The organism is Mesorhizobium sp. M0018 (genome assembly GCF_040323955.1).
GTDB lineage: Bacteria > Pseudomonadota > Alphaproteobacteria > Rhizobiales > Rhizobiaceae > Mesorhizobium.
On the sequence record NZ_JAMYVL010000036.1, the window covers coordinates 1 to 40,658 of the forward strand.

Below are 40,658 nucleotides of genomic sequence, written 5' to 3' on the forward strand. Positions count from 1 at the left end.
TTGGCCTGCCATTTGGCGATCCACTGCGCCAGGTCGCGTTTGACCTCGGCAAGGTCGCGCCGGTCGTAGAACCATCTGAGCTCCATCAGGCAATCGTCGTCGACCTTGCGCGGCACGTAGTCGAGCGCGTTTCTGAGGAAGTGCACGTAGCAGCGCTGCCAGACCGCTTCGGGCAGCACTTCGCGGATTGCCGCCCTGAGCCCCGGATGGTCGTCGGAGACGACGAACTCGACGCCGGCGAGCCCGCGATTCTTGAGCCCCGTCACGAACTCGCGCCAGCTCGAATGGCTCTCCCGGTTGGCCAGCTCCACGCCCAGAACCTGGCGCCGGCCCTCCCAATCCACGCCGATCGCCACCAGCACCGCCTGGCTGGCGATCACGCCCGCCTCGCGAGCCCGCTCGTAGCGCGCGTCCAAAATGAGATACGGATAGCTTTCCTCGAGCCGCTGCGTGAAGAACGCCTTGAGCGCCTCATCCAGCCGCATCGTCGCCTCGCTCACCGTCGAGGCCGAGAAAGAGTGGCCGCACAATTCCTCCGTCACCGCCTTCACCTTGCGGGTCGAAACGCCCTGCACGTACATCTCGACCAGCGCCGACACCAATGCCTTCTCCGAACGCTGGTAGCGCTCAAACAACTCCGTCGAGAACCGGCCAGCCCGATCCTGCGGAACGCGAAGCTCCAGCACCCCGACCCGCGTCACCAGCTTGCGTTCGTAATAGCCGGACCGGTAACTCGTCCGCTCCGCCGTCCGCTCGCCTTTCTCGGCCCCGATCGCCTCCGTCATCTCGGCTTCAAGAACCTCCTGCACGACACTCTGCAATGCCTGGCGAAAGCCGTCCTCATCCGACAACAGCAACGCTTTCAACTCGCCTCTGCTCAGTCTAACGTCTCGATTGGTCATGGCACTTCCCCTTCCACGGGAATCGGTGATCGCAACGTCACCACCGTGCCATGGCCGCTCGCCCCTCAGAGCAAGCCCCGTTCTCTCTCCAAAACTTTTTGCAGAACCTTCAGCACACTATCGATGCTTTTCAAGCGTCCGGGGGAAAGGCCGACAAGTTTGGCGGCCTCCTCCGTCTTGAGCAGACGGAGAGGGAAGGTGTCTGATCGTGACATGTTTTCTCCTTTCTGTTCGCACCAGATGCAGGTGCGCCGAGGAGAGGCTTACAATTTAGCGAATGCGCCAAGCCCCGCTGGTTGCGCCCTCCCTGCACACGCCCCGGACAAGTTTACTCGCCGTCGCACTATGAAGTGGTGCTGCGTGGTCAATTGGCCATGCGGCTGTGACGGGGCACTACTGCGGTAATCGTCGAGTGCTCATCACGCTTTGGCTCGGTGTTTCGACGAAACAGAAACAAAAGAAAAGGTGCAAACCCGTGTGCACGGCATGTGCACATCGCTCGCTAATTATTTGTTTCCGCTCAGTCCATCATCGTCCCGACTCGCTTCCGAGTTCGTGGTGCTCGATCTCGATTTGCTGTCAGGCCGCTTGGCGACGATAGCAAAAGAATGCCTCCTCAATGGGGGCGTCTTGCGATGTAGCGGCCTTCCCATCTTCAAACTGTGCGGCCCGGAGACATGGGTAACAGTTGTACCTAAGACATGGGTGACACCCTCGTGCCGAACGGGTTGTCGTAGGTCTGCAAGGTCCTCTGTTCCAAGTCGATATATCTGAGATCATAATGCATGAAGGAGACGAGCCTAATGCCGTCGTCGACTTCGTGATTCCGAGCCTCTGGCCGGCGAGCACGGTGGAGATGTTGATCGTCTTCCTGTGTATGCAGATGCGGCCGCAGGGCGGCGGTCCTCCTCCCCGTGTCTCACCGCCGCCACGACATTGCCAGGCAGCTGAAGGGCAACGGCCCTGGCCAACTCAGTGGTCCGCGTCCGATCCCACGGCTGATCTCGCAACGCCGTCGGCCTTTCCGCGTACATAGCTTGGCATCTTGACTGCAATGATGGAGAGAATGCCGATGACTACGCCGGCGATTACATCTATTAAATGATGACCGCCTTCAGGCAGAGTGGCCACGATCATGGCGGCATTCACCGTGGCCAACACGATAAAAAGTGGCCGGATGGTCCGCGCGGCATAGACCACTGCCAATCCAAGTGCCGTGTGGAACGACGGGAACGTGACGAGCCCTGTGCCTTTGGCCATAATCAGATCAAACGGCTCGCCTGATCGCAGCGCCATAAGCACTTGATGGTGCCACATTCCGGCATCAGTGGTGAAGTTCGAAAATTGCCCCGGCGCCGGCTTGAAATAGGCATAAGCGCCTTCTGCTGGGGCCAAAGCCATCATTGCGCCCGTGAAAACCGAAGCAACCGCTAGAAGAGCGACAAACTCCAGTGCTCGTTCTCCTTGGTTTGTCACCGCGAGGATTAACAGAACGAACGGCATTTGGAACGCGAGGGCGTGATAAGCAAAAACCAGGACGGATGCTGTAATTGGCTTGTTGGTCGTCGCGAGGAACCACTGCCAGTCGAAACCGAGGGCGGAATCGATAGAAGCTAGAACCGGGTCCGCCAGAGGCCTTGAGGTGGCCGACGCCAGGTACATGAAGACGGTCGTGGTGATGGCGAGCGGAATGAAAGCTGCTGCGGAAACGACCACAATTCTCAGGCAGCCACAAAGATATTTGATTACGCTCGCAATTGGGCTTGTGTCAGATCGCACTCTGTGGAGCGCAATTGCCGATGCCATCCAAGATGCACTGAGGACAAGGGCCACCTTGCCTATGTCAATCCAGTTCCTCGATGAAAAATCGACTGTGGAAAATGGCAGCCACAAAATGTCGATCAACCCGAAAAGAGCTGTAGCCAAGGCAATAATTACTAAGTGATTTCGAGTAGACTGCGGATCAGCATGGGGCACAGTCACTGCCACCAGTACAATGAGGATAAAGATGGAATGAGCATTGGCGTGGTCTGCCCATACGCATCGTATTCGGGGAACACCGCTCGCAAGACCCTCTCCTCGTTTACGAGCCGCCGATATTGGAAAGCGAGGGCAATGGCGCAGATTCCGACGGTCGCCCATGTCGCATTGCCGAGAAGAATACCGACCAAGACGATCGCTTCGCAGACGTAGAGCGGGTGGCGCACGATCTGGTAAGGGCCTGCCGTGACGAGCCGTCTGGCCTGCGCAGTGATGCTGAAGGATCTGCCGAGCCACCACAGGCACAAGATGCAAAGCGCGAAACCAACTATGGTGGTCAGGTCCGCAACAAACTCGATCTGCGGAGCTGCCTGGATGCGAGGGACCGCGATCAAAGTTGCGGTGGCAAAGCATCCGATGAGCGCGGAGATTCGCGGTTCAATTCCCTGCGCTGTTCCCAGTGGCGGAAGACGCGCCACTGTCATTCCAACGATGAGCACGAGAAAGCCGACAGCGGCGACATCTGCGGTGAAATGGATAATCCACGCCACTGTCCATTCTGCGCCGGCAAGAGCTACCAAGAACGTTTCGGCCTTCAAAGTCGCGCAGAACGTGAAGTAGAGTGTCATCGTTGCACGCCCGACGAAATCACGTATCTCTGGTGGAGGGAGCTTCATTGATTCTGCCCTTCGGGATCACTGGATAGGCGAGTTGCTCGACGTAAGTTGATGGAATCGGATCATCGACGCCATAGCGCTCCGGGACAGCGTTACCGGGCAGGTACATGGTTCCGAGGAGCGCATCGATCAATGAAAGTTGACCTGCGAAGTTCTTGTCGTATGCCGCGCGCTCGTGAGCGTGATGCCAATGATGGAACTGGGGTGACGCGATCAACCACCGAAGCGGGCCGATGTTCAGCCTGACGTTGGCGTGCAGCAAAAGTCCGTGGACGTGAAAAATTATTGCAAACAGGGCGATCGCCGGACTGCTGAAACCCAGCAGATATACAGGCACGAGCGACGCGCTCTTTGTCAGAGCCTGGTCAACAGGATGAATCCTGTGCGCCGCCAACCAGTCCAGTTCTTCAATGCTATGATGAATCGAATGGAAGCGCCACAAAAAGGGAACGGCGTGAAAGGTGCGGTGGGCCAGGTAAAAGCCAACGTCCGCAATGACAATGATCTCTGATACCTGGAGCCAAACAGGTTGCGATGATACTGCGCTGCCGACATAGGCCGGCACCAGCCGCCCCACCGTACTCGTTGCTAGCGTGAGAGCCGCGATCAGGCCAAGGCTTATCGGGATGCCATTAAACAGCGCATAGATGAGATCGTTGAAAAAGGCTTTCCTGAGTATCTTTTGATGGGGGCGCAGAGCGAACAGGTATTCGATCGGAACGAAGATCAGAACCGCAATTAAGAGCGCTTTGATATTCAGAATGTCCATACGGCGTCCCGCCGGCAAGACGCAATCCAAGCACTTCGCCAACTTGAGCGCAAGCTAATGGTTCTCGGAGATTAGTTGAAAAGGTAATTTGCGCGCCAAACATGTCAGGCTGAGAGCCCGCCTAGTGGATGGAATCTAACACTTGGTGCCCGCGTTTGACGGCGGCAATGATCTTGTCGGGATCGGCGGTCCAACTGAAGGGCTTTGGTTGCTGGTTGTGCTCTTCGAGGAAGCGGTTGATTGCGGCCTGGAGGTCGACGACGGAGTGGAAGACGCCTCGTTTGAGGCGACGCTTCGACAGTTTTGCGAAGAAGCCCTCGACCGCGTTGAGCCACGAGCATGAGGTCGGTGTGAAGTGGAAGGTGAAGCGCTGATGGCGGCCGAGCCAGGCCCGCACCTTGGGGTGTTTGTGAGCGGCGTAGTTGTCGAGGACGACGTGGACGGCCTTGCTGGCCGGCATTTGCGCCTCGATGGCGTTGAGAAAGCGGATGAATTCCTGATGGCGATGCCGCTGCATGTTCTTGCCGATAACGGAGCCGTCGAGCACGTTGAGGGCGGCAAACAGTGTGGTCGTGCCATTCCGCTTGTAGTCGTGAGTCATGGTGCCGAGCCTACCCTTCTTCATGGGCAGGCCGGGTTGGGTGCGGTCGAGCGCCTGGATCTGGCTCTTCTCGTCGACCGACAGCACGATGGCGTGAGCAGGCGGATCGACATAGAGGCCGACGACGTCGCGCAGTTTATCGACGAACTGCGGATCGTTGGAAAGCTTGAACTGGCGCCAGCGGTTGGGCTGCAGCCCGTGCGCCTTCCAGATGCGACGCACAGCGCTTGCGCTGATGCCAGCCGCTTGCGCCATCATGTCGGCGGTCCAGTGCGTCGTCTCGCCCGGCAGATTGACAAGCGTCAGCGCCACCACGCGCTCGGCCACCTCGGGTCCGAGCGCGTGGTCGGCGTCCTCGGCGATTGTGGCGGCTGATGATCCTCGAACCAGAATGATGACTGGCGTCGCAAGATAGTTCCCACCGACGGCAAGGGAAAATGCGATGTCATGACGATACGTCCATTGTCCGAGCAAGCCTCCAGGAATGCCCACCGCGTCCGACGTGCCTGGTCAGGGTCCGTGTCGTACCGAAAGCTCCAGTCGGGGTATATGCATTGCATCGGCCAATGCATGAGATCGCCGGAAAACACTGCCCCTACGCCTCGAGATCTCAGGCCGATGGCTACGTGCCCCGGGGTGTGGCCCGGCGTCGGCTCCAGCCACACTTCGCCATCGAGTTCATAATCCATATCGACAAGCACAGCCCGACCAGCCTCGACGATTGGCAGCACATTGTCCTCATAGGTCCGTTCGTCGGCATCGCCGGAGGCGGCCTGTGCGGCCTCGAACTCGCGCCGCGCCATGATGTAGCGGGCGTTCGGGAATGTCGGTATCCAACGCCCGTCCACCAATCGTGTGTTCCAGCCGCAATGGTCGATATGAAGATGGGTGCACAGCACATAGTCGATCTGCTCGGGAGCAACACCTGCATTCGCCAGGCGCGCCAAAAAGGTGCCGTCGTTGCGGCGATGCCAATGCCGGAAGTATGCGCACGTCTTGTCGTTGCCGACGCAACTGTCGACCAGAATGGTGTTGTGGCCGGTACGAACCAGAAAACTCTGGATGGGAAGAATAAGCCGGCCGGTTGCCGGCGATATCAATCGGGGCGTGAGCCAATGAAGATGCGGTTCGAGTGCTTCGTCGGTGCAGTCGGGGAACCATTCCGACGGCGTCCGCAGAGGGTCGCACATCTCCAGAATTCTGGTTACCCAGATATTCCCGATTCTCCAATCGTCCATTGATGCGATCCTTCTTCGACCGAGGACGGATCGCTAGATATAACATTTGCGGCAAGATGGCGTCAGACCTTTCTTCCGATAGGAAGACGGAGGCGCTCGCGATGTGGCCGCGCTTACGATCGGGTACCAATCGTTAGATCTTAACCACTAGAACCGTGCGTTGCCATAGATCTGTAGCGCCAGCATGCAGATAGCAGCGATCGAGATCGGCACGCCGAAGGGGACGACGCCTTTGCGGTCCAGATGCTGAACGTAGACGCGGAAGGCCCCTTCGGGCAGCATCAAGGGATTCTTCACGACTAACGCGGTCGCAAGCGCGAAGACCAGCAACAGCACGGAAAACACCAGAAGCCCGCTGCCGCCGATCAGAAACGAAACCACCGCCATCAGTTTGACATCGCCAGCGCCGACCTTGCGCATGGCCCACAACAAGAAAAGCGCCACGAACAGCAGTAGGCCGGCAACCGCGCTCAGGCCCATGTCCCACCACGACCCGCTGAGGATCGACATAACCTGCAGCGAACCCAGCCCAAGACACAAAAGCAGCAGCACGTCACGGTTAGATATTTTTTGGGTCGTGAAGTCGAGCCATGCAATCCTTGCCAGCAAAGGAACCGCTAGCCCCTTCATCAGCAGCGCTCCGGCAAGCAACATGCTAGCGCCTTACCGTTCGAGATTCTTCACGCTGGACGACAGGAGTCGCAAATTGTTGGCGACGGTCGGATCATTGGGAGCCAGTTCGTATGCTTTGAGGAAATTACTGCGCGCGTCCTGCAGCTTGCCGCGCAGCAGATAGGAATAGCCGACATTGTTGTAATATTCGGGCGTTGGCCCAATGAGCCGGAAGGCCTGGCCATAGGCCCTGTCGGCGAGATCGAAGCGGTGGATGCGGTCGCTGCAGGCGGCGAGGCCCAGCCATGCGGCACCGTCGTTGGGGGCGAGTTGCGTCGCCTTGTAGAACAGGGCGCCCGCATTGCCATAATTTTCCGAGCGGAACTGGTTCTTGGCTTCGGCAACGGCTTGGTCGGAGGCATAATATTCGACGTCGCTGACCGTCTTCAGTCCGTCGAAGGCATCGCCGAAGGCAGTAAGCTCCACTTTCGCCGGCTCGTTAGTCCGGACGACCCCCGTTGGGTCCGTCGCATTCGACTGACAACCGGAAAGCACGACAACCAGCAAACTGGCAGCGGCAACGAGGCACATTGGCCTTTTCATTTTATCCCCCAGGGATCTTGCCGATCCGGTCCCCTGACCAAAGCACATCCCTGTCTAGAAGAAAATGCCCTTCATTCGAATGATCACCGGAAGCATCACGACCATCATCACAACAGGAAAGATGCATAGCCCCAGCGGTATCATCATCTTGACAGGCAAAGCATTGGCGCGTTCCTCGGCGAAGAGAATTCTTTGTCCCCGCATTTCGTCGCTGTAGACGCGCAAGGCGTCCGTCAAACTGGTACCGAGCTCTTCCGATTGACGGAACAGCACAGCCAGCGCGCGCGCCTCCTCCAGTCCAACGCGGTCGGATAATTCGCGCAGCGCCTCGCGCAACGGCTTGCCCGCGCGCAACTGAAGATTCATGATTGCGAGTTGGATGCCGAGCCATCTATGGGTGCCAGCCAGTTCGCTGCCGACACGCTCGACAGCCGCTTCGAGGCTCATGCCGGCATCGGCACAGGTGATCATCATGTCCATGAAATCCGGAAAGCCGCGACGATATATCTGTTTTTGTCCCTTTTCGAACCGATCGAGAGCGATGCTCGGAATCACGATGCATCCCAGCCCAAGCAGGGCAGAGCCTGCAAAGGCGACAAGACCGGGAAGTTCGGGTGGCAACATCCGCGACAGGAGCGCATACGTCACGGAAAAGCCAAGACAGACCGCGCCAAGGCGTGACAGAGTATAGATCAATGGCGCGCTTGACTGATAGAAGCCGGCGCGAAAGAGTTTTGCGTCCAGCGCACTTGGCTCGTCACGTTCCTTTTCGATCGATCTGAAATAAGCGTCGACCGGCCGCTGTGCTGAAATCTTGGCCAGTTCTTCCTGGCCCAAAAGCGAGCGGCGGTTGGGAATGCCCTCTGCCAGCAGGCTTTGCGCAACCAGTTTCCTCGTCTGCAGCGCCGGCAAGACGACGAGCGCGCCCACCAGAAACAGCGCTACGGCCGCCAGGAAGACGGCGATGGACACCAGAAGGCTCAGATCCTGGGTCACAACTTCTATAGCTCCGATCGCTCAAAAATCGAAATTGACCATACGGTACATGATGAAGTCGCCGAGCAGCGCCCAGAACCCGAAAACCAAGAACACAGGCATGATCAAGGGGCTGCCCCATACATCACCGTAGTAGCTGGGGGCTAGGCCCGTGAGGATGGCGAGCATCAAAAGAGGAAACAGGGAAATGATCCACGCGGACATTCGCCCCTCGGCAGAGAGCGCCCGAATCTTCAACCTGAGTTTCTGCCTTTCGCGCAGCACCACTGAGAGATTCGACAGAATTTCGGTAAGGTTGCCGCCGGTCTTGGCCTGAATCGACAGCGACACCGACAGCAAATGCAGACCTTCGAAACCGACGCGCTGCGAGAGTTTTCGCACCGCGTTTTCAAGGCTGAGGCCAAAGGTGATCTCGTCGGAAACAATGCCGAATTCGGTGCCCAGCGGATCAGGCATTTCTCGTGCAACAAGGCTTATAGCCACGGAAGTCGGATGACCGGCACGCAGCGAACGCACGATCATCTCAAGGGCATCCGGCAATTGCTTCGCGAATTTCTGGATTCGCCTGGCGCGCGCGCGGCGGAGAACCAGAAACGGCAGGAGGAATACGATGAGCAGAAAGATGATAAACGAAAACACGGCGGAGAAGTGCAGCAGGAACGCAAATACCAGTGCCAGGGCCAGTCCACCGAGAGCAAATGTCGCGACGAACGACAGCGGATTTCCGGTAACGCCGGATTGCGTGTACAGCCTGTTCAGGCCGACCGCATTGAAAAGAAAGTCGCCCGAGCTGGTAAGCCCACGTTCTTGCAGCAATCGCTGCAAGGTCTGTTCGGCCGGAGCGTCGTCGGCGAGCCGCTTCAGTCGACGGTTGATCGTGCTGACCGTTGAGCGCCGCTTGGAGTAAGTCACATACAGAGCCTCGGCCGCGAGGATGAGCGACGCAGCCGCCAGTACATAGATGAAGTAGAGCAATGTCTGGCCGGTCAACATTAGAGCGGGACCTGTGGGTTGAACGCGTCCTTGGCGAACTGATGGCCAAGGGTCGCCGCTTCCTGGGCAAAGCGCGGACGAATGCCGGTCGCCCGAAATTCACCAACGATCTGGCCCTCGGCATTCACATCGCGGCGGACGAAATGGTAAAGTTCCTGAACCTGTACGACATTGCCTTCCATACCGGTGAGTTCTGATATGGAAACAACCCGCCTTCCACCATCGGAAAGCCGTTGCGTCTGCACAATGATGTCGATGGCCGAGGCAATCTGAGCCCGTATTGAATCGTGGCTCATCGGCATGCCGGCCATACCGACCATCTGTTCCAATCGCGATATCGCATCTCGGGGCGTGTTGGCATGAATGGTGGTCATTGAACCTTCATGGCCGGTGTTCATAGCCTGCAGCATGTCGAAGGCTTCCTCGCCGCGCACCTCGCCGACGATGATGCGGTCCGGCCGCATGCGAAGCGCATTTTTTAGCAATTCGCGCTGGCGAACTTCGCCCTTGCCCTCAACATTGGGCGGACGCGTCTCGAGACGGCCCACATGCGGCTGCTGCAGTTGCAGTTCCGCTGCGTCCTCGATGGTGATCAGGCGCTCCCTGGCTGGGATGTAGCTCGACAGGGCATTGAGCAGGGTCGTCTTGCCGCTGCCTGTGCCGCCCGAAACCAGGATCGACTTGCGGGCCTGCACGGCAATGCGCAACAGGTCGACCATCGGTTGCCGGATCGAATTAAACGCCATCAGACGTTCGAGCGAATAGGGGTTCTTGGAGAACTTGCGAATCGAGACCAGCGGGCCATCCACCGAGATCGGCCGCACAGCTATATTGACTCGCGACCCATCTTCCAGCCGCGCATCGACCATTGGCGCCGATTCATCGACACGCCGGCCGATAGCCGAGACGATCTTGTTGATGACACGTAGCAGATGGGCTTCATCGCGAAAGCGGATCGCCGTCTCCTCTATGACTCCACGCCGCTCGATGAAGACTCGCTTGTGGGTGTTGATCAGAATATCGGAAATCGAATCATCCTTGAGCAAAGGCTCGATCGGACCCAGCCCGAGCATCTCGTCAGCGGTGTCGCTGGTCAATCGGTCAAGTTCGCGGGCGTTAAGCGGCACGTTGCGAGCACGAACGAATTCCCGCACGATGGGGCGGATCTCGTTCAGGATTTCCTCCTTGGACGCACTTTCAAGGGCCGTCAGGTTGAAGCGATCAATCAAGTGGCGGTGGAGCTCGACCTTGAGCGTAAGGAAATCATCCCCCGGCGATTCGAATTCCGCAGAACGGGACAGTACGGGGACTGCCGGCACGATCGGATCAAGCTTCGGCTCGACCCGCGGCTCGCTTGGCCCTTTCGTGAATCGGCCCAGCATTTTGCGCTACCCCTTTGGACACGCCTTGGGGGGAATACCCGCAAGACAGCAGGCACCGAGCACGTTCCCGAACTCAATACTTCGTGCATATTTAACATCCAGGTCGAAAAAACATCTCATCTATTCGAACGAGGCGTCCGACCGTAAATATACAAGGGCCTGCCAAAACATCGCCCTGCGTCTTTTTGGCCACGATGGCCCTTACGGGCTCTGGCAAGCCCTTGGATATAATGGCATATGCCTATCTGCTAATATCGCCTCGCTTCTGCCACAGACGCGGCGAAATTGTGAACGGATGGTTAAAGACGGGCGAAAAGCAGGCAGAATCAACGTCTTGCTGCAGAGAGACCTCGAAACGATATTACCATTTCAGGCATAGCACAGGTATAAATAAGTTAAAGAACCACTAACATATTTGACTCTGCTTTTTATCGGCCCCTAGGATTAGGTCGACGGAGGATGCTCAGGTATGCGATTTCATCCTTGGCTCGTCTCGTCAGGGTTTGAACCTCCAAAGGGAGAAATTGGCATGAAAAAGCTCATGACGATGACCCGGCAGTTCCGCGACGACGAACACGGCGCCGCCATGGTCGAATATACCATCCTGCTCGGCATCATCACCGTGGCGGTGATCGCCACGATCATTCTTGTCGGTGGCTGGGTCAGCACCCAATGGACGGGGCTTTACGCGTTATTGCCGTGATAGCTTAGTCCTATCATCGACGCCGGGGAGGTCCCCGGCGTCGATCCAGGTGGTGGGTGAACGGAGTCTGGCGGGAAAAGAAAGTGCGTGCAAACACTGTCATCATGATCGTTCTCGCCGGCGTATTCGGCGTGCTCGCAGTGGTTCTCGCCAATATCTGGCTGACCAGCCAACGCAGCGCTATGGCGAAGACGGACGTGCCGCGCGATACCGTCGTGGTGGCGGCCGTATCTTTGAAATTCGGCGACACGCTGTCGGCCGACAAGCTGCGTGAAATCACATGGCCGGCGGGCGCGGTTCCGGCCGGGGCTTTCAAGACGACAAAAGATCTACTCGCTGGCGAAGGCACAAAGCAGGCGCTGCAGGCGATCGGCGCCAATGAACCCGTTCTCGCCACCAAGATTACCGGCCCCGGCCAGCGCGCCACGCTTTCGGCGGTGCTCGGCGAAGGCATGAAAGCTGTTTCCATCAGAGTCAACGATGTGCTCGGCGTCGCAGGATTCGTTTTCCCAGGTGATCGGGTCGATGTGCTCCTGACGCGCACCGTGCGCAACCCTGGAGATGCAGACCAGAGTTTCGTCGACGTGCTGTTGCAGAGCATGAAGGTGCTCGCCGTTGACCAGGTCGCCGATGAAAGCACCGACAGCCCGACGGTGGTGAAATCGGTGACTGTCGAGGCTAGCACCAAGGACGCCCAGAAGCTGACGCTGGCCGCCGGCGCCGGCCAGTTGTCGCTCGCGCTTCGCCAGGCAGCCGCCGGCAAGGACGAGATCACCCAACGCATCACGCTTTCCGACCTGACCGGCGAAACGCCGGCCGATGTCGCAGCCAGGCAGGCCGAACTCGCCAGGCAGGCGACGGCCGATGCTGCTGCGGCAGCCGAGCGCAAGCGCGCGGACGACAAGATCAATGGCCTGACTCGGGCCGTCGAACAGGTCGGAAACCGGCTCGACGACTTGAGCAAAGCAAAGCCTGCTCCGGCCGTGACCTCGGCACCCGAAGCGCAAGAGGTCGTTAAGGAAGTGATCAAATATGTGCAGCCGGAGCCGTCAGCCCGTGCGACTATCGGCGTTTTTCGGGGCGTGAAGCTCGAAAAATATGACGTACCGCGACAAAGATAACTCTGGTATGTTGAGATAAAGAGCGTCCGAAGAGCCGCCAAAGGGGGGAATGTAGATGCGAACGGTCCGGGAAACACTGGCAGCCGCCGCGCTGGCCTGTTCGGTGATATTACTGCCGATCGGCCTTGAGGCTACGGCAGCCGATCGCCGTATCGACGTGTCGAACCCCAAGGTCCATCGTGTCTTCCTGCCCATGTCGCAATCGCTGACGATTGAGGTGAATGCCACTCTTGGCGATATCGTCGTCGCCGACGAGAAGATCGCAGATGCCCAGCCGATGACGGACAAGACGCTCTACGTCATTGCCAAGGGCGCCGGTACCACAACCGTCAATCTCTTTTCCGAAGACAAGCGCTCGCTTGGCGTAATCCAGATCGAGGTCGGCGTCGACGTCAACGATATGGCGCAAGCAATTCGGCAGGTAGCGCCCAGATCGCGGATCGATATCGGCTCGGTCAATGGCAAGGTCCGGCTCGGCGGGCATGTGAAAGACGGCGCGACGCTGGCGTCGATCCTGGAAGTGGCCCAGCAATACGGTCCCGACGCGATTATCAATGCCGTTACCGTTGATGACAGCCAGCAAGTGAATCTGGAAGTGCGCGTGCTCGAGGCCAAGCGCAATGCCGGTCGCGACCTTGGTGTGTCGATCAGGAGCACGAACAACAGCGGAACGACCCGAACTGGAACGGGCATTGCCGCCGTCGATGAAGATAACGTTGTGCTCGGACCGGGCGGTCTGCTCACTGGCCTGCTCTCGAACACCAATCCGTTCGCGGCGCTGATCACTCGCGTCATCGACAGCAACATCAAGGTCGATCTGATCATCGAGGCGCTTGAGGCAAAGGGTGTCGTGCGCATGTTGGCCGAGCCCAATCTCACCACGCTTTCCGGCGAGCCGGCCAGCTTCAACGCCGGCGGTGAAGTGCCCATCCGCAGCCTCGACAGCGACGGCCAGATCAACATTGTGTACAAGCAGTTCGGCGTGAATCTGCAGTTCACGCCGATCGTGCTCAACGACGACAAGATCCATATCAAGCTAGCGCCGGAGGTAAGCGACCTGAACGGCTTCACGCCGGCTGGCGACCCGATCTTCACCACCCGCAAGCTGGCGACCGTCGTCGAGTTGCGCGACGGCCAGAGTTTCGCCGTCGGCGGGCTCTTGTCCAGCAAGAATACCAAAATCCAGAGGCAGGTGCCATGGCTGGGCCAAGTGCCGATCGTCGGCGCGCTGTTCCACAATTCAAGCAATCAGAAGGAAGAGACCGAACTGGTCGTCATCGTCACCCCGCACATCGTGCGCCCGGTGAAACCCGGCGAGCAACTGGCGACCCCATTCGACAAGACACGGCCGGCCAACGACCCGGAATTTTTCGTGCTCGGCCAACTGGAAGTAACCAAGGACATGGTGCGCAAATATGAACTGGGCGAAGGCGTCGTCGGCCCCTATGGCCACATGCTCGACCTGAAATCCAAGGACAAAATGATCTATGTCAAGAAATAGGATGTTGATCATGCTTTTGTGTGCCAGCGGGCTGACGGGCTGCGCCGACTATCTAAACCGCTACGACACGGTGACACTGGCCGCAGGCGACACCCAGAAATACAATTCGCTTCTGCAGACAGTCGATCCGCTCAATCCGGCGTCGAAAAAGACCGCTATTGAAGGGGATGGCGCACGCGCTGCTGCTCTTGCCCAGAGTTACAAGTTCCCACCGCCACCACCGCCGCCGCCGGCCATCACGGTCAATGTCGGGACGCCGCAAGACACGGCGGATTGAACAGAAGGATCAGCGCGTCAGGTAAACAAGGAATCCTGGCGTCCAGGAGCAAAAAGAGCAAGGCCATGCTGCGTATTATTCGCGCGTTCTGGCACGATCAGAGGGGAATAGCGCTGATACTGGTAAGCGTCATGCTGCCGGCGATCATCGGATTTTCTCTGCTGGTGATCGACATGAGCCGGCTCAACAATCTGCATAACGATCTGCAGAAGGGGGCTGATGCGTTTGCCCTGGCAGGCGCGGCTGAGCTGGATGGGACGTCGGACTCCATCAGCCGTGCTGATAGGGCGATCGCCACGCTGGTACGCAATCGATACACCTTCTCGACCGCCGGCCCTCCTCAAACGCTCGCTTCCGCCGGAGTGACCCGCCGATATCTTCGCTCATTGCCGGCCACCGACAATCTCCCGATTGTGCCGGCCAATGTGATCACCGACGAGCTGAATGACGCCAAACTTGCCCGTTTTGTTGAAGTCACTGTAGCCCCGGTCGGGTTTGCTGCAATCTTCCCGGCTTCCTTCTTGTCATCCAGCGCCAGCAACAATTTCAATGTCGGCGCAGTCGCTGTGGCGGGCTTCACTTCCGGCGTGTGCGATTTCACGCCGGTTTTTATGTGCAACCCTTACGAGACGGTGAACGGCACGAATGCAGCGGGCGGATTCACACTTGAGCAGGCCGTCTCCAACCCGGCTGTACATCGTCGACTGATCGAACTGAGGAAGGTCGGAAATGGGGCTGCCGCTGGCCCTGGTAACTTCGGCTTCCTCGAACCTCCGGCCGGTGTGGGGAACGGTGCTCAAGCCCTCGCTCAGACGATTGCAACATCAAGGCCGATTGGTTGCTACAGTTCCGCCAACGTTAGCACGAAAACTGGCCAGAACGCCGGCCCAGTGCAAGACGCCTTCAATGTTCGTTTCGGCATTGCAGCCAGCGGCAACCATTTCAATAGTGCTGAATACGGTCCAGCCGCGAACGTCCGCAAAGGGGCAATCAAGACCCGAGGAAGCGCAAACCAATGTCCTTCCATGAACCAACTTTCATTCACCCAAGCTGGAACAATGGGCCTTCCACGCGACGCGACCACTCCATACCTCGGCGGCCGAATGGGCGATGGAAATTGGAATTTCTCTGGTTACTGGAGCACCAACTTTGGTTCCGCTGCCTACCCATCTTCATGGAATACGACCAAGCCGACGCGCTATCAGGTCTACCGTTACGAGATATCAGCCGGGTTGGTAGGCATGGCGTCGACTGGTGGAGAGTTCGGAACCCCGTCGGCAACTTGCCAACCCCCTGTCACGACGGTTGACCGTCGGTTGATTTACGGTGCGATCCTGAACTGCAATGCACTCCGCGCTGCCGGCAGCGATCTGTCAGGCCACAGCACGGATCTGCCGGTGGAAGCTTTTGGAAGCTTTTTACTGACTGAACCGGTTAAGTCGCCATCGGAAGACGCATCCGTGATGGTTGAATTGGTAGACATTACTGGGGGTGGCGGCCAGGGCACGCTAGACAATTTCCTCCGCGACGAAGCTCAGCTTTACCGGTGATGGCGATGATTGGAATGCTATTGCGTCATCTCGATAGATTTCGATGCGATCAACGCGGTGCAGTGCTCATCGAAATGACGCTGATCACGCCGCTGATGCTGATTTTGGCGGGTGGCGTGTTCGAGTTCGGCAATCTGATTCACGAAAAACTCTTGATGGAGGCCGGACTTTCAGATGCAAGCCGCTTCGCCGCGCGCTGCAACAGCCAATTGTATACACAAGCCGGGCTTGCGGCGATCAACTGCGCCGACATCGCTGCAAACATCGCTGTGTTCGGCAATGCCGCGGGAACAGGCAGTGCACGCGTCACCGGCTGGCAGAAATCGAATGTGACGGTGACAATCGCCGCCTCCGGTTCCTGCCATGACGCTGTGGTTGCCGGCGTCGCGCAATATCGATCAACGACCGCGCAGGTCTGTATCGTCAGGGCTGCGGGTACCTTGGCGTACGGCGGGGTCGGCATGCTATCGATCATCGGCATCGGCCCGATCACGTTGAACGGCTCTCACGAGGAGCGGCTGATCCGGTTCTGACCATGTTCAAGCGTTTTGCGGATTCGGACGACGGCGCGGCGATGGTCGAAATGACCATCGTTTCGACGCTGCTGTTTGCCCTTGTCCTCGGTTTCATCGATTTCGGTCACGCCTTCTACCAATGGAACGCTGCTACCAAGGCGGTCCAACTCGGCGCCCGGCTGGCCTCGATTTCAGACCCAATTGCGACGGCCCTTGCAACTGCGGCGCCGACGACGACGCCGGGTGCGCCAGTCGTTGCCGCGGCATATGGCCCCTTCGTCTGCAGATATACTGCTGGCACAGGAGCTTGCACCAACGGCGGCACATTCAATGCCGCCAACTTCAGCCGTATCTTCCGCGGGGACACGGCAAACACCAACGATGATGCCTGTCCCCCACTCGCAGCAAATCAACGGCCGGGGATGTGCCATTTCTTTCCGCGCTTGCGCCGCGATAACGTGGTGGTCACCTACAGCGCCACTGGCTTGAGCTATCAGACCCGGCTGGGCGGACCGGTGCCAACAATCACCGTAAGTCTTCAAAACGTGACCTTTCAGTTCTTCTTTCTGCAAGGGCTGATGGGCTTTGCGAACCTCACCATGCCGTCCATGCTAAGCACGGTTACGGGCGAAGACCTGAAGAGCACATCACCATGAACGCCATCAACACGAAGGTTCTCCCAACCAAACGAAAGCAGGTCGCCCTGTTCTCGTCTGATTCGCAGTTCAAGCATGACGTGGCGACGCGGCTCGATGCGCTGGCGATCTATGACGTCCGGATTTCCGAAACGGATGATTTTCTCAAAGGCCCGACCCCCGACACGCGGCCGGGCATCGTAATCCTCGACCTTGCCAATGGCGAGCTGCTTGGCAAGCCTGGCATTATCGAAGGGCGCGCCCTGTGGGCGGCCGTGCCGCTGATTGCGGTTTCCGACGAACTGACCTCTGAACAGACGCGCATCCTGGTGCGAATGAACGCCTCGGACTGGCTGCACAAACCACTTGATGCCAAGGAGCTTCTGAACGCGGTCACCTTCCACGACACCGGCAACCAGGGCACCAAGAGCCGCATCATCACCTTTATCGGCGCTAGCGGCGGCGCCGGCGCTACGACGCTCGCTTTATCAGCGGCGGAGTTCCTGGCCTCGAAATCCACCGAACGTGCAGCTTCGACCTGCCTCGTCGACCTCGATTTCCAAAGCGCCAATTGTGGCGCCTATCTCAACCTCTTCAACCAGTTCGACCTTGCCGGCATCATCGGCCAGCCGGAACGGCTCGATGTCGAACTGATGGATGTCATCAAGCTCTCGCGCCCGTCCGGCCTGACGCTGTACGCCTTCGAAAGGCCGCAACTGCCATTCGAGCCGCAGGGCGCAGATTTCGTGTTCCGGCTGCTGGACCTCGTCGCCTATCGCTTCGATGACATCGTCATCGACCTGCCCAACATCGAAACTCCCTGGCAGAATCCTGTGCTTTCCACGAGCGACGCGATCTTCATCGTGTTCGAGCTCAACGTCGCCTCGCTGCGGCAGGGCAAGCGGCTCTACAAGAAGATCCGCGATTTGCGCGGCAATTCGGTGAACATCACGCTGGTCGCCAACAAGCACAAGAGCAAATGGTTCGGCAATCACTTTTCGCGCGGCGAACTCGAAAAGATATTCAAGGCACCGCACATCAAATCGGTTGCCTTGGACAATGCGCTGCTGACCGATGCGCTGAACCGAGCCATCATGCCTTCCGAAGTGGACGGGCGGGCACGCTTCAACAAGGATCTGAAGCGGATGTTCAAAGAGCGGCTCGATGACACTGCCCGGTAGATATCGCTTCGTTCCAACGCTTGCGGGCGCCTGCATCATGGGCCTGGCATTGGCGGCATCGTCCTGGGACTGCGCCCATGCCCGATCCGGGCTATCGGACCAGCCGCCGCTGCCAGCCATGGGCCCCAGCCTGCGCAAGTTCGTTTTTTTCCAAACCGCGGAACAGCCGGGCACGATCATTATCCGCAAGCAGGAGAAGGCGCTCTATCTTGTGACCCGAGAGGGTGAGGCGCTGCGCTATCAAATCAGCGTCGGGCGTGACGGATTTGGCTGGACCGGCACCGTGGAAGTGGGGGCGAAGACCGAATGGCCGGAATGGCGCCCACCGAGAGAAATGCGCGCGCGCCAGCCGGAGCTGCCGGAGATGGTGCCGGCCGGTCCCTACAATCCGCTCGGCGCACGGGCGCTCTACTTATCCCGAGACGGGCACGACACGCTTTATCGCATACACGGCACCAACGACCCTTCAGGCGTTGGCTTCGACGGCACATCGGGATGCTTTCGTCTTACCAACACCGATGTGATCGATCTTTTCAGGCGCGTCTCGGTCGGTGCAAAGGTGGTGGTCCAATGACGATGATTAGCGACCCGGACATGCCGGCGATCGGCATTGGGCCGGCGACCCAAGCTATAGAGCAAGCTGTCGCTGGGAAACCGAGCAATGCCAGGATGATCGGGGTTGTTGCTGCAGGCACCTTGCTGATCACAGCCGCAAATTTAATAGCCGCGGTCTATCTCTTCCGCGGCATCAACGATCTGCGCTCTGTCGAAGGGAGGCTGGAACAGCTCGGATCGTTCGAGCAACGGATTGCGGCCCGGCTCGACATGGTCAATAACGGCTTTCAAAGCCGGTTCGAAAAACTGGACAATCAACTGCAGGGTAGCTTCAGCCAGATCAACGGCAGCATTGCTCGGATAGAACAGAACTTGCCGCTGGTCAACGACGACGTTTCTACCGTGGCGGAGCCTTTTGTTGAGACGACCAGCGCCACGGCGGAGCCGGTCAGCGATCTCGATGGTGAAGAAGCGACCGAACGCAGTATCGTCGAAGCACCACGCCCGCCCAAAAGGAAGATCGCAGCAGCGGTGCCCCCTGCCCCAAGCTCCTCCTACCGGCGCATAGAGCAGCCTGACGGCAAGGTCTATTACCGCAAGATCGATTAGAAGCGGGGTAAGGGGGCGTGGAGAATGCTTGCCAGAGAAGATCGTCCGCCGCTTTGAGCGTCGGCGTCCATATTCGTTCTGGGAGCGCTTTTCGTCGTTTTTGTCGGGTGGACGTCGGTGCCTTCGTCCAGCCTGCTGCTCGTGGCTGACAGCGAGGCGCTGATAAAGGTCACCACTTATGACTTCTCGATCTTCGGCGGCATCGAAGGCAAGGTCTCTAGCATGATCGCCGACAGTTTGGTCGATCAGAAAAACGGGGGAGCCTTTTACCAGGTTCGTGTCGCGGCGGACAAATCGACGCTCGCGAGGGATGGCGAGACTTATTCAACCATCCCGGGCATAATGTGCTCAGTAGACATCAAGACGCAAGGCGATTCTGAGTTACCTTTTAAAGCCGATCAACAAGGCGCGTCAGGAGACCATGAGTGAGCGCTAGCGCCACCTCTCCTCCCATCAATCGTGATCGGCTGCTTCTAACGATCACAAAAGAGGATTTCGGGCTGGAATTCCGGGTCGTCGCGCGTGGCGGCATACGCCGCGGCATTCGTCTGGAAAAGGCTTTCTGGATATCTCTGAAGCAGATGGCTGAAAGTAGGAAATGCACAATCGGCATGCTGATCGAGGAGATCGCCGACAGCCCGACCAAGACTGGTAACCTGACATCGGCGATTCGGGTGGCTTGCATACACGGGCTGGCGGATGAAAACATGGCCCTGCGGAAGCTTGCATCGATCAGGACGATCAATGCCATATTGCTTGCCTGCCCCTCGCCCGCTTTTGCCTTGGCGTCATCGAAGAAGATCCTGACTTTCAATGCTTCGTTCCAGCAATTCGTCAAGCGTCAGTTGCCGATCGGACCAAACAATGATGCACGACTAGATCTCAAGCTGGCGCTGGATCTCCCTGTCGCCGACATTTTTGCCCAACTCGACGCCAACGGCGAAGTACCGATCGCCAGCGGCTTTGTAATCGGGGCCGGCGAACGCCGGTACCGAGGTCAATTGAATGTAGTACGGGCGCCCGTACCCGAACCGGAATTGCTGATGGCGTTCGTCAACAGCTAGAACTGCGGCCTCCGGTGAGCGAGGCTCTATCCGGGCTGAAGATCCTTCGTGTCATTTAGCGCGAATAGGAACTGTCTGCGAGACTTCGATTAGGCCCGACCGCTATTGCCAGCCGACGGCCCGCACCGTGTGGCGGGAGCGGCACCATCACCAATCAACCGGATTCATTACAATGAAGGGCGACAACCTCGAAGAGAGAGGGCAAGACGACGTATTGGCGCCAGAGAAGGCTTGGCGAGCAGAAAAACGGGATTGGATCCGGACTGGGCTGATCGTCGCGCAAATCCGCGCGGAAAAGCTGCGGCAAGCTCCAAGAAGAAATTTCGCAGGATCGAACACATGTGTTGGCTGGAAAATAGAAAGCTTATTCGCTCCGCGAAAGTCATTGCCGAGGCTGAGCATGCCGAACGTAGCGAAAAGACAGCAAGATTGAGATCGCTTCGGATGGCAGCTCAGAGTGACCTGAAGGTTCCGTTCCTTGAGGAACTCGATTGCTCTCTACTTGTCGCCGCACTGACTCAAGGCGAATTATCGGCTAAACTTCCCGACGGATCGCATTGGCGGGGCCGAGCAAGGGCAACAGGCAAAAACCAGTATTCCTCCGCGCCCGCCAATTCGGACTAACGAGTGTTCTCTCGCCTGATATCGAATTCAGAAGGCGATCTCGAGACCCAGCTTGCCGCTGACAGTTGACTGTCTTGAGACCACTTGCCGCGAATCTCACTGCTGAGCGTTGATCGATTGAGACATTTTCAGGTTGAAGCCAGACGGAGTGCCACTGAGAAGTCTGCGTCTTCAAACTCACACTCTCCCTTCCGTCAACGCATGCCGTGTTGGAATAGCCGAAGCCGAAAGGCGGTAGCGCTCCTCAAACCCACTATCTCATCTCGGGTAGCAGGTGTGGCGATGTAGCCCTCGTCACAGGGCTAACCCCAGTGCTTGCACTGGCCAGGGGCCACTTTCGATGCCACGCTGCGGAGCGCCGGCGGTCCGAGCACAGAGCATCGCTTCGCGAAATTTCCCTAAGGGCAGTCAGACATTGTTCCGATCAGTGTTGAACGAGATAGGTTTCGATCCTGCCGACACCTGCCAGTTCTAGATTACAGCGCGGTTCGAGCTTCCAGGAGGTGCGCAGGGCCTGCTTGGTTGCCTCCGAGATTTGCATGCGGTCGGCCACGCCCTGGGACTCGAGCCGGCTTGCAATATTCACGGTCTCGCCCCAGAGGTCGTAGACGAACCGATGCCGGCCGATCAGGCCCGCGGTCACCGGTCCCGTGTGCACGCCAATGCGGATCCGAAAACTATCGTTGCCCCAAGCTAAGGGCTTCAACGCGTCCAGCATGGATTTCCCGAGTGCCACGATCCTGTCGGCATGGTCAGCTGCCGGTTCGGGAACACCGCTCGCAGCCATATAGGCGTCTCCGATGGTCTTGATTTTCTCGACGGAATGCTTCTCCGCCAAGACGTCGAACGTGCCGAATAGCCTGTCGAGGCGCTTGATCAGGTCCGACGGCGGCAACCTTGCCGCTATGCTCGAGAAACCGACAATATCGGCAAAAAGAATGGTCACTTCATCGAACCGGTCGGCAATGAACTCTTCGCCCCGATGCAGCCGTGCCACGATCTGACCGGGCAGGATCGCATGAAGAAGCGAGTCAGCCCGCCCCTTCTCCACCTCGATCCGCTGAAGATACTGGTGCTCGCGGTCAAGCCAACGCTTCTTCTCCAAACTCGAGTTGATCCGGGCGCGCAGCAGGACTGGATTGAAAGGTTTAGGCAAGTAATCGTCGGCCCCCGCCTCGATGCAGCGGACCACTGCGTCCACTTCGTCCAACCCCGATATCATGATGACAGGGATATGCCGCCATCGGCGCTCCGCTTTCAATCGTGAGAGCACCTCGATGCCGTTCATGTCCGGCATCAGGAGGTCCAGCAGAACCAGGTCGAACTCGTGTTCCGCAAGGTGAGCCAGCGCTGACAGACCGGACTCGGCAGAGACTACCTGATGACCGTCACGTTGCAAGCGGCGGGAGAGGAGACCGCGGTTACTGCTGATGTCGTCGACGACAAGTATGCGGCCACAGCCGGAGCTTACGGGGTGCTCCGTCTTGATCAGTGCCCGTTCGAGTCCTGCCGCATCGATCTCAGCCTGATCCGTGGTCCGCGGTTCCTCGCTGTCGGGTGCGCGCGAGAGGCCGGCGATTGCATCGACATGCGCCAACAACTCGGCCGCCGCGGCGAGCATCACCCTGACATCCTCTTCCAGCGCGTATTCGTGCAATTCTTCGGCTTCTTCACGAATCATTTCGGAATAGCCGATGATCGCGTTGAGCGGCGTTCGCAAGTCGTGGCGCAGTTTCGCCTCGATCTCGACCCCTGCCCGGTTCTGATTGTCGGCTTTGCCATAGATCAAGCTGTCGATCAGGCCATTCAATTCGCAAGCAGCGGCGCTGACCTTCTCCAGATCCGGTGTCATGTGGACCAGACCGAGATCCTGCACCTGTTCGGTCAGCAACTCCTGAAATCCTGAGATTGCCCGCGCCGGTCCGGCGAGCTGCTGTGCCAGATGGACGGCGATCGCATGGCGTTGGAACTTGTTCTTGGCAGTCATGTTTTCAAACCGTCGGCCTGGGCCTCATCGATCCCCGGCGAGCAATTGTTCAATTTTCTGGACAAGTCGCGACAGGTCCACCGGCTTGCTATCGTAGTCATCGCAGCCGGCCTCGAGCGCCATTTCGCGATCGCTGGCCATCGCGTGCGCAGAAAGCGCAATGATCGGGATCCCGGAGGTGGCCGGATCAGCCTTGATCCGCCGGGTCGCCTCCCACCCGTCCATGACCGGCAAGCTCATATCCATGAGGATGAGATCCGGCCTTTCCGAAACGGTGAGTTCCACGCCCGACTGTCCGTTTTCCGCAATCAGGACTTCGAACCCACGCCGCGACAACCGCCGCGAGAGCATGTCGCGATTCAATTCGTTGTCTTCTACGAGAAGGATCCTCGTCATCCTCGGCTTCCTTCAGCCATGGGGGCGGTTCCGGGATCGGCAATGCTGGCACCTGTCGATCCAAGTGGGAATATCTGGCGCTCGAGGGCCTCGACCAACTGAGACCGACTGTTTGCGCCCTTGGTCACAACCGCGACCGCCCTGTCGCGAAGCCATTTGAGCTCGTCCGCCGACAAATCCTTGGAAGTCACGACGACGACCGGAATGTTCTGCAGCTCGGGCACCTGCTGCATCTCATTCAAGGTCTCGAATCCGTCCATTTCGGGCATCAGCAGATCAAGCAGGACCAGACGCGGCAACAACCGCTTCATCAGCTTGAGGCCGCGCAGGCCATCGCTTGCCTCGTGAACCCGCCAATCCTTCTTGACCAGAATACGCCGAAGGAAATCGCGCGAGGCTTGATCGTCATCAATAACAAGCACATCGCGGTTGCCACTGCCGCAAGCCTCTATCGTTCGAACAAGCTTCCGCGTGTCGATCGGCTTCGTTAGGTATTCGACCGCACCGAGTGAGAGGCCGAGTTCGCGATCTGCAAGTATCGTCGCAAGGATTACTGGAATCTCGCAGAGCTCCTTGTCGCTCTTCAGCGAGCGCAGCACTGACCAGCCGTCCTGATGCGGCATGATAATGTCGAGAACGATTGCGACAGGGCGATGCGCTCGCGCAGCGGCTATTCCTTCCTCGCCGCTTGCTGCTTCGATCGACGCCAGTCCCGCTTCTGCCAAGGCCCTGGCGATAAGGGTTCGGGCGGCAGGCTCGTCATCGATGATCAGCACCGCCTTGTCCGACGCCCTGGACGACAGCGGTTCGGCGAGTCGCTGCTCGCTAGATTCCTCGTTGCACTCGGCTGGAATCTCCATTGTGAAGGTCGAGCCTTTTCCGAACTCGCTCTTGACCGTTACAACGCCTCCGATCATTCGGCAGAAACTCCGGGTTATGCTAAGGCCCAATCCCGTTCCGCCATAGTTGCGAGTGGTGGACGCGTCTGCCTGCGTAAAAGCGTCAAAGAGCCGTTCTTGTTGCTCTGGCGTCATCCCGATCCCGGTGTCAGACACTACGAATATTAGCCAGTCGCCATCCGATGTCCTGTTGCGTCGAACCGCCAGCGTTACACGGCCCACTTCGGTGAACTTGGCCGCGTTACTGAGTAGATTGAAGAGGTTATGACGCAACTTCGTCTGGTCCGAATGCATTTTCCCAAGGTCTCCCGCGAGGTCCAGCACGAAACTGTTTCTGTTTTTCGCCATCAGTGGCGCTACTGTGGCCTGGACATCGCGCAACAAGTCGGCGACGTCGAAAGTCTCCAGGAAATTTTCCATCTTATTTGCCTCGATCTTCGACAGATCGAGGATGTCGTTGATGAGCGCGAGGAGATGGCGACCGGCCCCTGCGATCTTTTCCACATCTGGGACGAACTCGTTCATTTGCTCGTCACTCGCCTCTTCGATCAGCATCTCGCTGTAGCCAATGATCGCGTTCAATGGAGTGCGTAGCTCGTGGCTCATGGACGCGAGGAAGCTGCTCTTGGCCTCATTTGCCGCTTCAGCATGGCTCTTGGCCCGCTCGAGTTCGACCTCTCTCTGCTTCAGTTCCGTGATGTCGGTGTAAACGGCGACGGTCCCGCCGTCAGGGGTCTTTCGTTTGCTGACGCGGACCCAGCGTTCTCCGAAGCGACCCTCGTGGACGAAGCCTGCCGGATCCTTCTGGATGCGCAGCCTCTCCGCAATCCATTCCTCCGGCGACGCGCCCTCAAGGTCGACGTGCCCGCTCGCCAAGCGTCCTTTCAGAATATCCTGAAGGCTTTGCCCAGGAAGAGTAGCTCGCTCATTGCCGGGAAAGATTTCGCAGTATTTGCTGTTGGCAAGAAGGACCTTGTCCTCCGAATCGAACAGGACAAATCCGTCAGAAATCGCCTCGAGTGCCGCTGCGATCGTCCGTCTTTGCCGCTCCGCCTCATCTTCCAGTCTTTGCTTTTCAATTGCGCTCGCCCGGAAAAGCCGAAGCGTCCGCGCCATCGCGCCGAGCTCGTCGCCTCCCTCTGCCTGTATTTCGACGTCGTAGCGTCCTTCCGTCAGATTTCCGATCACCCGGTTCAAGCGCCGCAACGGGCCGACGATCGAGCGAAGAACAAGGATGGTGAGAAGCGACCCGATCATCACCACGATGGCCACCAGCACGGCAGCGGTCGTCGCCGTTTTCTGGGTTTCCGTTACGACCTCGTTGCGAGCGGCTTCTGCCTCGGCGCTCGCTCGTTCGACGAGTTTGTTAAGCGCGGCATCCACATTTGCGCTGTGGGTGCGCGCCTCGGCGAGGAGAGTGTTGCCGATGATGCGGTTGTCTTGAGTATAGCTGTCTGCCGCTCGTAACGCCGTTTTGACATAGGCATCGATCTCAACGCGGATTTCCCTGACCGCATCCGGTGATGATTTCGAAAGGCGGTCCAGATGTGCCAGCAGTCGCTCGCGCGCCTGCTCGGCATTGCGCTGAGAATTCATCAACAAGCTAACCGACAAATCAGTCAGCCAGTATCGCAATTCGCCGAATGTTACGTGGGCCGCAGCCGCAGTGGACGCGACGTCGAAAAATGCCTTGGTCTCCGCGGTTCGATCTGCACTGCGATAAAGTGCCTGGGTGAGAAAGATGGACGATACGATGAGGCTGACAAGGCCGGCCGCTGTCAGCGCAGCTATGCGGGCCGAAATCGGTAGATTGGCGAAGCTACGCGCAAGTGGCCTCGCCGGCGCCGATACGGCTTCCACTTGGTGCGGTGATTGTTCCAAAGCGCTCATTTGAACAAGACGATGCTGATCGCGCCTCCCAGATCGCCCGCTTTGCCGCCCTCCTTTGGATATCCTGTCACGTCGATCTCGCCCTTCGGCTCGCCGTGACAGGAAAGACACGAGCCGGTATAGTATTCGGGCAGCAGCATTCGAAATGCCGGGCGTCCATCCGCCTCTGTGACGTCCGTGTAGGCTTCTCCCTTCGCTCTCTGCGGATCCACCAAGACCTTTTCGATGATCTGTGCTTCCCAGGCGTCCGGAAGCGATTTGCGGTTGCGCACGAGTTGCTCTGGCGCAGTCACGCGCACCCGAGCTTCGTTGCCGGCCTTGGCGACGAACTTGTCATTCATCAGACGCGCAAACACGGCTGGCACGAAGCCCTTGAAAGCGATTCCCGCGCGGTTGATGTTATCTTGCTGTTCGTCCACCACCTCTCGCATCGCCTCAATCTGGACTTCAAGCAGACGCCGGTCGCGCTCGGTCAATTCGCCGGAAAGCGGGTCGTTGCCGATGTGTTTTGAGTATTCGGCGATGGCCTCTCTCGTAATGCGCTCACCGTCGAGGTGCTTGTCGCCAACAGCAGGATCATTGATGAGCGTCTGGTAGTTCGATATGATACGTCGCCCCGCACGGAGCAATTCCGCGAGTCGCGTTCCCGTCGCGACATCCTCGGTAACTCCCGCTCCGATGGCAGACGACACGACGAGCGCGCAGCCGACAAGAACAGCGGCAATGAAAGTCCGCGTCAACGCTGACATGCCGGACATTTCCGTTTCCCTTCCAGGAAGGCCACTAACAGCATAGCACGATAAAAGCCGGGGAGGCAGCGACAAACTTCGAAGCTCAGGGAAGGAGGGAACGAATATTCGCCGTCTGTTCCGAAGCGTCCCTGGCGTGTAACCCATCTCCGCCGAACGTCCCTTACCACCCCATCGCCACCCCATTGCCAACCCACAGCCTCGACCAACTGGATGACGGCTTCGGGTGATGGCCGTGAATTGGCCCGGAGCAAGCGAGCTTCCGCTTAGGGTCGGAACCGGCATTCCGCTTAGGGTAAAGCCACTGGGACAGCTTCAGGCGGAGCCATCACCTTCAGCACCGCTTCGCGTCGTGCTGCTGGCCGGAGACGCCCCTCTTTGGCGGGCACGGCCGGCCTTCGCCTTACGACTGCGCCAACCGCGATCCGAACCGACGAAGGCCTCCAGCATGTGCGGAATCAGGGCAGCGGTGTCCACGGGTTCATAGAGCCGGCTGTGCTCGGCTGCGTACTGATCGAGTTCCTCCTTGAGAGGCTCCGGCAGGATGATGGTCATGCGGACGACGCCAACCTTCGGCAGCCGACCGAGCCTCAGATCTGGCATTGTTCACCTCCTGCTTGTGAGACAAAGACATGTTGCCTGTTCAGATAATCTGCGTAGGCGACGAGGTCGCGACGAACGGCGGCAGGCAGTTCGACGGTGATCTTGACCGGACGGTTATCGGGAATGGCGGAGCGTTTCAGCTTGGTCATGACGGACCCTTTGACTTGCCGTAAGGCACAAGAACAAGGTCGCGATTGACAATCACGCGAACCGGAAACCCGGGCCGCACCGTGAGCGTCGGCTGCACGTTGAGCTGATTGCGCACGATCTGCTGGCCAATATCGGAGGCCGAGTCCTGCGCGCTTTCGCGGATGGCCTTGGCGATTTCGCTTTCGTCGTCGCTGGACCCGAGCGATGTCCCAATGCCCAGCAATGTCGAGAGCGCTGCGGCCCGGAACATCTGGCCCCAATGATGGTCAACTTCGTCTTCAAGGCCAGAAAACCCTTGCGTGTCTGCGCCCTGCTGGCGCTCCAGCACGATCGATGTGCCATCGGGCATGATCAGCCGGTTCCAGACCAGCAGCAGGCGCGACTGACCGAACGCGACCTGGCTGTCATACTGGCCGATCAGCCGCGCACCCTGCGGGATCAGAAGGTATGAGCCGGTTGGGCTGTCGTAGACATTTTCCGTGACCTGAGCGGTGATCTCGCCGGGCAGGTCGGAGCGGATGCCGGTGATAAGGGCAGCTGGAATGACGCTGCCGGCTTGCACCACGTAGGGCGAGGCCTTCTCGGCGAGCCGATTGGGGCTGACTGTGCGACGGTCTGGCTCGGCATTGACGAAGGCCAGCTTGCGATCCTGCACGTTTTGCGCGGCGCCAGGATCGATCGGTGGCGGCCCAAGCGGCGGAGTCAGACCAGATTGGGTGTCCGGTCCTATGACCCTGCTGCCAGCATCCTGTCGTGTGGGACCAGGTCTCGTGTTCGTATCGGTGAAGAGCTTCGCCACGCGTGCGGCCTCGATCTCGGCCAGTCGGCGCTGCTCCTCCGGATCGGCGCGCGGGCCACTGACGTTGGACGCCCCAATCGGCTGGCCGCGCTCCTGCGCGCGCAAGATCGGCCGGCCCAAATCGCCAGGCAGCGCGGGGCCGAGTTGCGGAACACCGGCATAGTCCTTCGGCAGCTTCTGTAGCCCGTCGGCCGTTGAGCGGTTTTCGGTGGTGAAGAGCTCGGACGGCTGTTCGGTTCCGCGCTGTCTGGTGTCGAGCGCCCAAATCAACGTGCCGAGGATCGCAGCGCTGGCAACTCCACCAACGCCTATCAGCACCTTGCGCGACAGTCGCGTGACCCTGGCCGGTTCGGGCCGAAGGCGCAGTTCCGCTCGAATGTCCTGGTTGGGTGCATTTGCAGGGTCGCTCATCGGAACAGCCTCGTGCTGGGCGAGGTTCGTTTGCCGTCCGTACGCACGATGCGGACGCGCTTTTCGCTTGTTTTGTCGCCGAGCCTCAATTCAGCGGCGGCAAACAGCCGATCAACGACGTAGTAGTTCTGGCGAGCACGGTAGTTGACCAGCTCCGAGCCGCCCGATGGGCCGATGACAAAGAGTGGCGGCATTTCACCTTGCCCTATGCCAGACGGGAACTCGATGTAGACTTTTGCACCGTCATCGAAGGCGCGAAGCGGCCGCCAGGGCGCCATGTCGCCTTCGATGCGATAGCGGAAATTCAGTTTCTGGATGTCGACGCCGGACGCGACCGGCTGTGCGGCGGAAGCCTGCGCGTTCTGGCGCCGCAGCGCAATCAGCTGGTCCTGCGGGTACTGCCAGGAGACCGAAGCCATGTAGGTCTTTTCGGTCGAGCGCAGCTCGAGATGATAGGTGCGGCGGTCGCTGTTGATGACGAGATTGGTCTGCAGATCCGGCCGTGTCGGCTTCACAAGAATATGGACCTGCTGGCGCTCCCCTGCCCCACTTTGCGTATCGCCGATGATCCAGCGCACGTGTCGCCGGCGGCCACAGGCCCGGAGCCGACAAGCTGCTCGCCGGGCTGCAAGGCGATGTCGGTGACCTGGCCGGGCGCGGCATAGATCTGGTAGAGCGCGCCCTCACTCCAGGGATAGAGCTGGATGGCATTGACGAACCCGTCGCGAACCGGCTGCATCCTTGCTGCCTCGTTCGCCTGGCTGATACGCTGCTTCGGATCGGTCGGCTCCGGCTTCACCTTCGTAGCGTCGACTGGTTTCAACTGACCAGGCAGCGGAAGCGGTTTCGGCACTTCCACCACTTTGACCGGACCAGGCGGCTCGACCCTGCGCACCGCAGGCACCGCATCGTCGTAGGCGATTTCCGGCGGAATGTGTTTCTTCGATGCACAGCCGGCGAGCGCCGTTGCCGACAGCAGTGTCAGGGCAAGCCTACGTGCCTTGGGCGCATTGCGCTTGGCCGGTCTCGCCGATGTTCTTGTTGGTGCTGCACCCATCATGAAAACTCCTTCGACCAGCTGATGGCGTTGACATAGACGCCAAGCGGATTGGCTTTGAGCCGGTCAGCGTCGCGGGGTTGCTGAATCACGATTGTGAGGATTGCGGTCCAGCGCTCCGTGCCGGCCAGGTTGCCATTCTCGTAACGGCGCTCGATCCAGGCGACGCGAAAGGAATCGGGCGTAGCACGGATGACGCTGGAAACCTCGATGGCGATCTGGAGTTTGCCCAATTTGGCAAAAGGGTCGTTCAACCGGGCGTAATCATTGAGGGAAATGGCGCCGCGGTCTGTGGTGTAGTCGTAGGCGCGCAGCCAGTTTTGGCGGACGATGACCGGGTCGGCCGGAATGCTTCTAACCTGTTCGATGAAGCGGGCCAGATGCCAGGCGATCTGCGGATCGGTCGGCCGATAGTCGGCAACGGCCGGAGCGACAACTTGCGCTTCGCCGAACTTGCCGACTTCCACCACCCAGGGAACCACTGAGCCGCGCGTCGACTGCCAGACCAATGCGGATGCAAAACCGCCGGCCAAGACGAGAGAGCCGAAGGCCATCAGCCGCCAGTTCTTCGCCTGGACGCGAGCCGAGCCGATGCGCTCGTCCCAAATCTGGGCTGCGCGCTGATATGGCGTCTCAGGGTGAGGCGTTTTTGAGTAACGAACAAAAGGGCGTCTAAAGGGTGTCATCAGCGGTCGTCCTGATCGAGGGAAACATTCATCGAGCCGCCGCCATCATTGCTCGAGTGGACCGAATGGGCGGCGATGCTGGCGCCATGGCTCATGGCCTGGCTGCGTTTCATGCGTTTTGCCCATGCTGGCGGAGAGTCGGCACTGGCCCCGGTGGACGGCCAGTCGCCGGAGGAGGCCGTGCCCGACGATCGCTCTCCACTCGTCGCAGTCCAAGCCGCAAAGCGGCCGGCCTCATAGCTGTCGGACAACGCCGTCGCAGCGCGCGACATGGCCTGCTTCACCGGTCGAACGGCAGCGCTGGCACCGGCCCTGGCGACACCTGCCACGCCGGCGGCGACCGAGCCTGCACCACCTCGTCCAGATGTCGCTGCGCCAAGCTCCCAGGCGGCCGAAGTGCTGCCGGCCAGGTGTGCGCCACCGCGTGCGGCCGCTGCCGACATACGCACCCCGGCATTGAGTGCGCCTGCTGCGCCGCTCAATCCGGTGCGAGCACCCATAGCGCCGGCCGCGCCAAGGCCGCCAGCGACGAGGCTCGTGCCAACAGCGGCACCTGCGCCAAGTTGGGGGGCACCAGAGACCAGCCCCGTCGCAATGCTTGGACCGAAGATCGACAGCCCCATCAGCGACAGGGCGCCCAGGACAAGCGACAGCGCATCCGTGATTGTGGGCTGTTCCGCGCCGAAGCCTCGGGTGAACTCGGCGAACAGCCCCGAGCCGATGCCGACGATGACGGCAAGGACCAGGATCTTCACGCCGGAGGCAACGATGTTGCCGAGCACTTTTTCGGCAAGAAAGGCGGTCCGGTTGAACAGCGCAAAGGGGAGCAGCACAAACCCGGCAAGCGTCGTCAGCTTGAATTCGACCAGCGTGACGAAGATCTGGACGGCCAGAAGAAAGAACGCAATCAGTACTATCGCCCAGGCGATCATCAGCACTACGATCTGGACGAAATTCTCGAAGAACGAGACGTAGCCCATCAGTTGGCTGGCGGCCTCGAGGATCGGATTGCCGGCATCGATGCCGACTTGTGCAACGCGGCCCGGCTGCAGCAATGCCGAGCCTGAAAGTGCCGAGCCTCCAGCCTTCAGGCCGAGCCCGGAAAAGCTCTCGAAGACGATGCCGGCCAGACGATTGAAGTTGCCGATGATGAAGGCAAAGAAGCCGATATAGAGGGTCTTCTTCACTAGCCGGTGCAGGACGTCCTCATCAGCACCCCATGCCCAGAACAGGCCGGCCAGTGTGATGTCCATGACAATGAGGGTCGAAGTAAGAAACGCAACTTCCCCACCGAGCAGACCAAAGCCGGAATCGATATAGCGGGTAAACGTCTCCAGGAAGCGATCGATCACGCCGGTGTCGTTCATGGCGCCACCGTTTCCGGATGGAGCCGGTCTTCCGCGCTAGGCGGAGTTGGCGGTTGGAGCGGCAGCATTCGGCTCTGGTCCTTCTCGATCCACGGACCCGCGTTTGGCGCGATGGGGCGGGATGGTTGCAGGAAGCGTCGGCGGCTTTCCGCCCAGGCTTTCCTGCAGGCGTCGTCATCAATCGCCGCCATGCCAATGTCCCGGCATCGGGCAAGCTCGACCCCAGCCGGCTCGCCGCCCGGATATGCAGAGCGCGGGGAGGACGCGTTCTGCGAGCCGCCGCCGCGCAGCGCCATGGAGGCGGCGGTCATGGCGGCGCCAAGGGCAAGAACGGCTGTTATCCGGGCGGCGATCTTGAGATCCATGCGGTCTTTGCCTCAGTCGTGGAACATTTTTACAGATGACGCGCTGTAGCTGCTGCCCGTCATAAAACGGCTGAACTGTTCCCGTGCCTGCTCCTGCGCGGCCGCCCGCCTCGCCTGCTCAAGGGCTTCGGCTCGTCCTTGTGCGGCCAGCATCGCAGTGAGGTCGGCAACTTGCTTGGCTTGGACCGCGAGGAGCTGGTTGCCGGCCTGCGTCGCCTGAAGCAAGCCGACGGCGGACTGGCTGGCACCGACCAGCGCACTCGTCTGCTCTTGTGTCGCGGCGATGTTGTCGACCGCGACGGCGCCCGCCTTCAGCGAATGCTCGAAGGCCGACACCGAGGTCTGCCAGCGTTGACGCGCGCCGTCGACAAGCTGCTGGCTGGAGAGATTCGAACCGAAATTCTCGTAAGCGGAGGTAAACTGGCTCTCGACCTCCTGGACGCTATAGGCCAGCTTGTCGGCCTCGCCGAGCAGGCTCTTCATCTCGGCAAAATTGGCCTCGATCTGGCCCAGCAGCGAGGTCGGCAGCGAAGTGAGATTCTTCGCCTGGTTGATCAGCATCTGCGCTTCGTTCTGAAGCGAGGTGATCTGGTTGTGGATCTGCTCCAGGGCGCGCGATGCCGAAAGCAGGTTTTCGGCGTAATTCCTGGGATCGAACACGATCAGCGCTGATGCTGGTGCCGATGACAGCGCCGTGGCCACGGCGATGGCGCCGGCTGCCGCCACGCGACGGATACGGCGACCTGCAAGAACGGAATTCATGACGAAATCTCCTCGGTGGACTGGTTGATCAAGTTGGTGAGACCTGGGATGAGGTCGGCCGCCCAGGACAGACTGCGCTCCGCTAGCCAGGCCTCGAGGAAATGGTCTCGGCCGGCCTCGGCGACGATCCGGCCGATCGCGGCCTGGTCGGATTTGGACGATGTGGCGCAGAGCGCCAGCGCGATTGGACCGAGCCCTAGTTCGAACAGACGATTGCCGCGGCGGCTTTGACAGTAATAGTCGCGCTTCGGTATCGCCCGGGCGATGATCTCGATCTGGCGATCGTTGAGACCAAAGCGTCGGTAGATCTCGGTGATCTGCGGCTCGATGGCGCGCTCGTTGGGCAAGAACAGCCGCGTCGGGCAGCTTTCTACTATTGCCGGCGCGATTGGCGATCCGTCGATGTCGGAAAGCGACTGCGTGGCGAAGACTACGCTGGCGTTCTTCTTTCTCAGCGTCTTCAGCCATTCGCGCAACTGGTCGGCGAAACCGCCATCGTCGAGCGCCAGCCAGCCCTCGTCAATGAGCAGCAGCGTCGGCCGTCCATCCATCCTCTGCTCGATGCGGTGGAAAAGGTAGGCAAGCACCGCGGGAGCAGCACCCGTGCCAATCAGGCCCTCGGTTTCGAACGCCTGGACGGTGGCTTCGCCGAGTCGCTCATGCTCGGCATCAAGCAGCCGGCCAAAAGCGCCGCCGATGCAATAGGGACCAAGCGCCTGTTTCAGCGGCGAGGACTGCAGCAGCACGGATAGGCCAGTTAATGTCCTCTCCTGGATTGGCGCAGAAGCCAGCGACGTCAGCGCCGACCATAGATGTTCCTTCACCTGCGGCGTGATGACCACGCCTTCCCGCAGAAGAATGTCGAAGAGCCAGGCGGCCGCCCAGGCCCGCTCTGGCGTATGATGGATATGGGCAAGCGGCTGCAGCGACACGGCCTGAACGTCGTCCGACAGATCGGCCAAGGTGAGCGAGGGCAACGGATTGTCAGAGCCCTGTCCGCTTTCAGCATTGCTTCCGAGACTGTGCCAATCACCATTCATGGCGAGCGTGGCAGCGCGGATTGAGCCACCGAAATCGAAGGCAAAGACCTGGCTGTTCTCGTAACGCCGGAACTGCAGCGCGATCAGCGCCAACAGGACCGACTTGCCGGCGCCCGTCGGGCCGATGACAAGGGTGTGGCCGACGTCTCCAACATGCAGGCTGAACCGGAACGGAGTGGCGCCCTCCGTCCTGGCGAAGAACAGCGGCGGCGCTCCAAGATGCTCGTCCTCGGTCGGACCTGCCCAGACCGCGGAGAGGGGAATCGCGTGCGCAAGGTTGAGCGTGGAAAGCGGCGGCTGGCGAACATTGGCATAGACATGGCCGGGGATGCCGCCCAGCCAAGCTTCGACAGCGTTGACGCCCTCGGCGATGCAGGTGAAGTCTCTGCCCTGAACGATCTTTTCGACTAGACGCAGTTTTTCGTCGGCAATCGATGGATCAACATCCCAGACCGTCATGGTGGCGGTGACATAGGCTTCGCCGATCTGATCAGAGCCCAGGTCCTGGAGCGCCGCGTCCGCATCGGCCGCCTTGTTGGCCGCGTCCGAGTCGACGAGAACAGACGCCTCGTTGGTCATCACCTCCTTGAGGATCGCGGCAACGGATTTCCGTTTCGCGAACCACTGACGGCGTATCTTGGTCACCAACTTGGTCGCCTCGGTCTTGTCCAGCATGATCGCCCGCGTTGACCAGCGGTAAGGGAAGGCAAGCCGATTAAGATCGTCGAGAATCCCCGGGAAGGTCATCGTCGGAAACCCGATGATAGTGAGTGTGCGCAGATGCGCATCGCCAAGCCTCGGATCGAGTCCGCCGGCCAACGGCTGATCGACAAGCAGTGCGTCGAGATGCATCGGCGTTTCTGGCACGCGAACGCGATGCCGCTTGGTCGAAATGGTTGAGTGCAGGTAACTCAGCGTCTCCCCGTCATCGAGCCAGTCAGCTTCGGGAACGAAGCCCCCGATGAGGTTGAGCGCGCGATCGGTGCGATCGACAAAAATCTTCAGGAGTTCCCAAGGATCGACGCCCGTCTTTTCCCGGCCTTCATAGAGCCAGCTCTCCATTCGCGACGCTTCCTCAGCCGGAGGCAGCCACACGAATGTGAGAAAGTAGCTGCTTTCAAACAGCACACCGGAGGCTTCGAACTGTTCGCGACGCTCGATGTCGAGAAGTGCCGATGCGCAATCCGGGAACCGGCTGTCTGGGTAGCCGCTGGCAGGATTGCGCTGCGCTTCGACAAAAATTGCCCAGCCGGAGCCGAGCCGGCGTAGCGCGCCGTTGAGCCGCGCGGTCGTGCCGACCAGCTCCGCCGGCGTGGCGGAGTCCAGGTCCGGCCCGCGAAAACGCACTGTCCTTTGAAAGCTGCCGTCCTTGTTGAGCACCACGCCCGGCGCCACCAGGGCGGCCCAAGGCAGATAATCGACGAGGCTGGCACTCTTCTTTCGGTATTCCGCGAGGTTCATCATGATGAAGGACCTCAACAGCCGAAGTGCGAGGGATAGCGAAGGTGCCGGCGTGCCACATCGACGAACTGCGCATCGCGCTTTGCCGCCCAGACGGCCACGAGATGTCCGACCAACCAGATGATGAGCCCTGCGACCCACAAGCGAAGTCCTAATCCGACCGCGCCGGCCAGCGTACCGTTGGCGATGGCAACCGCACGCGGCGCGCCGCCGAGCAGGATCGGTTCGGTGAGTGCGCGATGCACCGGCGCGAAAAAGCCGCGGACTTCCTCCTCCATCAGATCAGCGCTCCGCCGCCGAAGGAGAAAAAAGACAGGAAGAACGAACTTGCCGCGAAAGCGATCGACAGGCCGAAGACGATCTGGATCAGCCGGCGAAATCCGCCCGATGTGTCGCCGAAAGCGAGCGACAAGCCGGTGACGATGATGATGATCACCGCCACGATCTTGGCGACTGGCCCCTCAATCGATTCGAGAATTTGCTGAAGGGGCTCCTCCCAGGGCATGGAGGAACCGGCAGCATGGGCGGGCGCAATCGTCATGATCGCGGCGGTCGTCGCATACGACAGCTCCACGGCAAGTTTGCGGACAGCCGATGAAGTGAAGCGGATCGGGGTCATTTTGAAGCTCCAAAGGGCGAGTGGTGATTCACGGTCATTGTGGTCTCGAGATTTGCTTCCAGGGTGCGGTAGTCACCGGTGGCCGGATCGAGCCCGTCGACCAAGGCGATTTCGACGAGCCGGCGCGCGGAACCGCGGCCGGCGAGGACGGCGACGAGGTCTATGGTTTCGGCTATCAGCGCGCGCGGGACCGTGACGACGGCCTCCTGTACGAGCTGTTCCAGTCGCTGCAGTGCGCCAATGGCAGAATTGGCGTGAATGGTGCCGATGCCGCCGGGATGGCCGGTGCCCCAGGCCTTCAGCAAATCGAGCGCTTCGGCGCCCCGTACCTCGCCTATCGGGATGCGGTCGGGCCGAAGCCGCAATGATGACTTCACCAGATCGGACAGCGAGGCGACACCATCCTTTGTGCGCAGCGCTACAAGATTGGGCGCAGCGCACTGCAACTCGCGTGTGTCCTCGATCAGCACGACGCGCTCGGCGGTTTTAGCCACCTCCGCCAAAAGCGCGTTGACCAGCGTGGTCTTGCCCGTCGATGTACCGCCGGCCACCAGCACGTTCTTGCGTGTCTCCACGGCAAGCTGCAGGACGTCAGCCTGGCCTTCGGTCATGATGCCGGCAGCGACATAGTCTTGAAGCGTAAACACCGCGACTGCCGGCTTGCGGATGGCGAATGTTGGTGCCGTGACGACAGGCGGCAAAAGGCCCTCGAACCGTTCACCGGTCCCAGGCAGTTCAGCCGAAACGCGCGGCGAGCCCGAATGCACCTCCGCACCGACATGGTGCGCGACCAGCCTGACGATCCGTTCGCCGTCTGCCGCGATCAGTGTTTCATTGCTTGCAGCGAGTCCTTCGCTGAGACGGTCAACCCACAGGCGACCGTCGGGATTGAGCATCACCTCGACAATGGCTGGATCGTCAAGGAAGCCTGCGACCGCCGGGCCGAGGGCGGTGCGCAGCATGCGCGCGCCGCGCGATACCGCTCCCTTACTGGCATGATAGTTGGTCGCCATGCGGGTCCCCGTTTCTCGCCACGAACTGGTTCTTGCCGCGGTCGGGGATCATTAGAAAAGGCAGGAGCGCCGGCCTTGCAACAAGCAAAACCGGCGATCGTGGCATGACGTGCAGAGACTTGCGAAATGCGGTGCCGCGACCGCCTGGCGATTGTGGTGGTCAATCCGGCGCGGGTGTGGGCGAAGGCTAGCAGGTATGTTGAAGAGCTAGAGAATTGTGGTAGAAATTGCCAGAAAGGTAGATTTTTGGAGTTTCTCGTGTCCCTGAACATCAAAAATCCAGCCACCGTTGCTCTCGCCGATGAACTCGCACGCCGCCAGGGTATCAGTAAGACAGCAGCCATTCATCAGGCCCTTAGCGAGCGCTTGCACCGCTTGGGCTTTGGAGAGACCGCTCAGGAGCGTCTGCTGGCAGAATTGCGCGCCATCCGAGAAAGAGTGGCACGATTGCCTGAACTGGATTGTCGCAGCGACGAGGAGATCATCGGGTTTGACGAGCATGGAATCCCTAACTGATGGTGATCGATACCTCAGCTGTTGTAGCGATCCTTCGGAGCGAGCCTGAGGCAGCAAGGCTGGAACGAGCGCTGGTCTCCGACCCAATCCGTCTGATCCCGGCAAGCTGCGTGCTCGAGGCACGCATGGTGCTGGTCAGCAGGCGCGGCGAACACGCGTTGGCTGAGATCGATCTTTGGCTGCGCAACGTCGAGGCCGACATCATTCCTGTCGACTCCGAATTGGTTGATCTGGCGACCCAGGGTTGGCTGACCTACGGCAAGGGCCACCACCGGCGGCGCTGAATTTCCTATGCTTTGGCAAAGCGTGCAGACGAACCGCTGCTTTTCATCGGCAAAGACTTCTGCCAAACGGATATCGAACCGGCATGAGCACGAGATTGTAAGATCATCGGCTGTCTCCAGCTTGAACCTGTAATAGCACCCAATTAGTTTCGGCCCTGTCGGCTGGGCCTGCATCGAGGGGCGTCATGCCAATTGGTGCAAAAGCAGAGCAAGCTGGCGTCTTTCGTCCTTCCGATCTGGTGCTGCTGGGCCGCGTCTTGGATGGTTTGGAAGTTGAGGGCCAATCCAGCCGGCCAACTTGTAACTCAGACATCACGGCCGCGACGCTGGCTGCACCAATAAATGATGGGCCTCGTCGAAAACAGCCCTGGGGAGGGCCCGAAGCTCGCTCGCTTCGTAGGTGAGATGCTCGAGATAGGCGACCGGCTGCCGATTACCCATGAATTCCTGTCGGTCATGTTGGGTGTACGACGGCCGGGCGTCACCGTGGCACTTCAAATGCTGGAAGGCCGCGGTCTGATCAGGTCAAATCGTGGCGAGGTCATCGTCCGTGATCGAACTGGTCTCATCATCTTGGCAAACAGCTCATATGGCCAGCCGGAGGCGGAATATGCCCGCCTGATCGGCGAGCAGGCATCTCCATGATCCAAGCCAATATCGAAGTCCGCCGATGGGATGAGACAAACTGCCTAAAACGGCAGGCCATCGCTAATGCTGGGCGGGGGTCTCGATCCGCGAAGGGCAACCCGTGCTGGTTCCGTGGAGTGAGGCACGCCAAGTGTCTCCCTTCCGCAAAGATTGATACTTGAGACTGGAGGCTCTGTCAGCGCCGTTGGCGACCAGAGCAGGATATGGCTGCCAGTCCGCGCGGGAACTACCATCCAGCCGCAGTCGACGTGTTGTCCGGGTCCCGGCCAGCGTCGACGTTACTCCGGCCGATCCCACACACTGACCAGGTCGGTGACGAGCAGCCCTGCAAACGGTCTGAGAAAGCCTACCAAATGTAGCGGAACAAATCATGATCGTTTCTCATTGAGCTGATCAATCAAGGGGGATTGACCATGGGCGATCGGCACAACCCAAAAATCGAGGCATCGGCAAATTCGGAAAAGACCCGGAAGATTGGGTCAGCGGAGATGACCCCCGCACAAGCCTCATATCTGAAAACTCTGGCCGAACAGGCCGACGACCCTGACGCCTATGCCGACGGCCTTAGCAAGGCGGGAGCTTTTAAACGCATTGATGCACTCGGGGAAAAGTTAGGCCTGTAGCGTCCGCCCGTGGCTTTTCGTCTCCAGCGAAGGACAGCCGATCGGGTTGGATTGGGAGAGTTTTGCTGCAGGTTGTGACCCGCGCAATGAAATTTTCTGAATTCAGTGCATCGTGGCTCGACTGGCGATCGAGAGGACAAACGGCGGATGGGAGCGGCTCATAGGGTACAGCCCGGCATTCGCCCTGAACCCACCGAGACCTCGCGCCCGCCGGTCGAATCCTACTGTCGAAACAGATCAGGACCTTCCGATGAGGGCGATGGTCACCAGAGACACAAAAAGGACAAGGGCGATTGCAGCGCCCCAGAAGAAGACTTTTTCGGTGCCGCGTTGCTCTTCCTCGCGAGATATGTCTTTCGCCATTGCATGCATCCTTTGAAGGTCAGCGACTGAGCAACGTGATGTGCCAAGGCTGGGTTCCGATAAACTACTTGCCCGCTTCGCACTGTGAGACAGCTCTCGGAATGAAACTCCAACCGTCGGTTGGTGGACGCATCGCAGCTGGTGCATCTAAAGTTCGCGTGGTCCGCGCGCACCGGGCATGCCCGACCCCGAGCCCCCCGCTCGGTGCAACACGTTTGATCGACCCGCCGCATCAACCTGTGCGGCGGGCTTTTTTCCTCACGCGATGGAACACCGGCGCTCAGGAAAAGTTCTGCCCACGCAGCAAACTCTTTCCCTCATTTTTTTGCTGCCAGATCGGATATCTCCGATCGGCCCGCGTCGTTCTTATCCTCCGGCGACGCGGGCTCGCTGTCCTTGCTCGGTCGAGGAGCCACAGAACAAACGAAAGCACGATGCTGTCAGGACCCGGTGCCAATCGGAGCACAAAACGTGAAGTTCTCACGTTGGAGCTTGCGCGGATCCTGGTCAACCGTAGCGGCATATGTGAGGCGGGAGCGCCATTCTTTTTCTGGGACCGGTGAAACATTTCTCAGGGATCGCAGTTCTGGATGCAGAGGAATTGAATAAGGGAAACCTGATTGCACGGGAGGAGCACGGACGGCACAACTATAAATACGCTCTGCAGAGAATACTTCGCAACGGGAAGCTCTCGCTTGTCTTGGTTGCCGCCGAAGCTTGTTTGAAAGACGGCGATCGCCGCCGAAAAGATTTTCTAAATGAAAATAGCCCAGATCGCACCGCTAACCGAATCCGTGCCGCCCCGAACCTACGGTGGAACCGAGCGAATTGTTTCGTATCTGACCGAAGAACTTGTCCGACAGGGCCACGAGGTGACGCTGT

The 40,658-nt window shown here is 59.5% G+C and carries 41 protein-coding genes and 7 pseudogenes; 19 read left to right on the forward strand and 29 right to left on the reverse strand.

What is annotated here, in order from left to right; genetic code table 11:
* The 3 genes and pseudogenes from NKJ81_RS30030 to NKJ81_RS30035 form a co-directional block, all read right to left on the reverse strand.
* Positions 1 to 902, reverse strand: a 902-nt coding sequence (locus NKJ81_RS30030) for an IS256 family transposase (protein WP_352542673.1), incomplete at its 3' end; no start/stop codon positions are given.
* A 694-nt stretch (positions 903 to 1,596) separates the two neighbouring features.
* A pseudogene (locus NKJ81_RS32760) lies at positions 1,597 to 1,796 on the reverse strand (hypothetical protein); the annotation flags it as partial.
* A 78-nt stretch (positions 1,797 to 1,874) separates the two neighbouring features.
* Positions 1,875 to 2,564, reverse strand: coding sequence for a phosphatase PAP2 family protein (locus NKJ81_RS30035; protein WP_352542674.1), 690 nt, complete (start codon positions 2,562 to 2,564; stop codon positions 1,875 to 1,877).
* Between NKJ81_RS30035 and NKJ81_RS30040 the strand changes: the two genes are divergently transcribed.
* Positions 2,563 to 2,847 (forward strand): hypothetical protein, encoded by a 285-nt coding sequence (locus NKJ81_RS30040; RefSeq protein ID WP_352542675.1) that lies wholly within the window; start codon positions 2,563 to 2,565, stop codon positions 2,845 to 2,847. The two genes, NKJ81_RS30035 and NKJ81_RS30040, sit on opposite strands and share 2 nt — an antisense overlap.
* A gap of 34 nt (positions 2,848 to 2,881) precedes the next feature.
* On the opposite strand, the gene NKJ81_RS30045 is transcribed toward NKJ81_RS30040, so the two are convergent.
* The 9 genes and pseudogenes from NKJ81_RS30045 to NKJ81_RS30085 all read right to left on the reverse strand — a co-directional run bounded on the left by NKJ81_RS30045 (position 2,882) and on the right by NKJ81_RS30085 (position 10,753).
* Positions 2,882 to 3,511: a methyltransferase family protein gene (locus NKJ81_RS30045; protein WP_352542676.1), complete on the reverse strand. Its 630-nt coding sequence runs from the start codon at positions 3,509 to 3,511 to the stop codon at positions 2,882 to 2,884.
* Between the two features lie 19 nt (positions 3,512 to 3,530).
* Complete coding sequence (locus NKJ81_RS30050; protein WP_352542677.1) at positions 3,531 to 4,328, reverse strand: sterol desaturase family protein; 798 nt, start codon at positions 4,326 to 4,328, stop codon at positions 3,531 to 3,533.
* Positions 4,329 to 4,449: 121 nt separating this feature from the next.
* Positions 4,450 to 5,268: pseudogene (locus NKJ81_RS30055) on the reverse strand (IS630 family transposase); the annotation flags it as partial.
* Complete coding sequence (locus tag NKJ81_RS30060) at positions 5,232 to 6,167, reverse strand: MBL fold metallo-hydrolase (RefSeq protein ID WP_352542678.1); 936 nt, start codon at positions 6,165 to 6,167, stop codon at positions 5,232 to 5,234. The gene NKJ81_RS30060 and the pseudogene NKJ81_RS30055, both read right to left, overlap by 37 nt.
* A gap of 147 nt (positions 6,168 to 6,314) precedes the next feature.
* Entirely contained in the window at positions 6,315 to 6,821 is a 507-nt protein-coding gene (locus NKJ81_RS30065) for a prepilin peptidase (protein ID WP_352542679.1), read from the reverse strand.
* Between the two features lie 9 nt (positions 6,822 to 6,830).
* Entirely contained in the window at positions 6,831 to 7,382 is a 552-nt protein-coding gene (locus NKJ81_RS30070) for a tetratricopeptide repeat protein (RefSeq protein ID WP_353045347.1), read from the reverse strand.
* 54 nt (positions 7,383 to 7,436) lie between these two features.
* Entirely contained in the window at positions 7,437 to 8,354 is a 918-nt protein-coding gene (locus NKJ81_RS30075) for a type II secretion system F family protein (RefSeq protein ID WP_502898822.1), read from the reverse strand.
* 45 nt (positions 8,355 to 8,399) lie between these two features.
* Positions 8,400 to 9,371 (reverse strand): type II secretion system F family protein, encoded by a 972-nt coding sequence (locus tag NKJ81_RS30080; RefSeq protein WP_352542681.1) that lies wholly within the window; start codon positions 9,369 to 9,371, stop codon positions 8,400 to 8,402.
* On the reverse strand, positions 9,371 to 10,753 hold the full coding sequence (locus tag NKJ81_RS30085) for a TadA family conjugal transfer-associated ATPase (protein WP_352542682.1): 1,383 nt from the start codon (positions 10,751 to 10,753) through the stop codon (positions 9,371 to 9,373). The genes NKJ81_RS30080 and NKJ81_RS30085 overlap by 1 nt, the downstream gene beginning before the upstream one ends.
* 529 nt (positions 10,754 to 11,282) lie before the next feature.
* On the opposite strand from NKJ81_RS30085, the gene NKJ81_RS30090 reads away from it, so the two are divergent.
* The 13 genes from NKJ81_RS30090 (at position 11,283) to NKJ81_RS30150 (ending at position 21,088) form a co-directional block, all read left to right on the forward strand.
* Positions 11,283 to 11,456 (forward strand): Flp family type IVb pilin, encoded by a 174-nt coding sequence (locus tag NKJ81_RS30090; RefSeq protein ID WP_352472996.1) that lies wholly within the window; start codon positions 11,283 to 11,285, stop codon positions 11,454 to 11,456.
* Between the two features lie 83 nt (positions 11,457 to 11,539).
* Positions 11,540 to 12,577, forward strand: a complete 1,038-nt coding sequence (gene cpaB, locus NKJ81_RS30095) for a Flp pilus assembly protein CpaB (RefSeq protein WP_352502861.1) — start codon at positions 11,540 to 11,542, stop codon at positions 12,575 to 12,577.
* Positions 12,578 to 12,632: 55 nt separating this feature from the next.
* Positions 12,633 to 14,078, forward strand: a complete 1,446-nt coding sequence (locus NKJ81_RS30100; RefSeq protein ID WP_352542683.1) for a type II and III secretion system protein family protein — start codon at positions 12,633 to 12,635, stop codon at positions 14,076 to 14,078.
* Between the two features lie 10 nt (positions 14,079 to 14,088).
* Positions 14,089 to 14,355: a hypothetical protein gene (locus tag NKJ81_RS30105; protein WP_352542684.1), complete on the forward strand. Its 267-nt coding sequence runs from the start codon at positions 14,089 to 14,091 to the stop codon at positions 14,353 to 14,355.
* Entirely contained in the window at positions 14,352 to 15,905 is a 1,554-nt protein-coding gene (locus NKJ81_RS30110; RefSeq protein ID WP_352542685.1) for a TadE/TadG family type IV pilus assembly protein, read from the forward strand. Before NKJ81_RS30105 ends, NKJ81_RS30110 begins: the two co-directional genes overlap by 4 nt.
* 14 nt (positions 15,906 to 15,919) lie before the next feature.
* Positions 15,920 to 16,438 (forward strand): TadE/TadG family type IV pilus assembly protein, encoded by a 519-nt coding sequence (locus NKJ81_RS30115; protein WP_352542698.1) that lies wholly within the window; start codon positions 15,920 to 15,922, stop codon positions 16,436 to 16,438.
* Between the two features lie 2 nt (positions 16,439 to 16,440).
* On the forward strand, positions 16,441 to 17,076 hold the full coding sequence (locus NKJ81_RS30120) for a TadE/TadG family type IV pilus assembly protein (RefSeq protein ID WP_352473002.1): 636 nt from the start codon (positions 16,441 to 16,443) through the stop codon (positions 17,074 to 17,076).
* Positions 17,073 to 18,236, forward strand: coding sequence for a CpaE/TadZ family protein (locus NKJ81_RS30125; RefSeq protein ID WP_352542686.1), 1,164 nt, complete (start codon positions 17,073 to 17,075; stop codon positions 18,234 to 18,236). The genes NKJ81_RS30120 and NKJ81_RS30125 overlap by 4 nt, the downstream gene beginning before the upstream one ends.
* Positions 18,220 to 18,810, forward strand: coding sequence for a L,D-transpeptidase (locus NKJ81_RS30130; RefSeq protein ID WP_352473004.1), 591 nt, complete (start codon positions 18,220 to 18,222; stop codon positions 18,808 to 18,810). Before NKJ81_RS30125 ends, NKJ81_RS30130 begins: the two co-directional genes overlap by 17 nt.
* Positions 18,807 to 19,400, forward strand: coding sequence for a hypothetical protein (locus tag NKJ81_RS30135; RefSeq protein ID WP_352542687.1), 594 nt, complete (start codon positions 18,807 to 18,809; stop codon positions 19,398 to 19,400). Before NKJ81_RS30130 ends, NKJ81_RS30135 begins: the two co-directional genes overlap by 4 nt.
* 117 nt (positions 19,401 to 19,517) lie before the next feature.
* On the forward strand, positions 19,518 to 19,829 hold the full coding sequence (locus NKJ81_RS30140) for a beta-barrel domain-containing protein (RefSeq protein WP_352542688.1): 312 nt from the start codon (positions 19,518 to 19,520) through the stop codon (positions 19,827 to 19,829).
* Positions 19,826 to 20,464, forward strand: coding sequence for a ribbon-helix-helix domain-containing protein (locus tag NKJ81_RS30145; protein WP_352542689.1), 639 nt, complete (start codon positions 19,826 to 19,828; stop codon positions 20,462 to 20,464). Before NKJ81_RS30140 ends, NKJ81_RS30145 begins: the two co-directional genes overlap by 4 nt.
* 231 nt (positions 20,465 to 20,695) lie before the next feature.
* On the forward strand, positions 20,696 to 21,088 hold the full coding sequence (locus NKJ81_RS30150; RefSeq protein WP_352542690.1) for a hypothetical protein: 393 nt from the start codon (positions 20,696 to 20,698) through the stop codon (positions 21,086 to 21,088).
* A 424-nt stretch (positions 21,089 to 21,512) separates the two neighbouring features.
* On the opposite strand, the gene NKJ81_RS30155 is transcribed toward NKJ81_RS30150, so the two are convergent.
* From NKJ81_RS30155 to trbB, 16 genes and pseudogenes are all read right to left on the reverse strand, one after another.
* Positions 21,513 to 23,075, reverse strand: coding sequence for an adenylate/guanylate cyclase domain-containing protein (locus tag NKJ81_RS30155; protein ID WP_352542691.1), 1,563 nt, complete (start codon positions 23,073 to 23,075; stop codon positions 21,513 to 21,515).
* 24 nt (positions 23,076 to 23,099) lie between these two features.
* Entirely contained in the window at positions 23,100 to 23,471 is a 372-nt protein-coding gene (locus NKJ81_RS30160) for a response regulator (RefSeq protein WP_352542692.1), read from the reverse strand.
* Positions 23,468 to 26,260 (reverse strand): ATP-binding response regulator, encoded by a 2,793-nt coding sequence (locus NKJ81_RS30165; RefSeq protein WP_352542693.1) that lies wholly within the window; start codon positions 26,258 to 26,260, stop codon positions 23,468 to 23,470. Before NKJ81_RS30165 ends, NKJ81_RS30160 begins: the two co-directional genes overlap by 4 nt.
* A complete protein-coding gene (locus NKJ81_RS30170; RefSeq protein WP_352474822.1) occupies positions 26,257 to 27,018 on the reverse strand; it encodes a Tll0287-like domain-containing protein in 762 nt (253 codons plus the stop codon). The genes NKJ81_RS30165 and NKJ81_RS30170 overlap by 4 nt, the downstream gene beginning before the upstream one ends.
* 306 nt (positions 27,019 to 27,324) lie before the next feature.
* Complete coding sequence (locus NKJ81_RS30175) at positions 27,325 to 27,612, reverse strand: DUF2274 domain-containing protein (protein ID WP_352474823.1); 288 nt, start codon at positions 27,610 to 27,612, stop codon at positions 27,325 to 27,327.
* Positions 27,613 to 27,647: 35 nt separating this feature from the next.
* Positions 27,648 to 27,761: pseudogene (locus tag NKJ81_RS30180) on the reverse strand (DUF2274 domain-containing protein); the annotation flags it as partial.
* A complete protein-coding gene (locus NKJ81_RS30185; protein ID WP_352542694.1) occupies positions 27,758 to 28,972 on the reverse strand; it encodes a TraB/TrbI/VirB10 family type IV secretion system protein in 1,215 nt (404 codons plus the stop codon). The gene NKJ81_RS30185 and the pseudogene NKJ81_RS30180, both read right to left, overlap by 4 nt.
* Positions 28,969 to 30,029: pseudogene (trbG, locus tag NKJ81_RS30190) on the reverse strand (P-type conjugative transfer protein TrbG). Before trbG ends, NKJ81_RS30185 begins: the two are co-directional and overlap by 4 nt.
* Positions 30,029 to 30,715: a conjugal transfer protein TrbF gene (gene trbF, locus NKJ81_RS30195; RefSeq protein WP_352474826.1), complete on the reverse strand. Its 687-nt coding sequence runs from the start codon at positions 30,713 to 30,715 to the stop codon at positions 30,029 to 30,031. Before trbF ends, trbG begins: the two are co-directional and overlap by 1 nt.
* Positions 30,715 to 32,082: a P-type conjugative transfer protein TrbL gene (gene trbL, locus NKJ81_RS30200; RefSeq protein WP_352474827.1), complete on the reverse strand. Its 1,368-nt coding sequence runs from the start codon at positions 32,080 to 32,082 to the stop codon at positions 30,715 to 30,717. The genes trbF and trbL overlap by 1 nt, the downstream gene beginning before the upstream one ends.
* Positions 32,079 to 32,447 carry a putative entry exclusion protein TrbK-alt gene (trbK-alt, locus tag NKJ81_RS30205; RefSeq protein WP_352474828.1) on the reverse strand — a complete coding sequence of 123 codons (369 nt, stop codon included), beginning with the start codon at positions 32,445 to 32,447 and terminating at the stop codon, positions 32,079 to 32,081. The genes trbL and trbK-alt overlap by 4 nt, the downstream gene beginning before the upstream one ends.
* A gap of 12 nt (positions 32,448 to 32,459) precedes the next feature.
* On the reverse strand, positions 32,460 to 33,209 hold the full coding sequence (gene trbJ, locus NKJ81_RS30210; RefSeq protein WP_352542695.1) for a P-type conjugative transfer protein TrbJ: 750 nt from the start codon (positions 33,207 to 33,209) through the stop codon (positions 32,460 to 32,462).
* Positions 33,206 to 35,713, reverse strand: a complete 2,508-nt coding sequence (gene trbE / locus NKJ81_RS30215; RefSeq protein WP_352474830.1) for a conjugal transfer protein TrbE — start codon at positions 35,711 to 35,713, stop codon at positions 33,206 to 33,208. The genes trbJ and trbE overlap by 4 nt, the downstream gene beginning before the upstream one ends.
* Before the next feature lie 11 nt (positions 35,714 to 35,724).
* The gene (locus NKJ81_RS30220; RefSeq protein WP_352474832.1) at positions 35,725 to 35,988 is read right to left on the reverse strand and encodes a VirB3 family type IV secretion system protein; all 264 of its coding nucleotides are present in this window, start codon (positions 35,986 to 35,988) and stop codon (positions 35,725 to 35,727) included.
* Complete coding sequence (locus NKJ81_RS30225; RefSeq protein WP_352474837.1) at positions 35,988 to 36,251, reverse strand: TrbC/VirB2 family type IV secretion system protein; 264 nt, start codon at positions 36,249 to 36,251, stop codon at positions 35,988 to 35,990. Before NKJ81_RS30225 ends, NKJ81_RS30220 begins: the two co-directional genes overlap by 1 nt.
* Positions 36,252 to 36,325: 74 nt before the next feature.
* On the reverse strand, positions 36,326 to 37,342 hold the full coding sequence (gene trbB / locus NKJ81_RS30230; protein ID WP_352542696.1) for a P-type conjugative transfer ATPase TrbB: 1,017 nt from the start codon (positions 37,340 to 37,342) through the stop codon (positions 36,326 to 36,328).
* A 258-nt stretch (positions 37,343 to 37,600) separates the two neighbouring features.
* On the opposite strand from trbB, the gene NKJ81_RS30235 reads away from it, so the two are divergent.
* The 4 genes and pseudogenes from NKJ81_RS30235 to NKJ81_RS30250 all read left to right on the forward strand — a co-directional run bounded on the left by NKJ81_RS30235 (position 37,601) and on the right by NKJ81_RS30250 (position 39,413).
* Complete coding sequence (locus tag NKJ81_RS30235; protein WP_352474834.1) at positions 37,601 to 37,858, forward strand: type II toxin-antitoxin system VapB family antitoxin; 258 nt, start codon at positions 37,601 to 37,603, stop codon at positions 37,856 to 37,858.
* A pseudogene (locus NKJ81_RS30240) lies at positions 37,858 to 38,229 on the forward strand (type II toxin-antitoxin system VapC family toxin). The gene NKJ81_RS30235 and the pseudogene NKJ81_RS30240 overlap by 1 nt, the downstream one beginning before the upstream one ends.
* Positions 38,230 to 38,559: 330 nt before the next feature.
* Positions 38,560 to 38,787: pseudogene (locus tag NKJ81_RS30245) on the forward strand (helix-turn-helix domain-containing protein); the annotation flags it as partial.
* A 416-nt stretch (positions 38,788 to 39,203) separates the two neighbouring features.
* A complete protein-coding gene (locus NKJ81_RS30250; RefSeq protein ID WP_352542697.1) occupies positions 39,204 to 39,413 on the forward strand; it encodes a DUF3072 domain-containing protein in 210 nt (69 codons plus the stop codon).
* A gap of 237 nt (positions 39,414 to 39,650) precedes the next feature.
* On the opposite strand, the gene NKJ81_RS30255 is transcribed toward NKJ81_RS30250, so the two are convergent.
* Entirely contained in the window at positions 39,651 to 39,776 is a 126-nt protein-coding gene (locus NKJ81_RS30255; protein WP_352474836.1) for a hypothetical protein, read from the reverse strand.
* 758 nt (positions 39,777 to 40,534) lie between these two features.
* Here NKJ81_RS30255 and NKJ81_RS30260 point away from each other — a divergent pair.
* Positions 40,535 to 40,658 (forward strand): annotated as a pseudogene (locus NKJ81_RS30260) (glycosyltransferase family 4 protein); the annotation flags it as partial.

What these genes read in the sequence shown, in the direction of transcription:
- NKJ81_RS30090 (WP_352472996.1), top strand. Translation starts at nt 11,283, where the DNA reads ATGAAAAAGCTCATGACGATGACCCGGCAGTTCCGCGACGACGAACAC.
- NKJ81_RS30100 (WP_352542683.1), top strand. Translation starts at nt 12,633, where the DNA reads ATGCGAACGGTCCGGGAAACACTGGCAGCCGCCGCGCTGGCCTGTTCG.
- NKJ81_RS30105 (WP_352542684.1), top strand. Translation starts at nt 14,089, where the DNA reads ATGCTTTTGTGTGCCAGCGGGCTGACGGGCTGCGCCGACTATCTAAAC.
- trbJ (WP_352542695.1), bottom strand. Translation starts at nt 33,209, where the DNA reads ATGAATTCCGTTCTTGCAGGTCGCCGTATCCGTCGCGTGGCGGCAGCC.
- NKJ81_RS30060 (WP_352542678.1), bottom strand. Translation starts at nt 6,167, where the DNA reads ATGGACGATTGGAGAATCGGGAATATCTGGGTAACCAGAATTCTGGAG.
- NKJ81_RS30170 (WP_352474822.1), bottom strand. Translation starts at nt 27,018, where the DNA reads ATGTCCGGCATGTCAGCGTTGACGCGGACTTTCATTGCCGCTGTTCTT.
- NKJ81_RS30045 (WP_352542676.1), bottom strand. Translation starts at nt 3,511, where the DNA reads ATGACACTCTACTTCACGTTCTGCGCGACTTTGAAGGCCGAAACGTTC.
- NKJ81_RS30185 (WP_352542694.1), bottom strand. Translation starts at nt 28,972, where the DNA reads ATGAGCGACCCTGCAAATGCACCCAACCAGGACATTCGAGCGGAACTG.
- NKJ81_RS30250 (WP_352542697.1), top strand. Translation starts at nt 39,204, where the DNA reads ATGGGCGATCGGCACAACCCAAAAATCGAGGCATCGGCAAATTCGGAA.
- NKJ81_RS30115 (WP_352542698.1), top strand. Translation starts at nt 15,920, where the DNA reads ATGCTATTGCGTCATCTCGATAGATTTCGATGCGATCAACGCGGTGCA.
- trbL (WP_352474827.1), bottom strand. Translation starts at nt 32,082, where the DNA reads ATGAACGACACCGGCGTGATCGATCGCTTCCTGGAGACGTTTACCCGC.
- NKJ81_RS30035 (WP_352542674.1), bottom strand. Translation starts at nt 2,564, where the DNA reads ATGTACCTGGCGTCGGCCACCTCAAGGCCTCTGGCGGACCCGGTTCTA.
- NKJ81_RS30085 (WP_352542682.1), bottom strand. Translation starts at nt 10,753, where the DNA reads ATGCTGGGCCGATTCACGAAAGGGCCAAGCGAGCCGCGGGTCGAGCCG.
- trbB (WP_352542696.1), bottom strand. Translation starts at nt 37,342, where the DNA reads ATGGCGACCAACTATCATGCCAGTAAGGGAGCGGTATCGCGCGGCGCG.
- NKJ81_RS30175 (WP_352474823.1), bottom strand. Translation starts at nt 27,612, where the DNA reads ATGCCAGATCTGAGGCTCGGTCGGCTGCCGAAGGTTGGCGTCGTCCGC.
- NKJ81_RS30165 (WP_352542693.1), bottom strand. Translation starts at nt 26,260, where the DNA reads ATGAGCGCTTTGGAACAATCACCGCACCAAGTGGAAGCCGTATCGGCG.
- NKJ81_RS30070 (WP_353045347.1), bottom strand. Translation starts at nt 7,382, where the DNA reads ATGAAAAGGCCAATGTGCCTCGTTGCCGCTGCCAGTTTGCTGGTTGTC.
- NKJ81_RS30225 (WP_352474837.1), bottom strand. Translation starts at nt 36,251, where the DNA reads ATGACGATTGCGCCCGCCCATGCTGCCGGTTCCTCCATGCCCTGGGAG.
- NKJ81_RS30120 (WP_352473002.1), top strand. Translation starts at nt 16,441, where the DNA reads ATGTTCAAGCGTTTTGCGGATTCGGACGACGGCGCGGCGATGGTCGAA.
- NKJ81_RS30155 (WP_352542691.1), bottom strand. Translation starts at nt 23,075, where the DNA reads ATGACTGCCAAGAACAAGTTCCAACGCCATGCGATCGCCGTCCATCTG.
- NKJ81_RS30050 (WP_352542677.1), bottom strand. Translation starts at nt 4,328, where the DNA reads ATGGACATTCTGAATATCAAAGCGCTCTTAATTGCGGTTCTGATCTTC.
- NKJ81_RS30135 (WP_352542687.1), top strand. Translation starts at nt 18,807, where the DNA reads ATGACGATGATTAGCGACCCGGACATGCCGGCGATCGGCATTGGGCCG.
- trbE (WP_352474830.1), bottom strand. Translation starts at nt 35,713, where the DNA reads ATGATGAACCTCGCGGAATACCGAAAGAAGAGTGCCAGCCTCGTCGAT.
- NKJ81_RS30220 (WP_352474832.1), bottom strand. Translation starts at nt 35,988, where the DNA reads ATGGAGGAGGAAGTCCGCGGCTTTTTCGCGCCGGTGCATCGCGCACTC.
- NKJ81_RS30160 (WP_352542692.1), bottom strand. Translation starts at nt 23,471, where the DNA reads ATGACGAGGATCCTTCTCGTAGAAGACAACGAATTGAATCGCGACATG.
- NKJ81_RS30130 (WP_352473004.1), top strand. Translation starts at nt 18,220, where the DNA reads ATGACACTGCCCGGTAGATATCGCTTCGTTCCAACGCTTGCGGGCGCC.
- NKJ81_RS30125 (WP_352542686.1), top strand. Translation starts at nt 17,073, where the DNA reads ATGAACGCCATCAACACGAAGGTTCTCCCAACCAAACGAAAGCAGGTC.
- NKJ81_RS30040 (WP_352542675.1), top strand. Translation starts at nt 2,563, where the DNA reads ATGAAGACGGTCGTGGTGATGGCGAGCGGAATGAAAGCTGCTGCGGAA.
- NKJ81_RS30255 (WP_352474836.1), bottom strand. Translation starts at nt 39,776, where the DNA reads ATGGCGAAAGACATATCTCGCGAGGAAGAGCAACGCGGCACCGAAAAA.
- trbF (WP_352474826.1), bottom strand. Translation starts at nt 30,715, where the DNA reads ATGACACCCTTTAGACGCCCTTTTGTTCGTTACTCAAAAACGCCTCAC.
- NKJ81_RS30080 (WP_352542681.1), bottom strand. Translation starts at nt 9,371, where the DNA reads ATGTTGACCGGCCAGACATTGCTCTACTTCATCTATGTACTGGCGGCT.
- trbK-alt (WP_352474828.1), bottom strand. Translation starts at nt 32,447, where the DNA reads ATGGATCTCAAGATCGCCGCCCGGATAACAGCCGTTCTTGCCCTTGGC.
- NKJ81_RS30065 (WP_352542679.1), bottom strand. Translation starts at nt 6,821, where the DNA reads ATGTTGCTTGCCGGAGCGCTGCTGATGAAGGGGCTAGCGGTTCCTTTG.